A 46024-nucleotide genomic window follows, 5' to 3' on the forward strand; every position below is an offset into this window, starting at 1 on the left:
TAGCTTCAATATAGTCTTGATATGTACATGGTATTAACGCATGTCTTTTGTATTTATTATCTGATAAAATTTTTATCTCAATCCACCATCTTCCAGACTTATTACTTTTATAAAATGTTAGAGGATCATCATCTTCTAATAAGACTGTAAATTTTTGATAATTTTCTTTTCCTGAAAAAGGATAGTCTTTTACTCTAAAATTAACTCCTTCAATAAAATACCAAATCATCTGTGCAATTAAATGAGCTGTTTGATGATTATTATCTAGCTTAGAATTGTATTCATAAACCCCAAAAGAAGATACTTTATCACTTAAACCTGCATATCTAGAAATGGCACAAATTTCTTCTCCATAAAATCCATTTGGTGATGCGTTATTATTTGCAGGCGCTTCACTTTGTCTTACAGATCCTAAATCTATAGAAACAATATCTGCATTTCTAAATACAGGCTCTATATTTTCTAGTTGTTTTGCTTTACCCAATCTATGAGCATCAAAAAATAAATTATCTAATAATTCTATTTCTTCTTGAGAGTTAAAGTATGTTTGATAACCAACATTGCTATAATTAAACAAGTTGTTGGGTTCTTGCATAATTATTTTACTTAAATAGGATTTAGAAGACAACTCATCATCTAAATTACCTAAATCAAAACGACTATCTACGGCTGCTATATTAACAGTTTGTTCTAAAGAATCATAAGCTCTGTAATTTACATAGGTTATGTCTTGACCTCCACCAATAACAACTGGAATAATGTTTTTTTTAAGTAAAGATGTAATTATTTCTGAAACAGCAAAATAAGTATCTGAAACAGTATTTCCTTTTAACACATTTCCTAAATCAGCAATTTGAGTATTCCAATTTCCAGGAAATAATTCATATAACTTTCTTCGGATAAAATGTAAGTTTTCTCCACACCCTAAATTGTTTTCGGAATTTCTATCTTCTTGAACTCCTAAAATTGCAATTTGAACATTCTCTAAATCTGGAAAACCTTCTTCTTTTGTATAAATACTAAAAGTTTTACCCAAGCATAAATTTGGTTGCAATAACAAATGTGTTACAACCGATTCTTTTATAGGGGTTAAAAAGTCTTGATTCATCAATTTTTTATAAACTAGGTATGCAATATAACAAATCCCTACTTCTTTTTCGTTGTTTTTTTAATTGTAGTTTTTCTCTTTGTTGCTTTTTTCTTTGGTGTTTTGGCTTCAATCATTTTAACAGCCTCTGCCTTAGTCAGTTTTTCTATAGCAGTAGTCTTTGGTAATTCTATCTTAATTTTTCCTTTTAAAACATTAAATCTACCCCATCTTGCTTTTTCTACACGAATACCAACATCTTCCCAATTATGAATAACTTTATCTATTTCTTTCTGCTTTTTAACTTCAATTAACTCTATAATATCGTCGTCAGAAAGGTTATCAAAATCGTATTTCTTATTTACATTAATAAACATAGAATTCCATTTTATAAATGGTCCAAAACGCCCAACTCCTTTTTGTACAGGCAAGTCTTCATAATGATAAATTGGTGCATCTGCTTTTTGTTTTGCAACTATTAATTCTTCTGCTCTAGGCAAATCTACTTCCATAGGGTTTTCTCCTTTATCTAAAGACACAAACATAGTTCCAAAACGAATATAAGGTCCAAAACGCCCATTAGAAACAATTACCTCTTCGCCTTGAAAAGTTCCTAAAGTTTTAGGTAGCAAAAACAATTCTAATGCTTCTTCCATTGTAATTGTACCTAAGTGCTGGTCTTTATTTAAACTAGCAAATTGCTTTTCTTCATCTTCTGGCGCTCCAATTTGTGCAATGGGCCCAAATTTACCCAAACGCACTAAAACTGTTTTACCAGATTCTGGATGTTTTCCTAAAATACGTTCTCCACTTTCTCTTTCTGCATTTTCTTTTACATCTTCTACAGTATCATGAAATTTATTGTAGAAACCTTTTATCATTTCTATCCAATCTTCATCTCCTTGTGAAATATCATCGAAAGAAGATTCTACTTTGGCTGTAAAACCAAAATCTAGAATATTAGAAAAATTAGCAACTAAAAAATCGTTTACAATATTACCAATATCTGTAGGAATTAATTTATTTTTATCTGAACCTGTTTTTTCTGTTAAAGTTTGACTTTTAACAGCTCCAGCAGATAAAATCATTTGTTCGTAGTTTCTTTCTATACCTTCATTTTGTCCTTTTTCTACATAACCTCTTCTTTGTACAGTAGAAATTGTTGGTGCATAAGTAGAAGGTCTACCAATACCTAATTCTTCTAATTGTTTAACCAAAGATGCTTCTGTAAAACGATAAGGTGGACTTGTAAATTTTTGGGTTGCATTAATGAAAGAATACTCTAAATGTTCACCTACTTTTAAATGCGGTAACATTCCTGCTTGCTCTTCATCTTCGTTATCATTTCCTTCTAAATACACTTTTAAAAAACCATCAAACTTTATCATTTCACCATTTGCAGTAAAAATTTTAGAATTTTTAGAATTTTCTATTTTAAAATTAGTTCTTTCTAACTGAGCATCACTCATCTGAGAAGCCAATGTTCTTTTCCAAATTAAATCGTACAATCTATTTTGATCATATTCTGTATCAATAGAATGTGCTTTCATGTTTGTTGGTCTAATGGCTTCGTGAGCTTCTTGCGCTCCTTTTGCTTTCGATTTAAAAACACGTTGTTTACTGTATTCTTTTCCGTAATAATTTGTTATTTCTTCTTCTGCAGCATTTCTTGCATCTACAGATAAGTTTACACTATCTGTTCTCATGTAAGTAATTAAACCAGCCTCATACAAACGTTGTGCAACCTGCATTGTTTTAGCAACAGGAAAACCTAATTTCCTTGATGCTTCTTGTTGTAAAGTTGAAGTTGTAAATGGTGCTGCTGGTGATTTTTTTGCTGGTTTTTTTGTTAACTCTGCAATAGAAAAATCTGCGTTAGCACATGAATTTAAAAAATCTTCCGCAGATTTTTTAGAATCAAAATTCTTAGGAATAGTAGCTTTAAAAGATTTTCCTTCAATATTAGAAAATTCTGCAACAACTTTGTAATGTGTTTCTGCTTTAAAACCTAAAATACTTCTTTCTCTTTCAACAATTAATCTAACAGCAACAGATTGTACTCTTCCTGCAGATAAACCTCCTTTTACTTTTCTCCATAAAACCGGTGATAATTCATAACCAACAAGCCTGTCTAAAACTCTACGTGCTTGTTGTGCATTTACCATATTATAGTCTATATCTCTAGGATTTTCGACTGCTTTTAAAATAGCTTTTTTAGTAATTTCATGAAAAACAATACGTTTTGTATTTTCATCAATTAAGTTTAACTGCTCTTTTAAATGCCATGCAATTGCCTCTCCTTCACGATCCTCATCACTTGCTAACCAAACTGTTTCTGCTTTTTTCGCTAAAGTTTTTAGCTTTTTAACAACTGGTTTTTTATCATCAGAAATTATATACTTTGGACTAAAATCTCCTTCTACATTTATTCCTAATTCTTTTGAGGGTAAGTCTGCAATATGTCCATAACTAGATTCAACTTGAAAATCTTTTCCAAGAAATTTTTCTATAGTTTTTGCTTTTGCTGGAGACTCTACAATTACTAAATTCTTTGCCATTTATCTTTCTTTTGTCGCTAAAACGCTTTAAAAACGCACTCTTTTCGTTTGCAAAAGTAGTCAGTTTTTTGTAAAAAAAAATTTTTTATTAACTTTTCAATAAATAATTAATAGAATTACAACATTATATTTTCTGCCAATTTGTCATATTTTTTAGTTTTTGGTTGTATCTTTGCTCCCTCCAAATGATAAATTGATAGATGGAACACGTAGATAAAATCATAGACGAAAAAATACAAGGTAAAGCACTTGTAACTGAAAACAAGAAAGAAAACTCTAAAAAACTATTCATTGAAAGCTTTGGTTGTCAAATGAATATGAATGATAGTGAAATTGTAGCTTCTATATTAGACAAGCAAGGTTACAATACAACTCAAATTCTTGAAGAAGCAGATTTAGTGCTAGTAAACACATGTTCTATTAGAGAAAAAGCAGAAACTACTGTTCGTAAAAGATTACAGAAATACAATAGAGTTAAAAGAGAATCTAACAAGAAAATGAAAGTAGGCGTTTTAGGCTGTATGGCAGAACGTTTAAAAGAAAAATTTTTAGAAGAAGAAAAAATTGTTGATTTAGTTGTTGGTCCAGATGCATATAAAGATTTACCAAATTTATTAGAAGAAGTATATGAAGGTAGAGATGCTGTAAACGTAATTTTATCTAAAGAAGAAACTTATGGTGATATTTCTCCTGTTCGTTTAAATTCTAATGGAGTATCTGCATTTGTTTCTATTACTAGAGGTTGTGACAATATGTGCACATTCTGTGTGGTTCCTTTTACACGTGGACGAGAAAGAAGTCGTGATCCAAAAAGTATTTTAGAAGAAATTCAATCTATGGTAGATAAAGGCTTTAAAGAAATTACACTTTTAGGTCAAAATGTAGATAGTTTTTTATGGTTTGGTGGTGGATTAAAAAAAGATTTTAAAAAGGCTACAGAAATGGCACAAGCAACTGCCGTAGATTTTTCTCAACTTTTAGATATGTGTGCTAAAGAATTCCCAAAAACACGTTTTCGATTTTCTACTTCTAACCCTCAAGACATGAGTTTAGATGTAATTTATACTATGGCAAAACACAGAAACATTTGCAAATACATCCACTTACCTGTTCAGAGCGGGAGCAATGCAATGTTAAAAGCCATGAACAGACAGCACACACGTGAAGAATACATGGAATTGGTAGATAATATTTTTAAAATCATTCCAGAAATGGCTTTAAGTCAAGATATGATTGTTGGTTTCTGTGGAGAAACAGAACAAGACCATAAAGACACTTTAGAGTTAATGGAATATGTAAAATATGACTTTGGTTTTATGTTTGCTTATTCAGAAAGGCCAGGAACTTTAGCGGGTAAAAAAATGGAAGATGATACTCCTCACGAAGTAAAAAAACGAAGATTACAAGAAGTTATAGATTTACAACAAAAACACGCCTTATACAGAACACAACAACATTTAGGCAAAACAGAAGAAGTTTTAATTGAAGGAACTTCTAAGAAAAACCCTAATGAATGGAAAGGAAGAAACACACAAAACACAGTTATTGTTTTTCCGAAAGAACATTACAAATTAGGTGATTTTGTTAATGTAAAAATAGAAGATTGTACCTCTGCAACCTTAAAAGGTACTGCAGTTGGTTATTCAGACAATAATTAGAAGCCATTTACTGCTTTACACTATATCTTTTTCTGAAAAAGAAAAAGGATGTCGTTTCAATCAGGGCTAAACATATTTAAATAAATTAAACACTAGCAAAGCAAATTACTTTTCTAAAATCAATTAAAAATGACTCAATTTAATTTTCATAACAAAACTTTCTATTTACTAGAAAACTCTGTTTATGGAAAAGTAAATACTGATACCGTTTTTAAATATCAACAAAAAGACAACATAGTAACTGCAGATTATTCTGGAGGCACTATTAAATATGGAAAAATAATTACAACTCTTGATAATGACAAATTACAGGCTCTATATCAATGCGTTACCTCTGAAAACGAATTAAAAGCAGGAAAATCAATTGCAAAAATAAGTTTAACAAAAGAAAATAAAATTCTTTTAAAATTAAACTGGCAATGGTTAAATGGTAATAAAGAAAAAGGAGTTTCTGAATATTTAGAGAAATAAAACTATGGAAAACTTACAAGCAATAAAACAACGTTTTGGAATTATTGGTAACGATGTACAACTTAATAGGGCTTTAGAAAAAGCTGTAAGAGTTGCACCTACAGATATTTCTGTTTTAGTTACTGGAGAAAGTGGGGTTGGTAAAGAAAGTATTCCTAAAATCATACACTCACTATCACATAGAAAACACGCAAAATACATTGCAGTAAACTGTGGCGCAATACCAGAAGGAACAATAGATAGCGAATTATTTGGACATGAAAAAGGTTCTTTTACAGGTGCAACACAAGATAGAAAAGGTTATTTTGAAGTTGCTGATGGTGGTACTATTTTTTTAGATGAAGTAGGTGAATTGCCTCTTACTACACAAGTACGTTTATTGCGTGTTTTAGAAAACGGAGAATTTATAAAAGTAGGTTCATCTAAAACACAAAAAACAGATGTTAGAATTGTAGCTGCAACTAATGTTAATATGCAATCTGCAATACAAAAAGAAAAGTTTAGAGAAGATTTATATTACAGATTAAGTACCGTAGAAATTCATTTACCTGCATTAAGAGAACGTAATGATGATATTCATTTACTGTTTAGAAAATTTGCTTCAGATTTTGCTCAAAAATACAGAATGCCTTCAATTCGTTTAAATGAAAACGCAATAAACCTATTATTAAATTATCGGTTTCCTGGAAACATCCGTCAACTTAAAAATTTAGCAGAACAAATTTCTGTTATAGAAGAAGAAAGAAATATTACTGCTTCAAAATTACAACAATACCTACCTAATAATAATGGAAATTTACCTGCAGTAATTGGTGGTAAAAAAGAAAATGATTTTTCTACTGAGCGTGATATTATGTATAAAATATTGTTTGATATGCGTAATGACATCAATGATTTAAAAAAGTTGACGCTAGACTTAATGAAAAGTGGAAACATAGAAGAGGTTCAAGAAGAGCACAATCAATTAATAGAAAAAATATACAGAGAAAAAGAATCTCAAGAAAATAATATCGAAGTATTAAATATCCCACAAAATACTTCAGAAAAAAAAGATTATGATTTTATTGAGACTATTGAAGAAGATGAATCTTTATCTTTACAAGATAAAGAAATCGAAATGATAAAAAAATCTTTAGAGAAAAACAGTAATAAACGTAAATTAGCTGCAAAAGAACTAGGAATTTCAGAAAGAACTCTATACAGAAAAATTAAACAATACGATTTATAATTTATGAAAAAAATTAAATTTATTATCCTTTTTTCAATTACCACATTAGTACTTATTTCTTGTGGAGCATATTCTTTTACAGGAGGAAGTACAGGTGATGCAAAAACTTTACAAGTAGATTTTTTCCCTAATCAAGCACCTTTAGTAGAGCCAACTTTAAGCCAACGTTTTACAAACGATTTAACAGATTTATTTACTCGCCAAACAAACTTAACTACTGTAAAATCTAATGGCGATTTGTATTTTAGTGGAGAAATTACAGGGTATAGAGTTACACCTATGAGTGCAACTTCAGATCAAACAGCAGCTCAAAACAGACTTACGGTTACAGTAAATGTAAGATATATTAATAAAAAAGATGAAAAAAAAGATTTTGAAAAACAATTTTCTTTTTATTCAGATTATGCTGCTGACTCACAACTTACAGGAAGTATTTTAGAAGCTGCTTTAGACGAAATTATGGATAGATTAACACAAGATATATTTAATGCTTCTGTTGGAGAATGGTAGTTTCAAAATTTATAGACATATTAGAAAAAAAGCAAAATATTCTGCAAGTAGAAACTGCCGAATTAAAATCTATCATTGAAGAATTTCCTTATTTTCAATCTGCTAGAGCTCTTTATTTAAAAGGATTAAAAAATCAAGATAGTTTTAAGTATAATAATGAATTAAAAATAACTGCATCTTATACAACAGACAGAACTGTTTTATTTAATTACGTTACTAACAAAGATTTTAAAAACATTCCAGAAGATATTCATCATAAAATATCAGAAAAAATTTCTGAAGAAAACTTAACAAAAAAACAATTAATAACTACAAAAACATCTATAGAAAAAACAACCGAAGCAGAAGAGACTAAAGAAGTAATAAAAGAGTTAGAATTAGGAAAACCAATCTCTTTTTCATCTACAGAAAGTCATTCTTTTGGAGAATGGTTGCAATTATCTACAAGAAAACCTATTCTCAGAAAAGCACAAAAAACAGTAGTTAAAGAAATTATTGAGAAATCTTTAAAAACAGAAGAACTCATTAATACCTTTATAGAAAACAACCCCAAAATTAAACCTTTAGCAAAGGATAAAAAAGTGGTGGTACCTATTTTAAAAAACCAACAAGATTCATCTTTAATGACAGAAACCTTGGCAAAGGTTTATTTAGAACAAAAAAAGTATGAAAACGCAATACAAGCTTATCGAATTTTAAGTTTGAAATATCCAGAAAAAAGTGGTTTCTTTGCAGACCAAATAAAAAGAATACAAATTTTACAAAAAAATAAATCATGAGTTATACAGCATTTTTAATTCTAATTTTGATTGTAGCAGTTGCTTTAATCTTAATTGTTATGGTACAAAACCCTAAAGGTGGAGGATTATCTTCTTCTTTTGGTGGTGGTGGAGCACAATCTTTAGGTGGTGTACAAAACACAAACAACTTTTTAGACAGAACAACTTGGACATTAGCTATTGCTATGTTTGCATTAATTTTATTAGCAAACTTTGCAATTCCAAGAAGTGGTGATAACAATTTTCAGTTAAACAACACACTAGAAGGTGTTGAAACAACTACACCTGTTGAAAACACTACACCAACCACAAACGATAGCTTAAAATAAGCTTTAGTAATAAAATTTTTAAAAATGCCAACGAAAATGACACGTTGGCATTTTTTTTATGCATAAAAATCAGTAAAAATAATCAATCAAAGTAAAAATGTCAGTTTTAATGTATTGGCACAATTTCTGACTATTTACTGCAAGTAAACAATAAATTAATTATCAAAAAAATATAAAAATGGGATTAAACATTAAACCTTTAGCAGACAGAGTTCTTGTAGAACCTGCTCCAGCAGAAACAAAAACAGCATCTGGATTAATTATACCAGATAACGCAAAAGAAAAACCTCAAAAAGGAACCGTTGTAGCTGTAGGTAATGGTAAGGTGGACGAACCTTTAACTGTAAAAGTTGGAGATACTGTTTTATATGGTAAATACGGAGGAACAGATTTAAAGTTAGAAGGTAAAGATTATTTAATGATGCGTGAAAGCGACATTTTAGCAATTATTTAAAATTATTTTTAGCTATTAGCAAACAGCTTTTAGCAATAACTAAAATTATTAATTTACTAAGCCAATAGCAAACAGCTAAAGGCAAAAGCTTAAAAAACAATAAAAATGGCAAAAGACATAAAATTTGATATCGAAGCAAGAGATGGCTTAAAACGTGGAGTTGATGCGCTAGCAAATGCAGTAAAAGTAACTTTAGGACCAAAAGGAAGAAACGTTATTATTTCTAAATCTTTTGGAGCACCAACTGTTACTAAAGATGGTGTTTCTGTAGCAAAAGAAGTAGAATTAGAAAATGAGCTTGAAAACATGGGAGCTCAAATGGTAAAAGAAGTTGCTTCTAAAACAAATGATTTAGCTGGAGACGGAACTACAACTGCTACAGTTTTAGCTCAAGCAATTGTAAAAGAAGGTTTAAAAAATGTTGCTGCAGGTGCAAATCCTATGGATTTAAAACGCGGTATTGACAAAGCCGTAACTTCAATAGTAGCTGATTTAGAAAAACAAACTCAAAAAGTTGGTAACTCTTCTGATAAAATTCAACAAGTAGCCTCTATTTCTGCAAATAATGATGCAGTTATTGGTGATTTAATTGCAACTGCTTTTGGTAAAGTTGGTAAAGAAGGAGTTATTACTGTAGAAGAAGCAAAAGGAACAGATACTTATGTAGATGTTGTAGAAGGTATGCAATTTGATAGAGGTTATTTATCTCCTTATTTTGTTACAGATGCAGATAAAATGATTGCAGATTTAGAAAATCCTTATGTGTTATTATTCGATAAAAAGATTTCTAACTTACAAGAAATTCTTCCAATTTTAGAACCAGTTTCTCAATCAGGTAGACCTTTATTAATTATTGCTGAAGATGTTGATGGACAAGCTTTAGCTACTTTAGTAGTTAACAAATTACGTGGTGGTTTAAAAATTGCTGCTGTAAAAGCACCTGGTTTTGGAGACAGAAGAAAAGCAATGTTAGAGGATATCGCAATTTTAACTGGTGGAACAGTAATTTCTGAAGAAAGAGGATTCTCATTAGAAAACGCAACTTTAGATTTATTAGGTACTGCAGAAAGTATTACTATAGATAAAGACAACACAACAATTGTAAATGGTTCTGGAAATGCAGATACTATTAAAGCAAGAGTTGGTCAAATTAAATCTCAAATAGAAACTACAACTTCAGATTACGATAAAGAAAAACTACAAGAACGTTTAGCTAAATTAGCTGGTGGTGTTGCTGTTTTATATGTTGGTGCTGCTTCTGAAGTAGAGATGAAAGAAAAGAAAGACAGAGTTGACGACGCTTTACATGCTACAAGAGCTGCAGTTGAAGAAGGAATTGTTGCTGGTGGTGGTGTTGCCTTAGTAAGAGCTAAAAAAGTTTTAGAAAAATTAGCTACTGATAATTTAGATGAAACAACTGGCGTACAAATTGTTAACAAAGCAATTGAATCTCCTTTGAGAACAATTGTAGAAAATGCAGGTGGTGAAGGTTCTGTTGTTATCAACAAAGTTTTAGAAGGCAAAAAAGACTTTGGTTACGATGCAAAATCAGATCAATATGTAAACATGTTAGATGCAGGTATTATCGATCCTAAAAAAGTAACTCGTGTTGCTTTAGAAAATGCTGCTTCTGTTGCTGGAATGATTTTAACTACAGAATGTGCTTTAATAGACATTAAAGAAGATACTCCTGCTGCTATGCCTCCAATGGGTGGTGGAATGCCAGGAATGATGTAATTTTAACTCATAAATTATATGTATAAAAAAACCGATAGTTCTTTTACTATTGGTTTTTTTTATTTCTCATCCTAATATAATGTTACGATTAAAATTTTTAATAAGAATAAAATTTATAAAAAGCGTAGACAAAAAGATTATAATTTAATTTGAAACTCCAGAATTTATAATAAATTAAGTAAATTCAATAATCAAACACGATAAATCAATAATCAATAGGTTTATAGTTGTGAATAAAAAATACATTAAAACCTTATCTAAAACTAGCGTAAATTTAAAAAAATGAACACAAATACTCAACTACTTCTTAAAAATAAATTTATCAAATTTTAATAATAAATTTCTTCTAAACTTAATACCTCATCATCTTTTTGTCTTCTAAAAACTTGTTTAGATTTTATCTCTGAAATAGATTCTAACCCCATTGCAGCAACAACTTCTTTTACGGCTTTAATTGTTTTATTGTGGTAGTTTTTTACACGTGTATTTTTCTTTTCTACCACTAAAGCTTTTACTAAATCATCATCTTGAGTTGCAACCCCTACTGGGCAAGTATCTAAATTACATTCTCTTGCTTGAATACAACCTAGACTTAACATAAAACTACGAGCTATTCCAATTGCATCTGCTCCTAAAGCTAAATATTTTACAATATCAAACGCATCTACTGCTTTACCAGTAGCAACAATATTAATGTGCTTTTTTAATTTATGTTCTTTTAAAAGTTTATTTATAAAGACCAAACCTTCAATTAAAGGAGTACCAATATAATTGGTAAATTCTAAGGGAGCTGCACCTGTACCTCCTTCTCCTCCATCTACCGCTATAAAATCTGGATAGTTTTTTGCTTTAGCAAAAGTCGTAATCATTTGTCTTATTTCTTCATTATTTCCAACACAAAATTTAATTCCAACTGGTTTTCCTTCAGATAAATCTCTAACCTTTTGAATAAAACTTATCATTTCATCAAAGTTAGAAAAAGCAGAATGACTTGGTGGCGAATCTACTTGTGTACCTGGTTCTACAGAACGAATTTTTGCAATTTCTTCTGTATTCTTTTTTGCAGGTAAAATTCCTCCATGACCAGGTTTTGCTCCTTGAGATAATTTTATTTCTATCATTTTTACTTCTGGACGAATGGCATTTTGTTTAAAAATTTCGTCATCAAAAACACGTTTCCCGTTTACAGATTTTCCTGCCCCAAAATATCCAGTACCTACTTGAAAAATTAAATCTCCGCCTTGTAAATGGTAAGGAGAAATCCCTCCTTCTCCAGTATTATGTGCAAATTCTCCCATTTTTGCACCTTGGTTTAATGCCATTATTGCATTACTACTCAATGAACCAAAAGACATAGCTGATATATTAACAATAGAACTTTCATATTTTTGAGTACATTTATCTGAACCAAAAACTACTTTTTCTCCTTTTATATGATGGTGGTCTTTAGGAAATAAAGAATGCTTTACAAATTCATATCCTTTAGCATATACATTGTGCTGTGTACCAAAAGGAATGGTTTCTTTTTGCAATTTTGCTCTTTGATATACAATACTTCTTTTTTCTCGGTTTATTGGAGTTCCGTTTAAATTATCTTCTATAAAATATTGCTGTATTTTTTCTCTTTCTTCTTCAAACAACCAACGTAAACGAGCTACTAATGGAAATGATCTTAAAAGTGAATGTTTAGATTGAAAACTATCATAAATAGCAATAATTGTTAATAAACCTGAAATGGAAAGAAGTATATAGGTTCCCAACTGAGCAATAAAGTATACTAATAATGCACATAAAATTGTTATTAAGAATAAAACAAAAAGAATTGTATTTCTCATTTTTTTTTAAGTCTTTTATAGGTTTTAAAAATAAGGTTTTCGTTTGAAATGATAAAAAATGTTGGCAAACAAGTTGCGTTAGCGATTGAAACGGCATCCTTTTCTGAAGAATGAAGAAAAGATATAGTGAAAAGCGCGACCTAGAAGGTAACGCCAAAAGAAAAAAACTCCAACAAATAATGTTGGAGTTTTAAATATTGTAAAAATTCTAAGAAACTTATTTCTTGAATTTTGCGTATTTGTTTTTGAACTTATCAATACGTCCTGCAGCATCAATAAGTTTAGATTTACCAGTGTAAAATGGGTGAGATGTTCTAGAAATCTCTAATTTTACTAAAGGATACTCTACACCATCAACTTCTAAAGTTTCTTTAGTGTCTACAGTAGAACGAGTTAAAAATACATCTTCGTTAGACATGTCTTTAAACGCTACCATTCTGTAATTTTCTGGATGAATTCCTTTTTTCATTTTATTATATTTTAATACTTTAATGTTATGTTTGTGCGAGTTAAGTTGGTAAAGCTTACTCTAATCTCTAAATAGTTGTTATTTACTATTTTGAGGATGCAAATTTAATCTATTTTTTCTATTTACAAATAAATATTTTAATTTTATTTAGCATCTTTGAAACATTATGCAATTTTAAGCTTCTTTTAATAGGTAAAAGTTGTTTTTATTGCTCCTTTTTTTGAATATTTACGTTTTAATACCTTGAAATATAATTTAATAATGAAGAATAATTCTGTTTTAATATCGTTTTTTTGCTTTTTGTTTTTACTAACTTCTTGTTCTGATGTATATAAGTTTAGTTTACAACATAAAAAACAAGTTACTTTAAACTCTAATGTTGAGGTGACACTAAAAGAAAAGGAAGACAAACCTGTAAATAAAGTTCAGTTTTTTATAAACGGAAAAGAAATTTCTTCTGAAGGAAACTCTGCTTCAATTAACACTTCAAATTTAGGTGTTGGTAAACATAAAATTTCTGCATTGGTATTTTATCCAGAAAAAACAAAAAAAGAAAATAGTTTTATAGAGGTTGTTGCTAATAAAGCGCCTGTAGTTTATAACTATAACATTATAAATGAATATCCTCATGATAAAAAAGCATATACTCAAGGGCTAGAATATTACAATGGTTTTTTATATGAAACTACTGGGCGTAGAGGACAATCTACATTAAGAAAAGTTGAAATTAAAACCGGAAAAGTTTTACAAAAAATAGATTTAGACAAAAAGTATTTTGGAGAAGGAATGACCATTTTTAATAATAAAATTTATTGGTTAACCTGGCAAGCTAAAAAAGGTTTTATTTACAATTTAGAAACCTTTAAACAAGAAAAAGATTTTGCTTACAACAACAGTAAAGAAGGTTGGGGTTTAACACATAATGAAACTGAATTGATTAAATCTGATGGAACACAGAAAATTTGGTTTTTAAACCCTGAGACTTTAAAAGAACAAAAATCTATACAAGTCTACACCAATAAATATGCAGTAGATAATTTAAATGAATTAGAATTAATTAATGGAAAAATCTACGCGAATAAATACCAGCAAAACGCTATTGTAATTATAGATCCAACAACTGGAATTGTAGAGGGAATTGCAAATTTAAAGTCTTTAAAAAAAGAAATGGAAAAAACACAAAAGTTGGTTCCGCAAGATGAAGTTTTAAACGGAATTGCTTTTGATGCTGAAAACAACAGACTTTTTGTTACAGGAAAAAACTGGGGTAAATTATTTGAAATTGAATTGGTTAAAAAACAATAATTGATTTAATTAAAAGTTCTATTTTTATACAAAATTGATTTTATGAAATATTTGTTGACTTTACTGGTTTGTGTGATTCTTATTTCTACAAGTTCTTGTAATAGAAAAGATTTTTCTACAGAACCAAGTCTAGGAAAATTACAATTTTCTAAAGACACTGTTTTTCTAGATACAATTTTTACAAATATTGGTTCTGCAACCTATAATTTAAAGGTTTATAATCGTGGAAGTAATGCTATTACCATACCTTCAATTCAACTAGAAAACGGGACTAATTCTAACTACAGATTAAATGTTGATGGAATTCCAGGAAAAGAATTTACAAACATAGATATACTTGCCAAAGACAGTATTTTTGTTTTTGTTGAAACCACAATTGATGCAAATAATGTTGTAAATCCGCTTTATACTGATAGAATTTTATTTGATAATGGAGACAACCAACAAGATGTAGATTTAGTAACTCTAGTACAAGATGCAAACTTTATTTTTCCAGGTAAAGATGCTGTTACATTGAAAATTGATAGTCTTACTTTAGATGGCCAACCAACAACCTTAAAAGGTCGTTTTTTAAGCGATAGCGAACTTACATTTACAAAAGCAAAACCAACAGTTATTTATGGTTTTGCAGCTGTACCCACAAATAAAACATTAACCATTGAAGCTGGTGCTAATATTTACTTTCATGATAATTCTGGGTTAATTGTAGATGACAAGGCTACTTTAAAAGTAAATGGAACACTTTCTGAAAAAGTAATTTTTCAAGGTGATAGACTAGAGTATTCTTTTAGTGAAACTGCAGGTCAATGGGGAACTATTTGGATGCGCGCAGGAAGTAAAAATAATGAACTAAATCATACAATTATTAAAAACGGAATTATTGGAATTTTGGTTGATAGTATTGGTACACACTCTACTCCAACTTTAAAGTTACAAAACACAGAAATTTACAACCATTCTAGTTATGGAATTTTAGGAAGAGAAACCAATATTGAAGCCCATAACCTAGTTATTGGAGATGCTGGTCAAGCTTCTTTAGCTGCTACAATTGGTGGAACATATAATTTTACACACGCTACTTTTGCTAATTATTGGAATAATAGTATACGTCAATTACCCGCAGTTTTAGTCAATAATTTTTTTAGCTATACAGATGATAGTGGACAAGAAATAATTGAAACTAGAAATTTACACGCTGCAAACTTTACCAATTGTATTATTGATGGAAATAATAATATTGAATTAGTTTTAGACAATGTTGATGCAGGAGGTATATTTAACTACAACATTAGTAATTCTATGATTCAATTTACTGATACAAATGATTCTTATAAAGATAATACTGAGATGGATTTCACTTCTTCTTTTTACCAGAATATTATTCTAAATGGTAATTCTCATTTTAGAGATATTCAAAAAAATGATTTTATTATTGGAGAAGAATCTGATGCTATTAACAAAGCAAAGTCAACACCTTTTTCTACAGATATTTTAGGAGTTAACAGAAGTACAACTCCAGATATTGGAGCTTATCAACACATTACATTTGAGAAAGAAGAATAATAGTTTTAAAGCTAAACCTTTAAATATATAAAAACAATTAAGTAGATTACTATTTCAAATTTTTACAAATGAAAAATATTGTTATAACAGGAACAAGTAGAGGAATTGGTTTTGAATTAGCAAAACAATTTGCTAAAAAAGGACATAAGGTTTTAGCTTTATCTAGAAACACAAAACCTTTAACGGATTATAATCATAAAAACATTACAATAATTTCTGTTGATTTATCTGTAAACTCAGATTTAGAAAAAATAACAACCTTTGTAAAAACTAATTGGAAACAAGTTGATATTTTAATCAATAATGCTGGAAAATTAATAAACAAACCTTTTTCAGATTTATCTTCTGATGATTTTTTAGAAGTTTATAAAGTAAATGTTTTTGCAGTTGCAGAACTTACTAAATTAATGATTCCTTTTATGACAAAAGGGAGTCATGTTGTAAGCGTAAGTTCAATGGGTGGAATTCAAGGAAGTATAAAATTTCCTGGTTTAGCAGCTTATTCATCTGCAAAAGGAGCTGTTATAACACTATCTGAATTATTAGCAGAAGAATATAAAGAACAGCAAATTGCTTTTAATGTTTTAGCCTTAGGAGCTGTACAAACAGAAATGTTAGAAGAAGTTTTTCCGGGTTATAAAGCTCCAATTTCTGCTGCTGGAATGGCTAATTATATCTTTGATTTTTCTTTATCAGGAAATAAATTTTATAATGGAAAAGTATTACAAGTTTCATCTACCACTCCATAATTTTTTTTGAATACCGAATATCAAAAATATATTCCTGAAAAGGCAATTCCTTTTATCCAATTTTTAATTGATGAACATTCATTTGATTTAAAAATTGTTAATCAAAGACAAACCAAACATGGTGATTTTAGGAGTTTACCAAACGGAAGGTTTCAAATTACGGTTAATAACAACCTCAACAAATACCAATTTTTACTAACACTTGTACATGAAATTGCACACCATGTTACCCATCAAAAATTTGGTAAAGTTCAACCTCATGGTAAAGAATGGAAAACAGTTTTTCAGCATTTAATGTTGCCTTTTTTACAACCAGAAATTTACCCTATAGAAATGTTACCATTTTTAGCACATTATTTTAAAAACCCAAAAGCAAGCACAGATGCAGATGTAAATTTATCTTTAGCTTTAAGAAGAAATGAAGCTGAAAAAGGAAAATATTTTATTTTCGAAATTCCATTTGGCAGTTTATTTATCTTTAAAAACACAATCTACCAAAGAGGAAACAAAAGAAGAACAAGATATGAATGTTTAAATATAACGAATAACAGAGTCTATTTATTTAATCAAAATGTTGAAGTAAAATTATACAAATAAAAAAAGGCTCTCAATACAAGAGCCTTTTTTATCTAATTTTCTCTCTTAATAAAAAGGGTATCTAAATTCATTTCTTTCTGTAACCAAGATCTTAATTCTCTTTCTTTTGGAGAAATAATACTGTCTGGTAATTGTGAATTCCATTTTATGGTTGCAACCGGAATTGTATCAATATTAATAAAATCTTTAGAAGATAATACATTTGCAAAACCAATTTCTTCAATATTAATATATCTAATTTTTGCATCCTTAGAAATTCTACTAAAGGCTATTACTTTTTGGTTTTTATTTATAGCATCTTCTTCAATTCTTGTATTTAACCCTGTAATTGTATTTTGAAGGTCTTCTATTTGTTTTTGTAGGCCTGCAATTATGTTTTTACTTTCTTGAAGTTCTTGTCTCTTTTCATTGTAAGCAGTAGTAATTAAATTAAAACTCTTTGTATCACTTCCTTTAATTTCTAATTTAAAATCTTTTAAATTAGGATATAATGGATTATTTGTTAATTCATTTATTAAGTCATTTTCTGTAGCATCAGAAACTTCATTAAAGAAATTTAGAAACAATTCTTTTTTACCTAAACTAGGCTCCCAATCTATTAATTGTAATGATGGGTTTTTCTTTATTTCATTTGAAATATAACTATTAATTTGATTTGTTATACGTGCTTCTTCTAATGCACTAATAAAAGTGTAAACGGCAGGAATCATTACTGCTATACCTACTACAGTTGCAATAGTTGCATAACGTTTACGTTTAGCTGCATTAGCATATTTATGCATAGGAAAGCTTAATAATTTTAACACTAAAAATGTTGCTAAGGCAATAAAAATGGTATTAATTGTAAATAAATACATTGCTCCTAGCGCATATGTAAAACCAATAGCATCACCAGAAAACCCTTTTGCCAAACCATAACCTGCAGTACATAATGGTGGCATTAAAGCTGTTGCAATTGCAACACCAAAAATTACAGATGCTACTGTTCCTTTTTTTGTTCTTGCTACCATTAGTGCCAACCCTCCAAAAAATGCAATTAAAACATCTCTAATATCTGGTTTTGTTCTTCCGAGTAATTCTGAAGTATCTTCACTTAAAGGAAAAAAATAAAAGAAAACAAAAGAAGCTAATAAACTTAATACAATCATTGTAGCTAAACTTATTGTCGATTTTTTTAAAACTTCAATATCATTGATTGCAAAGGCGCTTCCAATTCCTAAAATTGGCCCCATTAAAGGAGAAATTAACATGGCTCCAATAACTACTGCTGTTGAGTTTGCATTTAAACCAATAGAAGCAACAAATACAGCAAAAATAAGAATCCAAGCAGTAGCTCCTTTAAAAGGAATATCTGCTTTAATTGCATTCATTGTAGCTTCATGATCTGTATCTTCTCTAAAATCTAAAAGCTCTTTTAGATATTTTTTTATACTAGAAAGCAGTCCTTTAGCTTCATTTCTTATTTCTTGTTTAGATTGCTCTACAGATTCTTTATTAGAATTTTTATCTTCCATCAAATTAATTTTATTGATGGAAAGATACAAAAAAAGTGTTCAGATTTCTATTTTAAAATTTATTCGAAAAGAAATAAGAATAGTTATAAAATTAAAAAAACTCTGTAAAATAAATTACAGAGTTTCATTCGATGTGACCGGGCTGGGGCTCGAACCCAGGACCCTCTCCTTAAAAGGGAGATGCTCTACCAACTGAGCTACCAGGTCATTTTTTTGCCTTAGCGGGTGCAAATATACAAGTTATTTTAAATAAAACAACTTTTTTTTATTTTTTTTCATTTAAATATGCTTCTCTAACTTTTTTAAATAAATTAGAAGAATACACAAAATCGACAACCGCTTCATTATCAGTTTTAAATACATCTTCACTAGTACCTTCCCAAGCTTTTTTTCCGTTTTGTAAAAAAACTATTTTTTCTCCAATTTCCATAACAGAATTCATGTCATGAGTATTAATTACAGTTGTAATATTATATTCATCTGTAATTTCTTGAATTAAATTATCAATAACAATTGCAGTTCTTGGGTCTAAACCAGAATTTGGTTCATCACAAAATAAATATTTTGGATTCATTACAATAGCTCTTGCAATTGCAACTCTTTTTTGCATTCCGCCAGATAATTCTGCAGGTAATTTTTTATTTGAATTTTCTAAGTTTACTCTTTTTAACACAAAATTTACACGTTCTAACATTTCTTTGTGTGACTTTTTTGTAAACATTTTTAAAGGAAACATTACATTTTCTTCTACAGTTTGAGAATCAAATAATGCACTTCCTTGAAATACCATTCCTATTTCTTGCCTCCAAGCTTGTTTTTCTTTATTTGTAAATTTTGTATTTATCCTTCCATCAAAAGAAATTGTTCCTGATTCTGGTGTGTGCAAACCAATTAAAGATTTTATAAATACAGTTTTACCAGAACCACTTTGACCTATAATTAAACTTGTTTTTCCTGCTTCAAAAGTAGCTGATATCCCTTTTAAAACTTTAACATCTCCAAAACCTTTGTGTAAATTATTAACTTCTATCATTATTTTAGGTTAAAAGCATTTGAGTTAAGAAATAGTTTGCTATTACAATTAAAATTGTTGTCCAAACTACAGATTGTGTACTTGCTTTACCCACAGCAATAGAACCACCTTTTACAAAATAACCATGATAAGAAGGTACTGTGGCAATTAAAAAAGCAAAAATTAAAGTTTTGATAATTGCATAGACTAATAAAAAGGGTTTAAAATCTGCTTGTATTCCCTCTATATAATCTACTCCAGAAAAAAGACCTGACAATACGCCAGAAACCCATCCTCCTAGAATACCTAAAAACATACCTAAAGTTATTAAAAAAGGATAAAAGAAAACGGTTGCTATAACTTTTGGAAGCACTAAATGATTTAAAGCATTAATCCCCATAACTTCTAAAGCATCTATTTGCTCTGTAACACGCATTGTACCAATACTAGAGGTTATATAAGAACCTACTTTACCTGCAAGAATAATAGAACAAAAAGTTGGAGCGAACTCTAATATTATAGATCGTTTTGCGGCAAAACCTACTAATGATTTTGGTATAAATGGATTTTCTAAATTTAGAGCAGTTTGCATAGCTATAACTCCTCCAATAAAGAAAGAAATAAACATAATAATTCCTAAAGATTTTAAACCTAAATCTTCTATTTCTTTCATTAAAGCTTCATAAAAAACCTTTGAACGTTGTGGCTTTTTAAAAACTCTACCTAACATTATAAAATATTTACCAATATGCTTTAGGTAATTCATTTATTTAAAATTTATGCTAAAGTATTAAAATATCATTAATTGATAGTTAAATTGAGCATATCAAAATAAAAAATAATTACTTTTGATTAATTATTTAATTCTAATGTTATGAAATTGAAATTTCATTTTTGTTTTTTTTGTTTAACAATTTTATTAAGCAACTGTAAACCAGCAATAAAAGAACAAAAAAAACCTAAACTTATTGTGGGTATTGTAATCGATCAAATGCGCTATGATTACTTAACAAAATATGCTAACAGGTATAGAAAAGGTGGTTTTAATAGAATTTTAAAAAATGGTTTTTCTTTAGAAAATGCCCACTATAATTATATTCCTACTTATACAGCAGTTGGACATACATCTATATATACTGGAACAACACCAAGTGAACATGGAATTATTTCTAATAATTGGTTTGACAAGTTTATAAAGAAATCTATTTACTGTGTTGATGATTCTACTTACACAACTGTTGGTAATAATAGTGTTAATGGTAAAAAATCTCCAAAAAGACTGTTTACATCAACAATAACAGATCAATTACATTTAGCTCAAAACATGAAAGGTAAAACAATTGGAGTTTCTATTAAAGATCGTTCTGCTATATTACCTGCTGGTCATTCTGCTAATGCAGCTTATTGGTATGATGGAGAAAACTTTAATACTTGGATAACTAGTAGTTTTTACATGGACAATCTACCTCAATGGGTTAAAGACTTTAATCTAAACAATAAAGCAGATGAATATTTAAATCAAAAATGGGAAACTTTATATGACATCAATAGTTATGTTAATAGTAGAAGTGATGACAATATTTTTGAAGGAAAACTAACGGGGCAAAAATCACCTACTTTTCCTAAAGACTTAAAAACGTTACGCAAAAAAAACAAAAACTTTAATTTAATAAAAACTGTTCCTGCTGGTAACACATTCACAGCCGATTTTGCAAAAGCTACCATAATTGGTGAAAACTTAGGAAAAAGTGACCATACAGATTTTTTAGCAGTTAGCTTTTCATCTACAGATTATATTGGTCATAAATATGGGGTTTCTGCAATAGAAACTGAAGATACTTATTTACGTTTAGATAAAGATTTAGAAGACTTCTTCATGTTTTTAGACAATCAGGTTGGTAAAGATAATTATACCTTATTTTTAACTGCAGATCATGCTGCTGTGCATGTTCCTGCATATTTACAATCTTTAAAGATACCTGCTCATTATTTAAATATCACTAATTTTAGAACCTTTGTTTTAAAAACCACAAAGAAATATTTTAATTCAACAGATTTGATTGAAAATATCTCTAATTATCAAATATTTTTAAATAAGCAAAAAATAGAATCATTAGGGTTTGATGTGAATACTGTTGCACAAAAATTAGCTGATGAAGTGATTAATTTTGATGGGATTTACAAGGCAGTTACTGCAAGAACCCTACAAACAACTCATTTTTCATCAGGTATATTAAATACTCTTCAAAATGGCTACAATCAAAAATTATCTGGAGATGTATTAATGATACCAAATCCTGCTACTTTAATTAGAGGAAGAACAGGTACTAGCCATGGCTCTGGATATTCTTATGACACCCATGTGCCTGTAATTTTTTATGGTAATGGTATCAATAAAGGAAGCACTACTAAAAAATATAACATTACAGATATTGCTCCAACAATTGCTAACTTATTAAACATTGAAGCACCAAATGGAACAAATGGAGTTGTGATTAAGGAAGTTCTAAAAAAATAATCATTCTTTAAAAAACAGATCTATTTTGATGCTTTTTTATCGCTTTTCTTGATAGGATTACTCCTATTATTAAAAAGATAAAAGCTCCTATAGAAATTCCTGAAATAAAGTTTATAAAAAGAAAAAAATCATAAGCTCCGTGAAATAAGGTTGCTAAAAACAATCCTGATAGGTTTAAAGCAATTCTATTTTTAGAAAATTTTGCTTTCCCCATAAAATACCCCATTAATATAGCAAATGTTGCATGCGCAGGTACTGCTGTAAAAGCTCTTGTAATACCAGTTGAAACTCCATACTGAAATACATACAATACATTTTCTAAAGTAGCAAAGCCCATAGATACAATTACAGCATATACTATACCATCAAAAGGCTCATTAAATTCTTTATTTCTTTGGGCATAATATCTTACAATTACATATTTAGAAAACTCTTCTACCAAAGCTACAACTATAAAAGCTTTAAGAAACTGCTGTATAACACTTGTTTTATCTGTTAGAGGTATTATTATTGCTGCAAAATAACCTAAAACAGTTGTTATTAAAATACTTACTATTGCACCTAAAAAGAAACTTTTTAACAAAAAACCAATGGGTTCTTTTTCAAATTTATCTTTAAAATAAATGTAAATAATTACAATAAATGCTGGTGAAATTGCTAGTAAAAATAAATTCATTTTTATCTCTTGGGTAAAAAGACTTCTGCCATCATACAACGTGCACTACCACCACCACAAAATTCAATAGTATTTAAAGGGCTAGAAACAATTTTACAATGGTTCTCTATTTGAGCCTTTTGAGAAGAAGTTAAACAATCAAAAGCAGATTGACTCATTATTAAAAAACGTTCATTATTATTACCTCTTACTTGCAACATATTTCCAGCAAAACTAGCTACTTGTTCTTCTGTTATATCAATTACTTTTTTACCATCTTCTTTTAAATGTTTTAAAACATTTTTACGCTCTTTCTTATCATCAATAGAAGACAAACAAACAATTGCAAAGGTTTCTGCTACACACATCATAACATTTGTATGATAAATTGCTGCTCTACTTCCATTAACTGTCTGGTTTGCAGTAAAAACAATAGGTGTGTACTCAAAATCCTCGCAAAATTCTATAAATAACTCTTCATCTGCTCTTGGAGACAAGGCGCAATATGCTTTATTGTGCTCTCTATCTAAAATCATACTACCTGTACCTTCTAGAAAAACATCATGTTGTTCTGCAGATGTATAATCAACAATATTTTCTATTAAAAAACCTTCATTTTCTAATACTTCAAGAATATCTTCTCTTCTTTCTAAACGTCTATTTTCTGCAAACATTGGATAAATTGCAACTGTACCTTCTTCATGAAATGAAACCCAATTATTAGGAAAAATAGAATCTGGAGTATCAAAATCATTATTATCAGAAACTACAATTACACTGACACCAAAACTGCGTATTTTTTTAACAAAATCACTAAACTCTTTTTGCGCTTTTGTGTTAATTGTTAGAGGTAGAACACTATCTATTTCATGTTGATAATAATTATTAACTGCAGTTTGCTCATTCATCCTAAAATTTACAGGACGAACCATTAAAATAGTATTTGTAGTTTGCTTCATTTAATGTTTTTTATTAAAACAAAAGTAGCCTTTTTTTTAAATTACTAAAGTATCTGTAATTTTATTTAGACATTTTAAAACATACTTAAAATGTTTGTATTTCTTTTTCTTATTTTTACAATATGAAAAAAATAATCTTTTTTTTTATCCTTGGTTTTTACACAAACATTTTTGGTCAAAAACTTACAAGTGGATTTGTTTATTTAGACAGTATTGAAAAAACAATTCGAGTAGAATTACGTTATTTAAATAATAATAATTTTATAGGAAAACCTATAGATGGTTATTACAAAAACCGTGTAATTGTTACTTATAAAACTGCAATTGCATTAAAAAAAATACAACAAATTTTAATTAAAAAAGGATTAAGTCTTAAAATTTTTGATGCATATAGACCACAACAATCTGTAAATCATTTTGTAAGATGGGCTAAAGTTTTAGACGATACCCTAATGAAAGCTAAATATTATCCTAAAGTCTCAAAATCAAAATTATTTAAACAAGGATATATAGCTTCTAAATCTGGCCATACAAGAGGTAGCACTGTAGATTTAACTATTGTTAACCTAAAAACTGGAGAAGAACTTAATATGGGAAGTCCTTTTGACTTTTTTGGAGAACAATCTCATCCGTTTTATAAAAAAATTAGCATTATCGAAAGAAAAAACAGAATGCTTTTAAGGAAAGTAATGATCGAAAATGGGTTTAAACCCTATGATAATGAATGGTGGCATTTTACACTAAAAAACGAACCTTTTCCAAAAACATATTTTAATTTCCCCATAAAATAGATATTTTTTAACAAAATAGATATATCCTTACAAAAAATCGGCACTATATTTGTATATTATTTCTTGAATAATTTAATCTAATGAAATTAAAATATAAACTTTTTATTTTTTCCTTTTTTATTTTCTCTACTTTTCAGTTGTCTGCACAATTAGATGATAAATCTGGATCAAAAGAAAAAATAAAAGTAAAATCTATAACATTAAACAGCTCTAAATCTACGAAAAAGCCAACTTCCTTAAAGAATAACAATAATGGTTTTAAAGATGCTTATAAAAAAGAAAAAGAGAAACAAAAAAAACAGCAAGCAGAAAAAGCTTTTGAAAATAAAGGAGTAATAACAAAAGAACTCGCGAGAAAAATTAAATTTCAAAAGTTTATCGAACAAAACACCATTCAAATGCCTATGATAGATAAAGATATTGGAGTTTTTAGAACTAAATCTAAATTTATTTATTTAAACGCTTTTGATTTTAGTAAAATAGATGGAGATAAGATTGCTATTTTAAAAAATGACAAAACATTTTTAACTAGTTTTTATTTATTTAATGAACATAAAACTAAAACTATTGAAATCCCATTAGATAAAGGTTTTAATAAAATAGAAATTCTTGCTATTGATGAAGGAAGTATGAGACCAAACACAGGAGCTTTCTCTATGTTTGACGATGAAAAAAAAGAAGTTTTCTCAGACCTTTGGCATCTTGCAAAAGGTGCTAAGGTAATAGCCCATATAATAAGAGAGTAACACACTTCTAAAATTTTGTTTTAAATTAAACGAATCTAGTTTTTTTATTCTATTTAAAACAGTTATTTTTGTAGCTCGTATTGTAGAATTTCAGAACTGCTTAAACGATTAAACAAACAATATTACTAATATGAAAAAAATCACCAAACAAACCTATTTAGATTGGTACAAAGACATGCTTTTTTGGCGTAAATTCGAAGATAAATTAGCTTCTGTTTACATACAACAAAAAGTTAGAGGATTCTTACATTTATATAATGGTCAAGAAGCTATTTTAGCAGGTGCATTGCATGCAATGGACTTGACTAAGGATAAAATGATTACTGCCTACAGAAATCACGTACAACCTATTGGTATGGGAGAAGACCCTAAACGTGTAATGGCAGAATTATATGGTAAAGAAACTGGTACTTCTAAAGGTATGGGTGGTTCTATGCATATTTTCTCTAAAGAATTTCGTTTTTATGGAGGTCATGGTATTGTTGGAGGACAAATTCCTTTAGGTGCAGGACTTGCTTTTGGTGATAAATACAACAATACTGGTGGAGTTACTTTAACATGTTTTGGTGATGGAGCTGCAAGACAAGGTTCTTTACACGAAGCATTTAACTTAGCAATGTTATGGAAATTACCAGTTATTTTTATTTGTGAAAATAATGGATACGCAATGGGTACTTCTGTAGAAAGAACTGCAAATCATGATGATATTTGGAAACTTGGTTTAGGTTACGAAATGCCTTGTGGACCTGTAGACGCAATGAACCCTATTAAAGTTGCAGAAGCAGTTGATGAAGCTTTAGATAGAGCAAGACGTGGTGATGGACCAACTTTCTTAGAAATGAAAACATATAGATATAGAGGTCACTCAATGTCTGATGCACAACATTACAGAACTAAAGATGAAGTAGAAGAATACAAAAAAATTGATCCTATTACTCAGGTTAAAGATATCATTTTAGAAAAAAAATACGCCACAACTGAAGAACTTGCTGCTACAGATAAAGAAGTAAAAGCAATGGTTAAAGAATGTGAGCAATTTGCAGAAGACTCTCCTTACCCAGATCCAAAGCAAATGTATGACATGGTTTATGAACAAGAAGATTATCCTTTTATAAGTTAAGATATATGGCTACAATTATAAATATGCCACGTTTAAGTGACACCATGGAAGAAGGTGTAGTGGCAAAATGGTTAAAAAGTGTTGGTGAAAAAATTGAAGAAGGTGATATTTTAGCTGAAATTGAAACAGATAAAGCAACAATGGAATTTGAGTCTTTCTATGAAGGTACTCTTTTATACATAGGCATACAAGAAGGTGAAACTTCTCCTGTTGATGTATTACTTGCTGTTATTGGTGAAGAAGGTGAAGATATCTCTGCTATTATTGCTGGTGGAGGAGAACCTGCAAAAATAGAAACTATTGAAGAAGAAGCAACAGAAGAAGCTGCTCCTGAAACAAGCAATTCTACTGCAGTTTCAATTCCTGAAGGAGTTCAAATTATTACAATGCCTCGTTTAAGTGATACAATGACCGATGGTACTGTAGCAACATGGATAAAGAAAGTTGGAGATACAGTTGAAGAAGGAGATATACTTGCTGAAATAGAAACTGACAAGGCAACAATGGAATTTGAGTGTTTCTACGAAGGAACTATTTTACATATTGGTGTACAAGAAGGAGAAACTGCTCCTGTAGATAGTTTACTTACTATTATTGGACCTGCTGGTACAGATGTATCTGCATTAATTGCTAATGGTGGAGCTTCTGCTCCTGCTGAAAAGCCTGCTGCTGAAACTGCTCCTGCTAAAAAGAAAGAAACAAAACCTGCTGCTAAGACTCAAGAAACCAAACCTGTTACAACTACTAGCAATACTTCTAACGGACGTATATTTGCATCTCCATTAGCAAAGAAAATTGCTACAGATAAAGGAATTAATTTAGCTGACGTAAATGGTTCTGGTGAAAACGGAAGAATCATTAAAAAAGATATAGAAAACTATACTCCTGCTGCTCAAGTAGTAGAAGTTGCGTCTGTTGCCCCAGTTGCTGGAGTTGAAAAATCTGACGAAGTTAAGAATAGTCAAATGCGTAAAGCAATTGCTAAATCTTTAGGTAATTCTAAATTTACTGCTCCTGATTTCAGTTTAAATATTGAAGTAGACATGGATAATGCAATGGCTTCTAGAAAAACCATCAATGCAATTCCAGACACTAAAGTATCTTTTAATGATATGGTTGTTAAAGCATGTGCTATGGCTTTGTTAAAACACCCACAAGTAAATACTTCTTGGACAGATACTAATACTGTGTATCACAAACATATTCATGTAGGTGTTGCAGTTGCTGTAGACGATGGTTTATTAGTACCAGTAATTAAACATACTGATACTTTAAGTTTAACTCAAATTGGTGCAGGTGTTAGAGATTTAGCTGGAAAAGCTAGAAACAAAAAATTAGCTCCTGCAGAAATGCAAGGAAGTACTTTTACAGTTTCTAATCTAGGTATGTTTGGTATTCAGAATTTTAATTCTATTATCAATCAACCAAACTCTGCTATTTTATCTGTAGGTGCAATTGTACAAAAACCAGTTGTTAAAGACGGACAAATAGTTGTTGGTAATACAATGAACTTGACATTAACTTGCGATCACAGAACTGTTGATGGTGCTGTTGGTGCTCAATTCTTACAAACATTAAAAACGTTTATTGAAAACCCAGTTACTATGTTAGCTTAATTTTTAAAAACTATATTTTATAAAAAAAAGCTCGCAAATTGCGAGCTTTTTTTTATAAATTTATTTCAATGAAAAATTTAGAAGAAAAATTAAAAAACCCTGTTTGGTTTTCTTTAAAAGAGACACATCAAAAGTTTGCTATTGAAATTAATGGAATACAATTTTACAACCCAGAAGTTAATAATTTTGGTGCTTTTTTTGATAACACAAAAACAGCAGAAGCTCTAAACAAGTATTCTAAAATAACAGAAAAATTCTTTTTAGTTACAGAAAACCAAACTCCAATAATTGACAATAAAAATGTTGTACTTCAAAAAAAAATTAATGGTTGTCAATTCGTTTTAGATAATTTAAATGAAGTAGTTATAACTGAAAAAATTGTTTTATTAACAAAAGAAAATATCGATGAAATTTACGATTTAATTTGGTTAGTTATGCCTGGGTTTTATCAAAAAAAAGGTTTTGAAATGGGTAATTTCTATGGGATATTTAAAGACAATAAATTAGTTGCTATTTCTGGACAAAGAATGCAAACAGATGATTTTATTGAAGTTAGTTCTGTGGTTACACATCCAGAATACACAAAAAAAGGATATGCAAAACAGTTAATTACACACAATACAAAAGAAATATTAAAAGAGAATAAACTTCCTATTTTACATACAAATAAAGGGAATAAAGCTATTCCTCTTTATGAAAAATTAGGTTATAAATTAACAAGAGATATGAATTGGTGGTTTTTCTGTAGAAAATAAAATGTATTAAGATGTCAAAAAAGGGAAAAGGAAAAGCAAAAAATACCGCAAACAAAGCTAAGCATACTAAATTAATGAATAGAAAAATTAATAAAGTAAAGTTAGAAAAACAATTAAATAAAGAAAGGTTAAAAGCCATAATAAAAAAAGCAAACGAACAAAAAGTAAACAAAAGTTAATTATGAGTTTGAAATATACTTTTGGAAAACTAATTTCATTTCCTCTTTTACCTCTTCTTTACTTTCAAGGAAAAAGTATTCGTAAAAATACTCCAACTTTACCAGAAGCAAAAGAACCAAAAGGCTATGTAAATGTAAGATCTGATAAGACCTTAAACATAATAACGATTGGAGAAAGTACAATAGCAGGTGTTGGTGTTGATTATCATAAAAATGGATTTACAGGTATTTTAGCCAATTCACTTTCAAAAAAATTAGCAACTAATATCACTTGGAAAGTTTATGCTAAAAGTGGTTATACAGTAAAATTAGTTTCTAAAAAAATCATCCCAAAAATTAAAGAGTCTTCTATTGATATTATCATAATTGGTATGGGTGGTAATGATGCTTTTACATTAAACTCTCCTAAAAAATGGATTTCAGATATTGAAAAACTTATAAATTTAATTCAAAATAAACATCCTAATACTCCAATATTTTTTACAAATATGCCCCCTATTAAAGAGTTTCCTGCCTTTACAAAAAGCATAAAATTTGTAATTGGAAATTTAGTAGAAATTTTAGGAAAAGAGCTACATATCCTTATAAAAAACAAAGAAAATGTATTTTATCATAATGAAATAATCACCTTAAAAAAATGGAGTAAAAAACATTCTTTAGATACTAATAATACTCAATTATATTTTAGTGATGGTGTTCATCCTTCTCAATTAACATATAAAATTTGGGCAAAAGAAACGGCTAGTTTTATTGATAAAAATTTTAAAAAATAAAAAATCCTGAGTTTAAAAACTCAGGATTAAATATTGAAGCAAGTAATTACTTATTGATCTATTGAACCTAAAACACGTTTCATAAAAGAGTTTAATGCTTCTTTTTTGGACGTACCTTCTTTAATCATTTTATCTACTTCTACAGCACCATATAGATTAGAAATTAACTCTCCAATAACATCTAATTCTTCATCTTTTAAAGAAGGAACCTCTGTTAATGCTTCTAATGTTTCTATAGTTTCTAAAACATAATCCTGATCGTTTTCTTCGATAAAATTTGTTAAATGTTTTATTACAGGTAGTTTCATAATTAAATAACTTCGTTTACTAAATCTTTTAATACATCAAACTTATTAGTTTGTGTTTGATTTACAAATTTACCATCAACGAAAGTTGCAAAAGTTGGTAAATTACTAACATCTGCCAATTTTCTGCTTTCAGGAAATTTTTCTGCATCTGCTATAACAAATACCATCTGTTCATTTTCTGAAGAAAGTTTTTTAAACTTAGGTTTCATAATTCTACAGTTACCACACCAAGTTGCTGCATATTGGACAACTACTTTTTTATTGTCTGAAATTATATTTGATAAATTATCTTGACTTAATTCTTGTATCATAATAATTATAAATTTAAAATTATGAATTACAGATTTAAAACCGGTAATTCATAATTTGTAATTAATTTTTAGTGAGAAGCTAAATATTCTGCAGTACCTTTTGCATTTGCAGACATTGCATCTTTACCTTCTTCCCAGTTTGCAGGACAAACCTCACCTTTTTCTTGTACATGCGTTAAAGCATCTACTAAACGTAAATATTCTCCAACATTTCTTCCTAATGGCATGTTATTAATACTTTCGTGTTGTACAATACCATCTTCATCTATAATATATGTTGCTCTATAAGTAACATTATCTCCTTCTACTTGAATTGTTTGAGTAGCTTCATCAAAAGTCTCATTAGTAATATCTAAAATACCTAATATTGATGATAAGTTTCTATTACTATCTGCTAATAACGGGTAAGTTACACCTTCAATTCCTCCATTTTCTTTAGCTTGACTTAACCAAGCAAAATGAACTTCTGGAGTATCACAAGAAGCACCAATTACAATTGTATTTCTTTTTTCAAACTCTCCTAAAGCAGCTTGAAAAGCATGTAATTCTGTTGGACAAACAAATGTAAAATCTTTTGGGTACCAAAACAACAGTACTTTCTTTTTATTATTTACTGCTTCTTCTAATACATTTACTTTAAATGTATCACCCATTTCATTCATTGCGTCTACATTTAAATCTGGGAATTTTTTTCCAACTGCTGTTGCCATTTTTTAAATTTTATATAATTAATATTCTGTTCTTATTTCTTGTACAAAGATAGTTATGGAATAAAATAAAAAAGAAAAAAGTTAATGGTAAGTATTTATATTTTAATCAATTTTATTTATACCTAACATAAAAAACTATAATAAATATTTATTTTAAAGACCAAATTGCTAGTTCATTTCCAGATGGGTCTAAAAAGTGAAAACGTTTTCCTCCAGGAAATTCAAAAATTTCTTTTGATATATTTCCTCCATAAAAAATAATTTTATCTTGAATTTTCTTTAAATCATCTGAATATAAAACAACTAATGCACCATTTATAATTGGTACTTCTGTATACTCAAAACCTCCATCTAATCCACTTTCTGAAAAAGCTATATAATTTTTTCCATAATCTGTAAATTTCCAAGAAAAGATGTTTGTGTAAAATTTTTTAGTTTCTTTAATATTGGTAGATTTAAATTCTACATAATTTATACAATTATTTTGCATTACAATCTATTTACTTGCAAATAATTTAATATCATTTGCAGAAACCTCTTTTTCGCCCAAAATAATTAAACGCTCTACAACATTACGTAATTCACGAATATTTCCTGTCCAGTCATATTCTTGTAATAATTTAATTGCTGAATCTGAAAATTGTTTTTTGGGAGTTCCTTGTTCTTCAGAAATTTTTGTTGTAAAAAAATCTACCAATAAAGGTATATCTTCTCTTCTATCATTTAAAGCAGGAACTTTAATTAAAATAACTGCTAATCTATGATACAAATCTTCTCTAAACCTGCCTTCTGCAATTTCTTCCTTTAGGTTTTTATTAGTTGCTGCTACAACTCTTACATTTACTTTTATATTCTTATCAGAACCTACCCTAGAAATTCTACTTTCTTGCAAAGCACGTAAAACTTTTGCTTGTGCAGACAAACTCATATCTCCTATTTCATCTAAGAAAATGGTTCCTCCATTTGCTGCTTCAAACTTACCTGCTCTATCTTTATTTGCACCTGTAAAAGAACCTTTTACGTGCCCAAACAATTCGCTTTCTATTAATTCTGAAGGAATAGCAGCACAGTTTACTTCAATCATTGGTGCTTTTACTCTATCAGATTTTTCATGCAGCCAATGTGCAACTAATTCTTTACCTGTTCCATTTGGTCCTGTTATTAAAACTCTTGCATCTGTGGCTGCAACTTTTTCTATAATATCTTTAATATAAGTAATTGCATCGCTTTCACCAATCATTTGGTAATTTTTACTTACTTTTTTCTTTAGACGTTTATTTTCAACAATTAGAGTTTTTGTATCTAATGCATTTCTAACTGTATTTAAAAGTCTGTTTAAATCTGGTGGTTTAGAAATATAATCAAAAGCTCCTAAACGCATTGTATTAACAGCTGTGTCTAAATCTCCGTGACCAGAAATCATAACAATTGGTACTTCTGGTTTTATTTTTTTTGCTTTTTGTAATACTTCAACACCATCCATTTTTGGCATTTTAATATCACATAAAACCAAATCGTAATCGTAATTTTTTATCATTTCAATACCCAACAAACCATCTTCTGCTTCTTCTACATTATAGGTTTCATTTTCTTCTGAAATGATTTTGGTCAATACCCTTCTAATGGCAGCTTCATCTTCTATTATTAAAATTTTTGGCATATTTTTTTATTTTATAAGGTGTATATCTCTTTGTGGAAATGGAATTGTAACATTGTTTTCTCTAAACTTTTTATCGATTGCAAAGCGTAAATCACTTTTAATCGTTAAATGCTCATAACTATTATTGATAACAAATAGTAATTTAAACTGCAAAGCACTATCAGCAAAATCAGTAAATAAAACTCTAGGAGAGATGTTTTTTAAAACCTTTGGATGCGCTTTTGCAACTTCGATTAATATATTTTTAACTAACTCTATATCTGATCCATAAGCGACACCTACTTCTACAGCTTCTGTAGTTTGGGTTCCGTTTTGAGTCCAATTAAACAAACTATTTGTTAAAAACTTATGATTTGGTATTACCAAAACTTTATCATCAATAGTAACTGCTCTTGTTGTTCTTAATCTTATTTCTTCTACTTTACCAACTTTACCTTCAATTTCTATAATATCATTTACATGCAGAGATTTATCAATTAAAATAAAAATACCAGACATTATATCTTGAAACAAGGTTTGTAAACCCAAACCAATACCTACCAATAATGCAGCTGAACCAGCTAATAAAACACTAACATTTACTCCTGATGATTCTAGAGCAATTACTAAAACAATTACATATACAAAGTATTTTATAAAAGAATATACGGCTTTAAACTTATCTTTATCTTCATCATGTAGTTTTCTATTTACAATTTTTTTTATCAACTTTAAAAGCTGACCTGTTAAAATAAAAACGATAATTACAAACAGTATTGTTTTTACATCAATATTGATATTACTTGTACGTATTATTGAAAAATCGAGAAACTGATTTATTTTTTCCATTCAATTTTACCCTTTATATTTTAACCATTTATACAAATCTTTATAGGTTGGTTTTTTACCATACATTAAGATTCCTACTCTATAAATTTTAGCAGCCAACCAAACCATAAAGACAAATGTAACCAATAATAATGCCATAGAAATTGCTAACTCGTACCAAGAAACTCCAAAAGGAACTCTCATTAACATTACAATAGGACTTGTAAAAGGAATGTGTGAAAACAAGACCGCAATAGAACCATGAGGATCATTTATGACTGTTGCAAAACCAACATAAACCCCTAAAATTAATGGTAACATAATTGGTAACATAAATTGCTGTGTATCTGTTTCATTATCTACTGCTGCACCAACTGCAGCAAAAAGAGAACTATATAACATATAACCTCCTAAAAAGTAAAATATAAAAAGAACAAACATTTTTAATATTGGTAATTTTAATATTTCTTGAATAATTATTTGTCCTTTATCTCCTTCTGTTGCTTGTTTTACAGCTTCCATTTGTTCTGCAGGAACCTTTGCTGTTTGCATTTCTACAACATCTACACCAAATATAGATGATGCTACCGTCATTAAAACAAAAAGAATAACTCCCCAAATAAAAAATTGCAGCAAACCAGCAGAAGCATTTCCTAAAATTTTACCTAACATTAATTGAAAAGGTTTTACAGAAGATACTATTACTTCTATAATTCTGCTCGTTTTTTCTTCTATAACGCTTCTCATTACAGAAGTACCGTAAACCATTACAAACATCATTAAAAAATAACCTGCAATTGCTCCTACTCCAATTTTTAAACCATTAATTAATTTGGATGATTCTTCACCTGAAAAATTAAACATTTTAATATCTGTATTAATTTTAGATGCTTTTATTTTTTCTAAATCAATACCAAAATTAGTAAGCTTTTCATTTCTAATTTTACTTTCAATTTTATTTTCTAAAGCACTCATTACAGACATTCCTGGAGAATCTTTCGAATAAAATTCGATAGACTTTGCTAATAATTCTAAACTATCTTGTTTTGGTATAAATAACGCCCCATAATAATTACCTTCTTCAACCTTTTTCTTAGTTTCTTTAATTCCTAAAGCAGTATAATCTGTATAAAGTATTGTTTTAGAATCTTTAAAATCGTCTTTAGAAAACAACCCAGATTCATCTACATAAACTATCTTCTTTATTTTCTCATCATTCTTTTGCATTAAAAAATAAACCAAAGCTCCCATACCAACCATTAGTAAAGGACTTAAAAAAGTCATTATAATAAATGATTTATTACGAACCTTTGCAATAAACTCTCTCTGTACAATTAGTTTTAACTTGCTCATTTTATTAACTGTTTTTATTTACTGCCTTAATAAAAATATCATTTGCACTAGGTATAATTTCAACAAAATGTTGTACTTCTCCTCTACTAGTTAAAAATGATAATAAATCATTTGATGAATTCCCTTGTGTTAACTTCACATTCATAGTTAAACTATCATTCAATAATTTAAAATCTGCTGGAAGCACTTCAAAACTTTCCTTTAAGGTGTTTTTTACTTCTGACACATTGCTTGTTTTCAATCCAACTTGATAAGTATTCGTTCTAAATTCACGTTTAATATCAGCTAACTTTCCATCTAATATTTTGTTAGATTTGTCTATTAAAGCAATTTCATCACACATTTCTTCTACAGATTCCATTCTATGTGTAGAAAAAATAATAGTTGCTCCTTCATCTCTTAATTGTAAAATTTCTTTTGCAATTAATTGTGCATTAATTGGATCGAACCCAGAAAAAGGTTCATCAAAAATTAATAATTTAGGGTTGTGCATCACTGTAACTATAAACTGTACTTTTTGCGCCATTCCTTTAGAAAGTTCTTCAATTTTTTTATTCCACCATGCTGAGATATCAAATTTTTCGAACCAATATTTTAATCTTTTTTTCGCATCAGATTTACTCAAACCTTTTAATTGTGCTAAATACAAAGCTTGCTCTCCTACTTTCATAGATTTATACAAACCTCTTTCTTCTGGCAAATAACCAATATGTGCTATGTGATGTGGAGCTAAAACTTCTCCATCTAAAATAATAGAGCCACTATCTGGCATTGTAATTTGATTAATAATTCTAATTAATGACGTTTTCCCTGCACCATTAGGACCCAATAGACCAAAAACACTTCCTTTGGGAATATGAAGTGAAACATCATTCAACGCTGTAAAATCTCCATATTTTTTTACAACATTGTTAATTTCTAATAAATTTTTCATTGATTGTTATTATTTTATTCTGAAAGCTTCAACTCTTACAAACTTACATATTTTCTAAGTATTAGTATTTAAATCTTAAAAAACGTTACATCTAAATTATTGTTAAATTTTACTATGCATGCATAACTTTTTTGTAATTTACTATGCATGCATAATATATTTTTATATATTTGACAAAATGGAGAAACACAAATCTATAGATCATGAGCTTAGAGCAACATGGCAAGCCGTTGCAAAAATGTATAATGAACAGGCTGTTCATCATAACAGTACAATGGCAACTGCATTTGTTCTTTTAAATATTGACAAAGTAAATGGTACTCCTTCTACTGCATTAGGTCCACTTATGGGAATGGAACCTACAAGTCTTTCTAGAATATTGAAAACAATGGAAAATAAAGGCGCAATTTGCAGAGAGAAAAACCCTGATGATGGTAGAAGTGTTATCATTAGATTAACTGATTACGGAAAAGAAATGCGTAAAATTTCTAGAGGTCACGTTATTCAGTTTAATGAAACAATAAGAGAACATATTTCCGAGAAAGATTTGGAAGGTTTTTTTAAAGTTACCTCAACAATTAATAAACTTATTGCTGACAGAGATATTTATAACAATATCAACAACAAGCATTAATAACAAATTAGACTAATGACTAGAAGAATTAAAAAAGTAGCAATAGTTGGCTCTGGAATTATGGGAAGTGGAATTGCATGTCATTTCGCAAACATTGGCGTTGAAGTTCTTTTGTTGGACATAGTTCCAAGAGAATTAAACGACAAAGAAAAAGCTAAAGGATTTACGTTAGAAGACAAAGTTGTAAGAAATCGTTTAGTAAATGACGCATTAAAAGCTTCCCTAAAATCCAAGCCATCTCCTATATATAATCAAAAATTTGCAAATAGAATTACCACTGGTAATCTAGATGATGATATTGCAAAGGTTGCTGATGTAGATTGGATTATGGAAGTTGTTGTAGAAAGACTAGATATCAAAAAAAATGTTTTTGATAAACTAGAAAAACACAGAACACCAGGAACTATAATTTCTTCAAATACTTCTGGTATTCCTATCAAATTTATGAACGAAGGAAGAAGTGAAGATTTCCAAAAGCATTTTGCGGTTACACACTTTTTTAATCCTCCAAGATATTTAAAACTTTTTGAAGTTGTTCCTGGTCCAGATTGTAAACAAGAAGTTACAGACTTCTTAATGATGTATGGAGAAAAATTTTTAGGAAAAACTTCGGTTTTAGCAAAAGACACCCCCGCTTTCATTGGAAACAGGATTGGAATCTTCGGAATCCAATCGCTGTTCCATCAAGTAAAAGAATTAGGGTTAACTGTTGAAGAAGTAGATAAATTAACAGGACCTGTAATTGGTCGTCCAAAATCTGCTACTTTTAGAACTGTAGATGTTGTTGGTTTAGATACGTTGGTACATGTTGCTAACGGAATTTATGAAAATTGTCCTAACGATGAAGCTCATGAATTGTTTAAACTCCCTGATTTCATCGACAAAATGATGGAAAACAAATGGCTAGGAAGCAAAACTGGACAAGGTTTTTATAAAAAAACTAAAAATGCTGATGGTAAAACTGAAATTCTAACACTAGATTTAGACACTTTAGAATATCGTTCTAAAAAACGTGCAAAATTTGCAACATTAGAACTTACGAAAACGATTGATAAGCCAATTGATAGATTCAAGATTTTAGTTAGCGGAAAAGATAAAGCTGGTGAATTTTATAGAAAGAACTTTGCTGCAATGTTTGCGTATGTTCAAAATAGAATTCCAGAAATTTCTGATGAGCTTTATAAGATTGATGATGCTATGAAAGCTGGTTTTGGTTGGGAAAATGGTCCTTTTGAAATTTGGGATGCAATTGGTGTAGAAAAAGGAATCGAATTAATGAAAGCTGAAGGAGCAGAACCTGCAACTTGGGTAACAGAAATGTTAGCTGCTGGTGTAACTTCTTTTTATTCAGTAAAAGAAGGAGCAACTAATTTTTATGACATTCCTTCTAAATCTCAAACTAAAAAACCGGGTCAAGAAGCTTTTATCATTTTAGATAACATTAGAAAATCAAACCAAGTTTGGAAAAACTCTGGTGTGGTAATTGAAGATATTGGAGATGGAATTTTAAATTTAGAATTCCAATCTAAAATGAATACAATTGGTGGTGATGTTTTAGCAGGCGTTAACAAAGCAATTGATTTAGCAGAGAAAAATCATCAAGGTTTAATTATTGGAAATCAAGCTGCAAATTTCTCTGTTGGAGCAAATATTGGTATGATTTTTATGATGGCTGTAGAGCAAGAATATGATGAATTAAATTATGCCATTAAATATTTTCAAGATACAATGATGCGTATGCGTTATTCTTCAATCCCTACAATTTCTGCTCCTCATGGAATGGCTTTAGGTGGTGGTTGTGAAATTTCTTTACATGCAGATAAAGTAGTAGCTGCTGCAGAAACCTATATGGGATTAGTAGAATTTGGAGTTGGTGTAATTCCTGGTGGAGGTGGTTCTAAAGAAATGGCTTTAAGAGCTTCAGATTCTTTTCATAAAGGAGATGTTGAGTTAAACATTTTACAAGAAAACTTCTTAACCATTGGTATGGCAAAAGTATCTACTTCTGCTTATGAAGCTTTCGATTTAGGATTACTTCAAAAAGGAAAAGATGTTGTTGCAGTAAATAAAGACAGACAAATTGCTACCGCTAAAGCACATGCAAAATTAATGGCAGAAAGTGGTTATACGCAACCAGTAAAACGTAAAGATGTTAGAGTTTTAGGAAAACAAGCTTTAGGTATGTTCTTAGTAGGAACAGATTCTATGGAACATTCTAAATACATTAGTGAACACGATCAAAAAATAGCCAATAAGTTAGCTTATGTAATGGCTGGAGGAGATTTATCTGAACCAACATTGGTAACAGAACAGTATTTATTAGATATTGAAAGAGAAGCGTTTTTATCTCTTTGTACAGAGCGTAAAACGTTAGAAAGAATTCAACACATGTTAAAAACTGGTAAACCTTTAAGAAACTAAAATTATGAAAACAGCATATATAGTAAAAGCATATAGAACTGCAGTTGCAAAAGCTCCAAAAGGTGTTTTTCGCTTTAAACGTGCAGATGAGTTGGGTGCTGAAACAATCCAACACATGATGAAAGAATTACCAAATTTAGACGTAAAACGTATAGATGATGTAATTGTTGGTAACGCAATGCCAGAAGGTTCTCAAGGGTTAAATATGGCACGTTTTATTTCTTTAATAGGATTAAATTCTGTGGATGTACCTGGTGTAACTGTAAATCGTTTTTGTTCTTCAGGATTAGAAACAATTGCAATGGCTGCTGCTAAAATTCAAGCAGGAATGGCAAGTTGTATTATTGCAGGTGGAGCAGAGAGCATGAGTTCTGTACCAATGACAGGTTTTAAACCAGAATTAAATTACGATACTATAAAATCTGGACACGCAGATTATTATTGGGGAATGGGAAATACTGCAGAAGCAGTAGCAAATCAATTTAAAATATCTAGAGAAGACCAAGATGAATTTGCATTTAATTCTCATATGAAAGCTTTAAAAGCACAAGCAGAAAATCGTTTTCAAGATCAAATCGTTCCTATTGAAGTTGAACAAACGTATCTAGATGAAAACGGAAAAAAAGCAACAAAAAAATATACAGTAAAGAAAGATGAAGGTCCTAGAAAAGGAACTTCTACTACAGTTTTAAATAAATTAAGGCCTGTTTTTGCAGCGGGTGGAAGTGTAACTGCAGGTAACTCATCACAAATGAGTGATGGTGCAGCTTTTGTTATGGTAATGAGTGAGGAAATGGTGAAAGAATTAAATCTTGAACCAATTGCAAGAGTAGTAAATTATGCTGCAGCTGGTGTAGAACCAAGAATTATGGGAATTGGCCCTGTTGCTGCAATACCAAAGGTTTTAAAACAAGCAGGATTGCAACAAAACGATATCGATTTAATTGAATTGAATGAAGCTTTTGCTTCTCAATCTTTAGCAGTGATACGTGAGTTAGATTTAAATCAGGAAATAGTAAATGTAAATGGAGGAGCCATTGCATTAGGTCATCCCTTAGGTTGTACAGGAGCAAAATTATCTGTGCAATTATTTAATGAAATGCGTAAACGAACTATGAAAAACAAATACGGAATGGTAACAATGTGTGTAGGAACAGGTCAAGGTGCTGCAGGTGTTTTCGAATTCTTAAGTTAATAACAAAATTAAAAATCAAAAAAAATGGCAGATTTATTAAGAGGTGGACAATTCCTTGTAAAAGAAACTAACTGTGAAGACGTTTTTACTCCAGAAGATTTTTCTGAAGAACAACAAATGATGAAAGAAGCAGTGATGGAATTTAATGATAGAGAAATCATACCACACAAAGCTCGTTTTGAAGCAAAAGATTATGCTCTTACAGAAGAAACCATGCGTAAAGCTGGTGAACTAGGATTTTTAGGAGTTGCTGTTCCTGAGGCTTATGGAGGATTAGGAATGGGGTTTGTTTCTACACTTTTAACTTGTGATTATATTTCTAGTGGAACAGGTTCTTTTAGTACTGCTTTTGGTGCACATACAGGTATTGGTACTATGCCAATTACATTATATGGAACTGAAGAACAAAAACAAAAATATGTACCAAAATTAGCAACTGGTGAGTGGTTTGGTGCATATTGTTTAACAGAACCAGGTGCTGGTTCTGATGCAAATTCAGGAAAAACTACCGCAGAATTATCTGCTGATGGAAAATCTTATAAAATTAATGGTCAAAAAATGTGGATTTCAAACGCAGGTTTTTGTCGTTTAATGATAGTATTTGCACGTTTAGAAAATGATAAAAATATTACTGGATTCATTGTAGAATATGACAAAGAAAATCCTAATGGAATTACTTTAGGAGAAGAAGAACATAAATTAGGAATTAGAGCATCATCTACAAGACAAGTGTTTTTTAATGACACTATTGTTCCTGTAGAAAATATGTTAGCTGATAGAGGTGAAGGATTTAAAATAGCTATGAATGCATTAAATGTTGGACGTATTAAATTAGCTGCAGCTTGTTTAGATTCTCAACGTAGAATTGTATCTCATGCAGTTAATTATGCAAATGAGCGTAAACAATTCAAAACTCCTATTTCAAATTTTGGAGCAATTAAAGTAAAGTTAGCAGAAATGGCTACCAACACTTATGTAGGCGAATCTGCTTCTTATAGAGCTGCAAAAAACATTGAAGATAGAATTGCTCTTAGAGTAGAAGCAGGAAATACACATCAAGAAGCAGAATTAAAAGGTGTTGAAGAATATGCTATAGAATGTTCTATTTTAAAAGTAGCTGTTTCTGAAGATGTACAAAATTGTGCTGATGAAGGTATTCAAATTTTTGGAGGAATGGGATTCTCTGAAGAAACACCAATGGAATCTGCTTGGAGAGATGCTAGAATTGCTCGTATTTATGAAGGTACAAATGAAATCAATAGAATGCTTTCAGTTGGAATGTTGATTAAAAAAGCGATGAAGGGTCATGTTGATTTATTAGGACCTGCAACAGAAGTTGCAGAAAGCCTTATGGGTATTCCTTCTTTTGAAACGCCTGATTTTTCCGAATTATTTTCAGAAGAAAAAGTAATGATTGCTAAATTAAAAAAGACATTTTTAATGGTTGCAGGGGCTGCATTGCAAAAATACGGTCCAGAGATTGAAAAACATCAACAATTATTAATTGCTGCTTCAGATATTTTAATTGAGATTTACATGGCAGAATCTGCAATTTTAAGAACTGAGAAAAATGCAAAACGTTTTGGTGAAAAAGCTCAATCTGTTCAAATAGCAATGTCTAAATTGTATTTATACCATGCAGTTGACATCATTGAAGAAAAAGGAAAAGAAAGTATTATTTCTTTTGCTGAAGGTGATGAACAACGTATGATGTTAATGGGATTAAAACGTTATACTAAATATACAAATTACCCAGATATAGTAGATTTACGTAACGAAATAGCAGAAAAAGTTAAAGCAGAAAATAAATACTGTTTTTAATAATACTCTTGATGTCAAATTGAGTTTGTTGATTTTTTATATTCTGATGCAAACTCAACTGGCTATCAAAAAAAATAAAGTTAAATTAAAACATTAATGTTTTAATTTATAGTTAGTTGTTTGTTAAAAAACCATTATGAAAATGATGGTTTTTTTTATTATTTAACTTTTTATTTCTGACTTATAACATGAAAAATCTAATAAAATATTTTTATTATTGTGTATAAAATTTAAAAGATGAAAAAAACACTTATAATTACATTTTCTATACTATTTTTATTCATAGGGTGTAAATCGCAAATAAATTATAAAAAACAAGATTCTTTTAAAGAAACTTCTAAAAGAAAACACACAATTCAAGCTCTTTTATGGCAACAAAATGCGGCAGAATATAGAGCCTTAACATATCAGGCTTATAATTTAGCTAAAATTCAATTAGATAAAATTCTTGCTGATAACCAATTTAATAAACCAATTGCTATTGTTACAGATATAGATGAAACAGTTTTAGATAACAGCCCTTATAGTGGAAAACAAATTGAATTAAATGAAAATTATAATTCAAAAAGATGGACAGAATGGGTAAAAAAAGAAAAAGCAAATTCAATTGCAGGTGCTTTGTCTTTTTTTAAGTATGCAGAGAGTAAGAACGTTGTTATTTTTTATATATCAAATAGATCTACTAATCAGTTAAATGAAACAATTAAAAATTTAAAAACACATGATTTTCCTTTTGCTGATAGATCACATGTACTTTTAAAAAATACTAGTAGCGAAAAAGAAACAAGAAGAAACCTAGTAAAAGAAACACATGAAATAGTGCTCTTTCTTGGTGATAATTTAACTGACTTTGCATCCGTATTCGAAAACCAATCTACATCTCAAAGAAATAAAAGCGTTGATAGTTTAAGAACATTATTTGGTGAAAAGTTTATCGTTTTTCCAAACCCTATATATGGAGATTGGGAAACCAAAGGTATTTTTGAGGGAAAATATGATTGGTCTACAGTTCAAAAAGATTCTATTAGACGTAAAAAAATAACTTCTTATTAAACATATACCCTATAATTCATTTAATATCAATACTTTTGCACGCATTTTAAAAATCAGCTGATAATGAAGCGTATAAAAGAATATAAAAAACTTTTTAAAGTAGAGGGTCCTATTAATTTGAAAGATTTAAAAAAATCTTACAGAGGATTAGTCAAAGAATGGCATCCAGATAAGTTTCAAGATGAAACTAAAAAAGAGGAAGCTGATATTATGAGTACTAAAATTATAGATGGATATCATTTTTTAGTAAGTATTGCTCCAGAAACTAAAGAAGCAAACTTAGAAGCCTATAAAACTACTATTACAGAATTTCAAATTGCAGACTGGTATCATAAAGGTATGTTATTAGAAGTTACTTTTACAGACGGTAATAAATATGAATATTTTGGAGTAAGTAAAATACTTTTTGGTAAATTCATAAATGCCAGATCTATGAATAATTTTGGTAAAAGAAATATTTTTAATTCTTTTACTTATAGAAAATCTATGAAGGCTTCAGTAGAAATTTAAGAAAGCAAATTGCTATTCATAAAAAAAGAGATTATTAATTAATAATCTCTTTTTTTTTTTAATATAACTTATTATTTTATTCTAAAGCTCCTAAATATCTTTCTGCATCTAATGCTGCCATACAACCTGTACCTGCAGCAGTTACGGCTTGTCTATACTCTTTATCTTGAATATCTCCTGCAGCAAAAACTCCAGGTAAATTAGTTTTAGTAGACTTTCCTTTAGTTATTAAATACCCCGTTTCATCCATATCTAACATTCCTTTAAATAAATCTGAATTGGGTTTATGACCAATAGCAATAAAAACACCTGTTACGGAAATATCTATAGTTTCTTTTGTTTTATTATTGATAGCTCTAACACCTTCAACTACATTCGTTCCTAAAACCTCATCAATTTCAGTATTAAATAAAACTTCAATGTTTTCAGTTTTATTAACTCTATGTTGCATTGCTTTAGATGCTCTCATATAATCTTTACGCACTAATAAAGTAACTTTATTACAAATATTTGCTAAGTATGTAGCTTCTTCTGCAGCAGTATCTCCTGCACCAACAACAACTACATCTTGACCTTTGTAAAAGAAACCATCACAAGTAGCACAGGCAGAAACTCCACCTCCAATTAAACGTTGTTCACTTTCTAGTCCTAAATACTTAGCTGTAGCACCTGTAGAAATAATTACAGTTTCAGCTTCTATTTCTTTAGCTTCATCCACTATTACTTTATGAATCCCTCCAACTTTGTCACTTAATTCTACTTTTGTAACCAAACCAAAACGAACTTCTGTACCAAAACGTTCTGCTTGCTTTTTTAAGTCTTCCATCATTGCTGTTCCATCTGTACCTTCTGCATAACCTGGAAAATTATCAACTTCGGTTGTAGTTGTTAATTGTCCTCCCATTTGCATTCCTGTATACATAATAGGTTTCATATCTGCTCTAGCTGCATAAATTGCTGCTGTATAACCTGCAGGTCCTGAACCAATAATTAAGCATTTAATTTTTTCTATTGTATCTGACATTTTTGTATCTCTATTAATGTGTGAACAAAAATATTATTTTTTCCAACTAAAAAACATGATTGTTTATAAGTTTTAACAATGTGAAAATAAGCATAAAAAATTGCTTCTATGTAAGACTTTTAAAATGATTTTTTTATTCTTTTGGCAGTAATTTCACAATCCCAAAGTTTTCTACACCAACATAAATAAAGCCATCTAAACCTTGTTCTACAGAACGAACTCTACCAATATCTTTAAGCAACTTTACTTCTTTAAAAACTTTATTTCCTTTTAAAATACACCTTGTTAAATATTGAAATTTAAGAGAACCTACCAAAAGATTTCCTTTCCATTTTCCATATTTATCACTATTAATAAAAACCATACCACTTGGCGCTATAGATGGTGTCCAATAATAAATTGGATTCTCCATACCTGAAATTGAAGTTTTATTTGTAAATTTTGTTCCACTGTAATTCACTCCAAAACTGGCTTTTGGCCATCCAAAATTCTTCCCTTTTTTAATAATATTTATTTCATCTCCACCTTTTGGACCATGCTCATGAGACCAAATCTCATTTGTAAAAGGATTAATTTTCATTCCCTGTGGGTTTCTATGACCATAACTAAAAATTGCTTTTTTGGCATTCCTTACATTTACAAAAGGATTGTCTTTTGGTACAGAACCATCATCATTAAGCCGATAAATTTTACCCCCATCTTTAGTAATATTTTGCGGATTTACATCTCTATTACCTCTATCTCCAATACTAAAATACACATGATTATTAGCATCAAAAGCAATTCTTGAACCAAAATGATAACTTCTAGTCGTGTTCGGTGTTGCTTTGTATAATATTTCTTGATTTATCAATTGGGTTCCATTTAAACGAGCTCTCATTAATGCTGTATTTCCTCCATTACCTTTTCCTTCTGATGAAGCATACGTCATATAAATCCAGCCATTTTCTTTATATTTTGGATGCAATTCAATATCTAAAAAACCACCTTGTCCTCTTAAATATATTTTTGGAACACCACTAATTTCTATTTTTTTTCCATTTTTAAAATGTATTAATTTTCCTTCTTTTTCTGTAATTAATATGGAATTATCTGGTAAAAATGTAAACCCCCAAGGATTTGATAAGTCGCTAACAATTACCTCATACTCTTTACTTTGAGAAAATGAATTAAGAAAAAGAAAAAAAGCAATTATTGAAAAAGAAAATTTTAGTTTCATTTTATAGAAATTAAATAATTAATTTTATACAATATATAAATATTATTCTATATTTGCAGTCCTAAAATTAATGACTATTTTCGGGGTGTAGCGTAGC

Annotated in this window: 45 protein-coding genes and 1 tRNA gene (1 of these 46 running past the window's edge); 26 read left to right on the plus strand and 20 right to left on the minus strand. The window is 29.4% G+C overall.

The window, feature by feature from the left end:
* Together ABJG40_RS00670 and topA are read right to left on the minus strand one after the other, a co-directional pair.
* Positions 1-1108 carry the 5' portion of a formimidoylglutamase gene (locus ABJG40_RS00670; protein ID WP_348022692.1) on the minus strand. The gene continues 53 nt to the left of window position 1, outside the view, so 1108 of the gene's 1161 nt are visible here — the first part of the coding sequence; it begins with the start codon at positions 1106-1108; its stop codon lies beyond the left edge, outside the window.
* Positions 1109-1146: 38 nt separating this feature from the next.
* The gene (topA, locus tag ABJG40_RS00675) at positions 1147-3645 is read right to left on the minus strand and encodes a type I DNA topoisomerase (RefSeq protein ID WP_348022648.1); all 2499 of its coding nucleotides are present in this window, start codon (positions 3643-3645) and stop codon (positions 1147-1149) included.
* A gap of 200 nt (positions 3646-3845) precedes the next feature.
* On the opposite strand from topA, the gene miaB reads away from it, so the two are divergent.
* The 8 genes from miaB (at position 3846) to groL (ending at position 10811) form a co-directional block, all read left to right on the plus strand.
* Positions 3846-5303, plus strand: coding sequence for a tRNA (N6-isopentenyl adenosine(37)-C2)-methylthiotransferase MiaB (gene miaB, locus ABJG40_RS00680; RefSeq protein WP_348022649.1), 1458 nt, complete (start codon positions 3846-3848; stop codon positions 5301-5303).
* Between the two features lie 129 nt (positions 5304-5432).
* A complete protein-coding gene (locus tag ABJG40_RS00685; RefSeq protein WP_348022650.1) occupies positions 5433-5774 on the plus strand; it encodes a hypothetical protein in 342 nt (113 codons plus the stop codon).
* A 4-nt stretch (positions 5775-5778) separates the two neighbouring features.
* Complete coding sequence (locus tag ABJG40_RS00690) at positions 5779-7002, plus strand: sigma-54 dependent transcriptional regulator (protein WP_348022651.1); 1224 nt, start codon at positions 5779-5781, stop codon at positions 7000-7002.
* Between the two features lie 3 nt (positions 7003-7005).
* Positions 7006-7512: an LptE family protein gene (locus tag ABJG40_RS00695; protein ID WP_348022652.1), complete on the plus strand. Its 507-nt coding sequence runs from the start codon at positions 7006-7008 to the stop codon at positions 7510-7512.
* Positions 7506-8291, plus strand: coding sequence for a hypothetical protein (locus ABJG40_RS00700; RefSeq protein WP_348022653.1), 786 nt, complete (start codon positions 7506-7508; stop codon positions 8289-8291). The genes ABJG40_RS00695 and ABJG40_RS00700 overlap by 7 nt, the downstream gene beginning before the upstream one ends.
* Entirely contained in the window at positions 8288-8620 is a 333-nt protein-coding gene (secG, locus tag ABJG40_RS00705; protein WP_348022654.1) for a preprotein translocase subunit SecG, read from the plus strand. Before ABJG40_RS00700 ends, secG begins: the two co-directional genes overlap by 4 nt.
* A gap of 178 nt (positions 8621-8798) precedes the next feature.
* On the plus strand, positions 8799-9074 hold the full coding sequence (locus tag ABJG40_RS00710) for a co-chaperone GroES (RefSeq protein WP_015481975.1): 276 nt from the start codon (positions 8799-8801) through the stop codon (positions 9072-9074).
* A gap of 105 nt (positions 9075-9179) precedes the next feature.
* Positions 9180-10811: a chaperonin GroEL gene (groL, locus tag ABJG40_RS00715; RefSeq protein ID WP_348022655.1), complete on the plus strand. Its 1632-nt coding sequence runs from the start codon at positions 9180-9182 to the stop codon at positions 10809-10811.
* A gap of 329 nt (positions 10812-11140) precedes the next feature.
* On the opposite strand, the gene ABJG40_RS00720 is transcribed toward groL, so the two are convergent.
* Positions 11141-12646: an FMN-binding glutamate synthase family protein gene (locus tag ABJG40_RS00720; protein WP_348022656.1), complete on the minus strand. Its 1506-nt coding sequence runs from the start codon at positions 12644-12646 to the stop codon at positions 11141-11143.
* 217 nt (positions 12647-12863) lie between these two features.
* Positions 12864-13115 (minus strand): type B 50S ribosomal protein L31, encoded by a 252-nt coding sequence (locus ABJG40_RS00725; protein WP_068363688.1) that lies wholly within the window; start codon positions 13113-13115, stop codon positions 12864-12866.
* A gap of 261 nt (positions 13116-13376) precedes the next feature.
* Here ABJG40_RS00725 and ABJG40_RS00730 point away from each other — a divergent pair, with 261 nt between their 5' ends.
* From ABJG40_RS00730 to ABJG40_RS00745, 4 genes are all read left to right on the plus strand, one after another.
* Positions 13377-14420 (plus strand): glutaminyl-peptide cyclotransferase, encoded by a 1044-nt coding sequence (locus ABJG40_RS00730; protein WP_348022657.1) that lies wholly within the window; start codon positions 13377-13379, stop codon positions 14418-14420.
* Between the two features lie 42 nt (positions 14421-14462).
* Positions 14463-15983 (plus strand): hypothetical protein, encoded by a 1521-nt coding sequence (locus tag ABJG40_RS00735; protein ID WP_348022658.1) that lies wholly within the window; start codon positions 14463-14465, stop codon positions 15981-15983.
* 68 nt (positions 15984-16051) lie between these two features.
* Positions 16052-16732 (plus strand): SDR family NAD(P)-dependent oxidoreductase, encoded by a 681-nt coding sequence (locus ABJG40_RS00740; protein ID WP_348022659.1) that lies wholly within the window; start codon positions 16052-16054, stop codon positions 16730-16732.
* Between the two features lie 6 nt (positions 16733-16738).
* Positions 16739-17329: a SprT-like domain-containing protein gene (locus ABJG40_RS00745; protein WP_348022660.1), complete on the plus strand. Its 591-nt coding sequence runs from the start codon at positions 16739-16741 to the stop codon at positions 17327-17329.
* A gap of 32 nt (positions 17330-17361) precedes the next feature.
* Here the strand turns inward: ABJG40_RS00745 and ABJG40_RS00750 are convergent, their stop codons facing one another.
* The 4 genes from ABJG40_RS00750 to ABJG40_RS00765 form a co-directional block, all read right to left on the minus strand.
* On the minus strand, positions 17362-18843 hold the full coding sequence (locus tag ABJG40_RS00750) for a DUF389 domain-containing protein (RefSeq protein WP_348022661.1): 1482 nt from the start codon (positions 18841-18843) through the stop codon (positions 17362-17364).
* A gap of 134 nt (positions 18844-18977) precedes the next feature.
* Positions 18978-19050: transfer RNA gene (locus ABJG40_RS00755), tRNA-Lys, on the minus strand.
* A 58-nt stretch (positions 19051-19108) separates the two neighbouring features.
* Positions 19109-19876: an ATP-binding cassette domain-containing protein gene (locus ABJG40_RS00760; RefSeq protein ID WP_348022662.1), complete on the minus strand. Its 768-nt coding sequence runs from the start codon at positions 19874-19876 to the stop codon at positions 19109-19111.
* A 4-nt stretch (positions 19877-19880) separates the two neighbouring features.
* Complete coding sequence (locus tag ABJG40_RS00765; RefSeq protein ID WP_348022663.1) at positions 19881-20621, minus strand: ABC transporter permease; 741 nt, start codon at positions 20619-20621, stop codon at positions 19881-19883.
* 108 nt (positions 20622-20729) lie between these two features.
* On the opposite strand from ABJG40_RS00765, the gene pafA reads away from it, so the two are divergent.
* Positions 20730-22373 carry an alkaline phosphatase PafA gene (pafA, locus tag ABJG40_RS00770; protein ID WP_348022664.1) on the plus strand — a complete coding sequence of 548 codons (1644 nt, stop codon included), beginning with the start codon at positions 20730-20732 and terminating at the stop codon, positions 22371-22373.
* A 7-nt stretch (positions 22374-22380) separates the two neighbouring features.
* Here the strand turns inward: pafA and ABJG40_RS00775 are convergent, their stop codons facing one another.
* Both ABJG40_RS00775 and ABJG40_RS00780 read right to left on the minus strand, forming a co-directional pair.
* A complete protein-coding gene (locus ABJG40_RS00775) occupies positions 22381-23049 on the minus strand; it encodes a PrsW family glutamic-type intramembrane protease (RefSeq protein WP_348022665.1) in 669 nt (222 codons plus the stop codon).
* Between the two features lie 2 nt (positions 23050-23051).
* The gene (locus ABJG40_RS00780; RefSeq protein ID WP_348022666.1) at positions 23052-23987 is read right to left on the minus strand and encodes an arginine deiminase-related protein; all 936 of its coding nucleotides are present in this window, start codon (positions 23985-23987) and stop codon (positions 23052-23054) included.
* A 122-nt stretch (positions 23988-24109) separates the two neighbouring features.
* Between ABJG40_RS00780 and ABJG40_RS00785 the strand changes: the two genes are divergently transcribed.
* The 7 genes from ABJG40_RS00785 to ABJG40_RS00815 all read left to right on the plus strand — a co-directional run bounded on the left by ABJG40_RS00785 (position 24110) and on the right by ABJG40_RS00815 (position 29967).
* Positions 24110-24778, plus strand: coding sequence for a M15 family metallopeptidase (locus ABJG40_RS00785; RefSeq protein WP_348022667.1), 669 nt, complete (start codon positions 24110-24112; stop codon positions 24776-24778).
* 80 nt (positions 24779-24858) lie between these two features.
* Positions 24859-25524, plus strand: coding sequence for a hypothetical protein (locus ABJG40_RS00790; RefSeq protein ID WP_348022668.1), 666 nt, complete (start codon positions 24859-24861; stop codon positions 25522-25524).
* 130 nt (positions 25525-25654) lie between these two features.
* Positions 25655-26644, plus strand: a complete 990-nt coding sequence (pdhA, locus tag ABJG40_RS00795; RefSeq protein WP_348022669.1) for a pyruvate dehydrogenase (acetyl-transferring) E1 component subunit alpha — start codon at positions 25655-25657, stop codon at positions 26642-26644.
* Positions 26645-26649: 5 nt separating this feature from the next.
* Entirely contained in the window at positions 26650-28260 is a 1611-nt protein-coding gene (locus ABJG40_RS00800; RefSeq protein WP_348022670.1) for a 2-oxo acid dehydrogenase subunit E2, read from the plus strand.
* Between the two features lie 68 nt (positions 28261-28328).
* A complete protein-coding gene (locus tag ABJG40_RS00805; protein ID WP_348022671.1) occupies positions 28329-29015 on the plus strand; it encodes a GNAT family N-acetyltransferase in 687 nt (228 codons plus the stop codon).
* Between the two features lie 11 nt (positions 29016-29026).
* Positions 29027-29194 (plus strand): hypothetical protein, encoded by a 168-nt coding sequence (locus ABJG40_RS00810; RefSeq protein WP_348022672.1) that lies wholly within the window; start codon positions 29027-29029, stop codon positions 29192-29194.
* A gap of 2 nt (positions 29195-29196) precedes the next feature.
* Entirely contained in the window at positions 29197-29967 is a 771-nt protein-coding gene (locus ABJG40_RS00815; protein WP_348022673.1) for an SGNH/GDSL hydrolase family protein, read from the plus strand.
* A 50-nt stretch (positions 29968-30017) separates the two neighbouring features.
* On the opposite strand, the gene ABJG40_RS00820 is transcribed toward ABJG40_RS00815, so the two are convergent.
* The 8 genes from ABJG40_RS00820 to ABJG40_RS00855 all read right to left on the minus strand — a co-directional run bounded on the left by ABJG40_RS00820 (position 30018) and on the right by ABJG40_RS00855 (position 36050).
* Positions 30018-30275 carry a hypothetical protein gene (locus ABJG40_RS00820; RefSeq protein WP_348022674.1) on the minus strand — a complete coding sequence of 86 codons (258 nt, stop codon included), beginning with the start codon at positions 30273-30275 and terminating at the stop codon, positions 30018-30020.
* A 2-nt stretch (positions 30276-30277) separates the two neighbouring features.
* Entirely contained in the window at positions 30278-30586 is a 309-nt protein-coding gene (locus ABJG40_RS00825) for a thioredoxin family protein (protein WP_348022675.1), read from the minus strand.
* Between the two features lie 68 nt (positions 30587-30654).
* Complete coding sequence (locus ABJG40_RS00830) at positions 30655-31296, minus strand: peroxiredoxin (protein WP_348022676.1); 642 nt, start codon at positions 31294-31296, stop codon at positions 30655-30657.
* A gap of 148 nt (positions 31297-31444) precedes the next feature.
* A complete protein-coding gene (locus tag ABJG40_RS00835) occupies positions 31445-31786 on the minus strand; it encodes a VOC family protein (protein WP_348022677.1) in 342 nt (113 codons plus the stop codon).
* Positions 31787-31792: 6 nt separating this feature from the next.
* The gene (locus ABJG40_RS00840; protein ID WP_348022678.1) at positions 31793-32956 is read right to left on the minus strand and encodes a sigma-54 dependent transcriptional regulator; all 1164 of its coding nucleotides are present in this window, start codon (positions 32954-32956) and stop codon (positions 31793-31795) included.
* Between the two features lie 6 nt (positions 32957-32962).
* Positions 32963-33784 carry a mechanosensitive ion channel domain-containing protein gene (locus ABJG40_RS00845; protein ID WP_348022679.1) on the minus strand — a complete coding sequence of 274 codons (822 nt, stop codon included), beginning with the start codon at positions 33782-33784 and terminating at the stop codon, positions 32963-32965.
* Positions 33785-33790: 6 nt separating this feature from the next.
* Positions 33791-35116 (minus strand): ABC transporter permease, encoded by a 1326-nt coding sequence (locus ABJG40_RS00850; RefSeq protein ID WP_348022680.1) that lies wholly within the window; start codon positions 35114-35116, stop codon positions 33791-33793.
* A 4-nt stretch (positions 35117-35120) separates the two neighbouring features.
* Positions 35121-36050 (minus strand): ABC transporter ATP-binding protein, encoded by a 930-nt coding sequence (locus ABJG40_RS00855; protein WP_348022681.1) that lies wholly within the window; start codon positions 36048-36050, stop codon positions 35121-35123.
* A gap of 178 nt (positions 36051-36228) precedes the next feature.
* On the opposite strand from ABJG40_RS00855, the gene ABJG40_RS00860 reads away from it, so the two are divergent.
* From ABJG40_RS00860 to ABJG40_RS00885, 6 genes are all read left to right on the plus strand, one after another.
* The gene (locus ABJG40_RS00860; protein ID WP_348022682.1) at positions 36229-36684 is read left to right on the plus strand and encodes a MarR family winged helix-turn-helix transcriptional regulator; all 456 of its coding nucleotides are present in this window, start codon (positions 36229-36231) and stop codon (positions 36682-36684) included.
* Between the two features lie 15 nt (positions 36685-36699).
* Positions 36700-39105, plus strand: a complete 2406-nt coding sequence (locus tag ABJG40_RS00865) for a 3-hydroxyacyl-CoA dehydrogenase NAD-binding domain-containing protein (protein ID WP_348022683.1) — start codon at positions 36700-36702, stop codon at positions 39103-39105.
* Between the two features lie 4 nt (positions 39106-39109).
* On the plus strand, positions 39110-40300 hold the full coding sequence (locus tag ABJG40_RS00870) for an acetyl-CoA C-acyltransferase (protein WP_348022684.1): 1191 nt from the start codon (positions 39110-39112) through the stop codon (positions 40298-40300).
* A gap of 24 nt (positions 40301-40324) precedes the next feature.
* Positions 40325-42121 (plus strand): acyl-CoA dehydrogenase family protein, encoded by a 1797-nt coding sequence (locus tag ABJG40_RS00875; protein WP_348022685.1) that lies wholly within the window; start codon positions 40325-40327, stop codon positions 42119-42121.
* A 237-nt stretch (positions 42122-42358) separates the two neighbouring features.
* Complete coding sequence (locus ABJG40_RS00880) at positions 42359-43174, plus strand: 5'-nucleotidase, lipoprotein e(P4) family (protein ID WP_348022686.1); 816 nt, start codon at positions 42359-42361, stop codon at positions 43172-43174.
* Positions 43175-43237: 63 nt separating this feature from the next.
* The gene (locus tag ABJG40_RS00885; protein ID WP_348022687.1) at positions 43238-43684 is read left to right on the plus strand and encodes a KTSC domain-containing protein; all 447 of its coding nucleotides are present in this window, start codon (positions 43238-43240) and stop codon (positions 43682-43684) included.
* A gap of 76 nt (positions 43685-43760) precedes the next feature.
* On the opposite strand, the gene trxB is transcribed toward ABJG40_RS00885, so the two are convergent.
* Both trxB and ABJG40_RS00895 read right to left on the minus strand, forming a co-directional pair.
* Positions 43761-44708 (minus strand): thioredoxin-disulfide reductase, encoded by a 948-nt coding sequence (gene trxB / locus ABJG40_RS00890; protein ID WP_348022688.1) that lies wholly within the window; start codon positions 44706-44708, stop codon positions 43761-43763.
* A gap of 133 nt (positions 44709-44841) precedes the next feature.
* The gene (locus ABJG40_RS00895; protein WP_348022689.1) at positions 44842-45927 is read right to left on the minus strand and encodes a PQQ-dependent sugar dehydrogenase; all 1086 of its coding nucleotides are present in this window, start codon (positions 45925-45927) and stop codon (positions 44842-44844) included.
* Between the last annotated feature and the right edge of the window lie 97 nt (positions 45928-46024).

It is taken from the genome of Polaribacter sp. (assembly GCF_039939415.1).
Taxonomy (GTDB): Bacteria; Bacteroidota; Bacteroidia; order Flavobacteriales; family Flavobacteriaceae; genus Polaribacter.

Coding starts and splice junctions, on each gene's coding strand:
- topA (WP_348022648.1), bottom strand. CDS start 3,645: ATGGCAAAGAATTTAGTAATTGTAGAGTCTCCAGCAAAAGCAAAAACT.
- miaB (WP_348022649.1), top strand. CDS start 3,846: ATGGAACACGTAGATAAAATCATAGACGAAAAAATACAAGGTAAAGCA.
- ABJG40_RS00685 (WP_348022650.1), top strand. CDS start 5,433: ATGACTCAATTTAATTTTCATAACAAAACTTTCTATTTACTAGAAAAC.
- ABJG40_RS00690 (WP_348022651.1), top strand. CDS start 5,779: ATGGAAAACTTACAAGCAATAAAACAACGTTTTGGAATTATTGGTAAC.
- ABJG40_RS00695 (WP_348022652.1), top strand. CDS start 7,006: ATGAAAAAAATTAAATTTATTATCCTTTTTTCAATTACCACATTAGTA.
- ABJG40_RS00700 (WP_348022653.1), top strand. CDS start 7,506: ATGGTAGTTTCAAAATTTATAGACATATTAGAAAAAAAGCAAAATATT.
- secG (WP_348022654.1), top strand. CDS start 8,288: ATGAGTTATACAGCATTTTTAATTCTAATTTTGATTGTAGCAGTTGCT.
- ABJG40_RS00710 (WP_015481975.1), top strand. CDS start 8,799: ATGGGATTAAACATTAAACCTTTAGCAGACAGAGTTCTTGTAGAACCT.
- groL (WP_348022655.1), top strand. CDS start 9,180: ATGGCAAAAGACATAAAATTTGATATCGAAGCAAGAGATGGCTTAAAA.
- ABJG40_RS00720 (WP_348022656.1), bottom strand. CDS start 12,646: ATGAGAAATACAATTCTTTTTGTTTTATTCTTAATAACAATTTTATGT.
- ABJG40_RS00725 (WP_068363688.1), bottom strand. CDS start 13,115: ATGAAAAAAGGAATTCATCCAGAAAATTACAGAATGGTAGCGTTTAAA.
- ABJG40_RS00730 (WP_348022657.1), top strand. CDS start 13,377: ATGAAGAATAATTCTGTTTTAATATCGTTTTTTTGCTTTTTGTTTTTA.
- ABJG40_RS00735 (WP_348022658.1), top strand. CDS start 14,463: ATGAAATATTTGTTGACTTTACTGGTTTGTGTGATTCTTATTTCTACA.
- ABJG40_RS00740 (WP_348022659.1), top strand. CDS start 16,052: ATGAAAAATATTGTTATAACAGGAACAAGTAGAGGAATTGGTTTTGAA.
- ABJG40_RS00750 (WP_348022661.1), bottom strand. CDS start 18,843: ATGGAAGATAAAAATTCTAATAAAGAATCTGTAGAGCAATCTAAACAA.
- ABJG40_RS00760 (WP_348022662.1), bottom strand. CDS start 19,876: ATGATAGAAGTTAATAATTTACACAAAGGTTTTGGAGATGTTAAAGTT.
- ABJG40_RS00765 (WP_348022663.1), bottom strand. CDS start 20,621: ATGAATTACCTAAAGCATATTGGTAAATATTTTATAATGTTAGGTAGA.
- pafA (WP_348022664.1), top strand. CDS start 20,730: ATGAAATTGAAATTTCATTTTTGTTTTTTTTGTTTAACAATTTTATTA.
- ABJG40_RS00775 (WP_348022665.1), bottom strand. CDS start 23,049: ATGAATTTATTTTTACTAGCAATTTCACCAGCATTTATTGTAATTATT.
- ABJG40_RS00780 (WP_348022666.1), bottom strand. CDS start 23,987: ATGAAGCAAACTACAAATACTATTTTAATGGTTCGTCCTGTAAATTTT.
- ABJG40_RS00785 (WP_348022667.1), top strand. CDS start 24,110: ATGAAAAAAATAATCTTTTTTTTTATCCTTGGTTTTTACACAAACATT.
- ABJG40_RS00790 (WP_348022668.1), top strand. CDS start 24,859: ATGAAATTAAAATATAAACTTTTTATTTTTTCCTTTTTTATTTTCTCT.
- pdhA (WP_348022669.1), top strand. CDS start 25,655: ATGAAAAAAATCACCAAACAAACCTATTTAGATTGGTACAAAGACATG.
- ABJG40_RS00800 (WP_348022670.1), top strand. CDS start 26,650: ATGGCTACAATTATAAATATGCCACGTTTAAGTGACACCATGGAAGAA.
- ABJG40_RS00805 (WP_348022671.1), top strand. CDS start 28,329: ATGAAAAATTTAGAAGAAAAATTAAAAAACCCTGTTTGGTTTTCTTTA.
- ABJG40_RS00810 (WP_348022672.1), top strand. CDS start 29,027: ATGTCAAAAAAGGGAAAAGGAAAAGCAAAAAATACCGCAAACAAAGCT.
- ABJG40_RS00815 (WP_348022673.1), top strand. CDS start 29,197: ATGAGTTTGAAATATACTTTTGGAAAACTAATTTCATTTCCTCTTTTA.
- ABJG40_RS00820 (WP_348022674.1), bottom strand. CDS start 30,275: ATGAAACTACCTGTAATAAAACATTTAACAAATTTTATCGAAGAAAAC.
- ABJG40_RS00825 (WP_348022675.1), bottom strand. CDS start 30,586: ATGATACAAGAATTAAGTCAAGATAATTTATCAAATATAATTTCAGAC.
- ABJG40_RS00830 (WP_348022676.1), bottom strand. CDS start 31,296: ATGGCAACAGCAGTTGGAAAAAAATTCCCAGATTTAAATGTAGACGCA.
- ABJG40_RS00835 (WP_348022677.1), bottom strand. CDS start 31,786: ATGCAAAATAATTGTATAAATTATGTAGAATTTAAATCTACCAATATT.
- ABJG40_RS00840 (WP_348022678.1), bottom strand. CDS start 32,956: ATGCCAAAAATTTTAATAATAGAAGATGAAGCTGCCATTAGAAGGGTA.
- ABJG40_RS00845 (WP_348022679.1), bottom strand. CDS start 33,784: ATGGAAAAAATAAATCAGTTTCTCGATTTTTCAATAATACGTACAAGT.
- ABJG40_RS00850 (WP_348022680.1), bottom strand. CDS start 35,116: ATGAGCAAGTTAAAACTAATTGTACAGAGAGAGTTTATTGCAAAGGTT.
- ABJG40_RS00855 (WP_348022681.1), bottom strand. CDS start 36,050: ATGAAAAATTTATTAGAAATTAACAATGTTGTAAAAAAATATGGAGAT.
- ABJG40_RS00860 (WP_348022682.1), top strand. CDS start 36,229: ATGGAGAAACACAAATCTATAGATCATGAGCTTAGAGCAACATGGCAA.
- ABJG40_RS00865 (WP_348022683.1), top strand. CDS start 36,700: ATGACTAGAAGAATTAAAAAAGTAGCAATAGTTGGCTCTGGAATTATG.
- ABJG40_RS00870 (WP_348022684.1), top strand. CDS start 39,110: ATGAAAACAGCATATATAGTAAAAGCATATAGAACTGCAGTTGCAAAA.
- ABJG40_RS00875 (WP_348022685.1), top strand. CDS start 40,325: ATGGCAGATTTATTAAGAGGTGGACAATTCCTTGTAAAAGAAACTAAC.
- ABJG40_RS00880 (WP_348022686.1), top strand. CDS start 42,359: ATGAAAAAAACACTTATAATTACATTTTCTATACTATTTTTATTCATA.
- ABJG40_RS00885 (WP_348022687.1), top strand. CDS start 43,238: ATGAAGCGTATAAAAGAATATAAAAAACTTTTTAAAGTAGAGGGTCCT.
- trxB (WP_348022688.1), bottom strand. CDS start 44,708: ATGTCAGATACAATAGAAAAAATTAAATGCTTAATTATTGGTTCAGGA.
- ABJG40_RS00895 (WP_348022689.1), bottom strand. CDS start 45,927: ATGAAACTAAAATTTTCTTTTTCAATAATTGCTTTTTTTCTTTTTCTT.